General features: G+C 71.3%; 42 protein-coding genes and 3 pseudogenes (1 of these 45 running past the window's edge). 13 read left to right on the top strand and 32 right to left on the bottom strand.

Annotated elements, in window-relative coordinates; genetic code table 11:
* The 4 genes from OOK31_RS03305 to OOK31_RS03290 all read left to right on the top strand — a co-directional run.
* On the top strand, positions 1–51 hold the end of the coding sequence (locus OOK31_RS03305; protein WP_267010796.1) for an NAD(P)/FAD-dependent oxidoreductase. It extends 1,377 nt beyond the left edge of the window; 51 of the gene's 1,428 nt are visible here — the last part of the coding sequence; its start codon lies off the left edge, out of view; the stop codon is at positions 49–51.
* Between the two features lie 138 nt (positions 52–189).
* Positions 190–741, top strand: a complete 552-nt coding sequence (locus OOK31_RS03300) for a hypothetical protein (protein WP_267010795.1) — start codon at positions 190–192, stop codon at positions 739–741.
* Complete coding sequence (locus OOK31_RS03295; protein WP_267011815.1) at positions 741–2,933, top strand: immunoglobulin domain-containing protein; 2,193 nt, start codon at positions 741–743, stop codon at positions 2,931–2,933. Before OOK31_RS03300 ends, OOK31_RS03295 begins: the two co-directional genes overlap by 1 nt.
* A gap of 90 nt (positions 2,934–3,023) precedes the next feature.
* Complete coding sequence (locus tag OOK31_RS03290; RefSeq protein ID WP_267010794.1) at positions 3,024–3,791, top strand: metallophosphoesterase; 768 nt, start codon at positions 3,024–3,026, stop codon at positions 3,789–3,791.
* On the opposite strand, the gene OOK31_RS03285 is transcribed toward OOK31_RS03290, so the two are convergent.
* From OOK31_RS03285 to OOK31_RS03255, 7 genes are all read right to left on the bottom strand, one after another.
* Complete coding sequence (locus OOK31_RS03285) at positions 3,764–4,069, bottom strand: DUF2087 domain-containing protein (RefSeq protein ID WP_267010793.1); 306 nt, start codon at positions 4,067–4,069, stop codon at positions 3,764–3,766. The two genes, OOK31_RS03290 and OOK31_RS03285, sit on opposite strands and share 28 nt — an antisense overlap.
* A 69-nt stretch (positions 4,070–4,138) precedes the next feature.
* Positions 4,139–4,789: a hypothetical protein gene (locus tag OOK31_RS03280; protein WP_267010792.1), complete on the bottom strand. Its 651-nt coding sequence runs from the start codon at positions 4,787–4,789 to the stop codon at positions 4,139–4,141.
* Positions 4,786–5,271: a DUF6114 domain-containing protein gene (locus OOK31_RS03275; RefSeq protein ID WP_267010791.1), complete on the bottom strand. Its 486-nt coding sequence runs from the start codon at positions 5,269–5,271 to the stop codon at positions 4,786–4,788. Before OOK31_RS03275 ends, OOK31_RS03280 begins: the two co-directional genes overlap by 4 nt.
* Entirely contained in the window at positions 5,262–5,903 is a 642-nt protein-coding gene (locus OOK31_RS03270) for a DUF6230 family protein (protein ID WP_267010790.1), read from the bottom strand. The genes OOK31_RS03275 and OOK31_RS03270 overlap by 10 nt, the downstream gene beginning before the upstream one ends.
* 108 nt (positions 5,904–6,011) lie before the next feature.
* Complete coding sequence (locus OOK31_RS03265) at positions 6,012–6,776, bottom strand: MerR family transcriptional regulator (RefSeq protein WP_267010789.1); 765 nt, start codon at positions 6,774–6,776, stop codon at positions 6,012–6,014.
* Between the two features lie 28 nt (positions 6,777–6,804).
* The gene (locus tag OOK31_RS03260; RefSeq protein WP_267011814.1) at positions 6,805–8,001 is read right to left on the bottom strand and encodes a methyltransferase; all 1,197 of its coding nucleotides are present in this window, start codon (positions 7,999–8,001) and stop codon (positions 6,805–6,807) included.
* A 72-nt stretch (positions 8,002–8,073) separates the two neighbouring features.
* On the bottom strand, positions 8,074–8,451 hold the full coding sequence (locus OOK31_RS03255) for a tetratricopeptide repeat protein (RefSeq protein WP_267010788.1): 378 nt from the start codon (positions 8,449–8,451) through the stop codon (positions 8,074–8,076).
* A gap of 148 nt (positions 8,452–8,599) precedes the next feature.
* Between OOK31_RS03255 and OOK31_RS03250 the strand changes: the two genes are divergently transcribed.
* From OOK31_RS03250 to OOK31_RS03240, 3 genes and pseudogenes are all read left to right on the top strand, one after another.
* Complete coding sequence (locus OOK31_RS03250) at positions 8,600–9,565, top strand: pirin family protein (RefSeq protein ID WP_267010787.1); 966 nt, start codon at positions 8,600–8,602, stop codon at positions 9,563–9,565.
* A 180-nt stretch (positions 9,566–9,745) separates the two neighbouring features.
* Positions 9,746–10,624, top strand: a pseudogene (locus OOK31_RS03245) (xanthine dehydrogenase family protein molybdopterin-binding subunit); the annotation flags it as partial.
* A 243-nt stretch (positions 10,625–10,867) separates the two neighbouring features.
* Positions 10,868–11,422: a YceI family protein gene (locus OOK31_RS03240; protein ID WP_267010786.1), complete on the top strand. Its 555-nt coding sequence runs from the start codon at positions 10,868–10,870 to the stop codon at positions 11,420–11,422.
* A 115-nt stretch (positions 11,423–11,537) separates the two neighbouring features.
* Here the strand turns inward: OOK31_RS03240 and OOK31_RS03235 are convergent, their stop codons facing one another.
* From OOK31_RS03235 to OOK31_RS03225, 3 genes are all read right to left on the bottom strand, one after another.
* Entirely contained in the window at positions 11,538–12,188 is a 651-nt protein-coding gene (locus OOK31_RS03235; protein WP_267010785.1) for a TetR/AcrR family transcriptional regulator, read from the bottom strand.
* A 99-nt stretch (positions 12,189–12,287) separates the two neighbouring features.
* The gene (locus OOK31_RS03230) at positions 12,288–13,127 is read right to left on the bottom strand and encodes an NAD(P)H-binding protein (RefSeq protein ID WP_267010784.1); all 840 of its coding nucleotides are present in this window, start codon (positions 13,125–13,127) and stop codon (positions 12,288–12,290) included.
* Positions 13,124–13,555: a nuclear transport factor 2 family protein gene (locus OOK31_RS03225; protein ID WP_267010783.1), complete on the bottom strand. Its 432-nt coding sequence runs from the start codon at positions 13,553–13,555 to the stop codon at positions 13,124–13,126. Before OOK31_RS03225 ends, OOK31_RS03230 begins: the two co-directional genes overlap by 4 nt.
* A 795-nt stretch (positions 13,556–14,350) precedes the next feature.
* On the opposite strand from OOK31_RS03225, the gene OOK31_RS03220 reads away from it, so the two are divergent.
* On the top strand, positions 14,351–14,836 hold the full coding sequence (locus tag OOK31_RS03220; RefSeq protein ID WP_267010782.1) for a VOC family protein: 486 nt from the start codon (positions 14,351–14,353) through the stop codon (positions 14,834–14,836).
* Between the two features lie 69 nt (positions 14,837–14,905).
* Here OOK31_RS03220 and OOK31_RS03215 read toward each other — a convergent pair.
* The 3 genes and pseudogenes from OOK31_RS03215 to OOK31_RS03205 form a co-directional block, all read right to left on the bottom strand.
* Positions 14,906–15,067 (bottom strand): annotated as a pseudogene (locus tag OOK31_RS03215) (DUF2071 domain-containing protein); the annotation flags it as partial.
* Between the two features lie 228 nt (positions 15,068–15,295).
* On the bottom strand, positions 15,296–16,057 hold the full coding sequence (locus tag OOK31_RS03210; RefSeq protein ID WP_267010781.1) for a DegT/DnrJ/EryC1/StrS family aminotransferase: 762 nt from the start codon (positions 16,055–16,057) through the stop codon (positions 15,296–15,298).
* 276 nt (positions 16,058–16,333) lie between these two features.
* Positions 16,334–17,176: a putative RNA methyltransferase gene (locus OOK31_RS03205; RefSeq protein WP_267010780.1), complete on the bottom strand. Its 843-nt coding sequence runs from the start codon at positions 17,174–17,176 to the stop codon at positions 16,334–16,336.
* Between the two features lie 306 nt (positions 17,177–17,482).
* Between OOK31_RS03205 and OOK31_RS03200 the strand changes: the two genes are divergently transcribed.
* Complete coding sequence (locus OOK31_RS03200) at positions 17,483–17,635, top strand: aldo/keto reductase (protein WP_323188175.1); 153 nt, start codon at positions 17,483–17,485, stop codon at positions 17,633–17,635.
* A gap of 52 nt (positions 17,636–17,687) precedes the next feature.
* Here OOK31_RS03200 and OOK31_RS03195 read toward each other — a convergent pair whose 3' ends face one another.
* The 7 genes and pseudogenes from OOK31_RS03195 to OOK31_RS03165 form a co-directional block, all read right to left on the bottom strand.
* On the bottom strand, positions 17,688–18,410 hold the full coding sequence (locus OOK31_RS03195) for a dienelactone hydrolase family protein (RefSeq protein WP_267010779.1): 723 nt from the start codon (positions 18,408–18,410) through the stop codon (positions 17,688–17,690).
* A 195-nt stretch (positions 18,411–18,605) separates the two neighbouring features.
* A complete protein-coding gene (locus OOK31_RS03190; RefSeq protein ID WP_267011813.1) occupies positions 18,606–19,346 on the bottom strand; it encodes a cyclopropane-fatty-acyl-phospholipid synthase family protein in 741 nt (246 codons plus the stop codon).
* A gap of 18 nt (positions 19,347–19,364) precedes the next feature.
* Positions 19,365–20,555 (bottom strand): annotated as a pseudogene (locus OOK31_RS03185) (glycosyltransferase); the annotation flags it as partial.
* A gap of 67 nt (positions 20,556–20,622) precedes the next feature.
* A complete protein-coding gene (locus OOK31_RS03180; RefSeq protein WP_267010778.1) occupies positions 20,623–21,840 on the bottom strand; it encodes a glycosyltransferase in 1,218 nt (405 codons plus the stop codon).
* A gap of 62 nt (positions 21,841–21,902) precedes the next feature.
* Positions 21,903–22,358, bottom strand: a complete 456-nt coding sequence (locus OOK31_RS03175; RefSeq protein ID WP_267010777.1) for a VOC family protein — start codon at positions 22,356–22,358, stop codon at positions 21,903–21,905.
* Between the two features lie 43 nt (positions 22,359–22,401).
* On the bottom strand, positions 22,402–23,412 hold the full coding sequence (locus tag OOK31_RS03170; protein WP_267010776.1) for a GNAT family N-acetyltransferase: 1,011 nt from the start codon (positions 23,410–23,412) through the stop codon (positions 22,402–22,404).
* Between the two features lie 15 nt (positions 23,413–23,427).
* Positions 23,428–23,970, bottom strand: a complete 543-nt coding sequence (locus tag OOK31_RS03165) for a carboxymuconolactone decarboxylase family protein (protein WP_267010775.1) — start codon at positions 23,968–23,970, stop codon at positions 23,428–23,430.
* An 80-nt stretch (positions 23,971–24,050) separates the two neighbouring features.
* On the opposite strand from OOK31_RS03165, the gene OOK31_RS03160 reads away from it, so the two are divergent.
* Positions 24,051–26,966 carry a BTAD domain-containing putative transcriptional regulator gene (locus tag OOK31_RS03160; RefSeq protein WP_267010774.1) on the top strand — a complete coding sequence of 972 codons (2,916 nt, stop codon included), beginning with the start codon at positions 24,051–24,053 and terminating at the stop codon, positions 26,964–26,966.
* Here the strand turns inward: OOK31_RS03160 and OOK31_RS03155 are convergent.
* The gene (locus OOK31_RS03155; protein ID WP_267011812.1) at positions 26,935–27,699 is read right to left on the bottom strand and encodes a helix-turn-helix transcriptional regulator; all 765 of its coding nucleotides are present in this window, start codon (positions 27,697–27,699) and stop codon (positions 26,935–26,937) included. The genes OOK31_RS03160 and OOK31_RS03155 overlap by 32 nt on opposite strands.
* Before the next feature lie 129 nt (positions 27,700–27,828).
* On the opposite strand from OOK31_RS03155, the gene OOK31_RS03150 reads away from it, so the two are divergent.
* Positions 27,829–28,563: an SDR family oxidoreductase gene (locus tag OOK31_RS03150; RefSeq protein WP_267010773.1), complete on the top strand. Its 735-nt coding sequence runs from the start codon at positions 27,829–27,831 to the stop codon at positions 28,561–28,563.
* Positions 28,564–28,786: 223 nt separating this feature from the next.
* Positions 28,787–29,344: a DUF1062 domain-containing protein gene (locus OOK31_RS03145; protein WP_267010772.1), complete on the top strand. Its 558-nt coding sequence runs from the start codon at positions 28,787–28,789 to the stop codon at positions 29,342–29,344.
* Between the two features lie 21 nt (positions 29,345–29,365).
* On the opposite strand, the gene OOK31_RS03140 is transcribed toward OOK31_RS03145, so the two are convergent.
* Complete coding sequence (locus tag OOK31_RS03140) at positions 29,366–30,142, bottom strand: MerR family transcriptional regulator (RefSeq protein WP_267010771.1); 777 nt, start codon at positions 30,140–30,142, stop codon at positions 29,366–29,368.
* A gap of 222 nt (positions 30,143–30,364) precedes the next feature.
* Between OOK31_RS03140 and OOK31_RS03135 the strand changes: the two genes are divergently transcribed.
* Positions 30,365–31,594, top strand: a complete 1,230-nt coding sequence (locus OOK31_RS03135; protein WP_267010770.1) for a serine hydrolase — start codon at positions 30,365–30,367, stop codon at positions 31,592–31,594.
* Between the two features lie 37 nt (positions 31,595–31,631).
* Here OOK31_RS03135 and OOK31_RS03130 read toward each other — a convergent pair whose 3' ends face one another.
* From OOK31_RS03130 to OOK31_RS03085, 10 genes are all read right to left on the bottom strand, one after another.
* Positions 31,632–32,756: a hypothetical protein gene (locus OOK31_RS03130; protein ID WP_267010769.1), complete on the bottom strand. Its 1,125-nt coding sequence runs from the start codon at positions 32,754–32,756 to the stop codon at positions 31,632–31,634.
* Positions 32,757–32,761: 5 nt separating this feature from the next.
* Complete coding sequence (locus OOK31_RS03125) at positions 32,762–33,148, bottom strand: nuclear transport factor 2 family protein (RefSeq protein WP_267010768.1); 387 nt, start codon at positions 33,146–33,148, stop codon at positions 32,762–32,764.
* A complete protein-coding gene (locus OOK31_RS03120) occupies positions 33,129–34,787 on the bottom strand; it encodes a long-chain fatty acid--CoA ligase (RefSeq protein ID WP_267010767.1) in 1,659 nt (552 codons plus the stop codon). Before OOK31_RS03120 ends, OOK31_RS03125 begins: the two co-directional genes overlap by 20 nt.
* A gap of 51 nt (positions 34,788–34,838) precedes the next feature.
* Positions 34,839–36,482 carry a histidine ammonia-lyase gene (gene hutH / locus OOK31_RS03115; RefSeq protein WP_267010766.1) on the bottom strand — a complete coding sequence of 548 codons (1,644 nt, stop codon included), beginning with the start codon at positions 36,480–36,482 and terminating at the stop codon, positions 34,839–34,841.
* Positions 36,483–36,507: 25 nt separating this feature from the next.
* A complete protein-coding gene (locus OOK31_RS03110) occupies positions 36,508–37,305 on the bottom strand; it encodes an alpha/beta fold hydrolase (RefSeq protein WP_267010765.1) in 798 nt (265 codons plus the stop codon).
* 1 nt (position 37,306) lies between these two features.
* On the bottom strand, positions 37,307–37,516 hold the full coding sequence (locus OOK31_RS03105) for an MbtH family protein (RefSeq protein ID WP_267010764.1): 210 nt from the start codon (positions 37,514–37,516) through the stop codon (positions 37,307–37,309).
* A gap of 182 nt (positions 37,517–37,698) precedes the next feature.
* On the bottom strand, positions 37,699–38,688 hold the full coding sequence (locus tag OOK31_RS03100) for a TauD/TfdA family dioxygenase (protein ID WP_267010763.1): 990 nt from the start codon (positions 38,686–38,688) through the stop codon (positions 37,699–37,701).
* A gap of 13 nt (positions 38,689–38,701) precedes the next feature.
* Positions 38,702–49,432 (bottom strand): non-ribosomal peptide synthetase, encoded by a 10,731-nt coding sequence (locus OOK31_RS03095; RefSeq protein ID WP_267010762.1) that lies wholly within the window; start codon positions 49,430–49,432, stop codon positions 38,702–38,704.
* Between the two features lie 2 nt (positions 49,433–49,434).
* On the bottom strand, positions 49,435–57,252 hold the full coding sequence (locus OOK31_RS03090) for a non-ribosomal peptide synthetase (RefSeq protein ID WP_267010761.1): 7,818 nt from the start codon (positions 57,250–57,252) through the stop codon (positions 49,435–49,437).
* A 191-nt stretch (positions 57,253–57,443) separates the two neighbouring features.
* Entirely contained in the window at positions 57,444–57,611 is a 168-nt protein-coding gene (locus tag OOK31_RS03085; protein WP_267010760.1) for a hypothetical protein, read from the bottom strand.
* Positions 57,612–57,671 lie beyond the last annotated feature (60 nt).

Genomic DNA, 57,671 nt, shown 5'->3' with positions numbered 1-57,671 from the left:
CCGACGATCAGCGAGGTCTGGCTCCGGCTGCTGGAGGCCTACCGGGGATGACGAGAAGAGGGGCGGAACAGGACAGGAGGGCGGGAACCGGCCAGACCGGAAGCGGAGGGTGCCGGGGCGATCGTCATTAGGTTAGCCTTACCTAAGTCGATCACTTCGGCCAACCCCCTTCTCGGAAAGGCGTCCTCCATGCGTGCTGCCCTCCTGCCCCGCGCCGCCGTACGGCTCACCGCCCGCGCGGCCTTCGCGGCCACCGCGGCCGTGGCCCTGGCCCTCGGCATGGCAGGCTCGGCCTCCGCGGCCACCGCCACCCGCACGGTGACGGACGGCGCGACCTACCAGCTGAGCGTCACCGCGCCCGGTACCGCGGCCGCAGCCGGGGAGAACGTCACGGTCACCGGCAGCGGTTTCAACACCGCGAAGGGCATATACGTCGGCCTCTGCGCGGTGAACGGCCCGCAGGGCGCCGACAAGCCCACCCCGTGCCTCGGCGGTTCGGACCAGGCGGGCACCACCGGCGCCTCGCACTGGATCAACAACACCTTCGGCGGGACCCTGCCCAACACCTCCCGCTTCGGCGCCGGCGGCACCTTCAGCGTCACCATCCACGTCAAGGCGGACCTCGGCGGCGGCCAGATCTGCGGCGAGACCGTCGAGTGCGCCGTCGTCACCCGCGCCGACCACTTCAACTCCGCCAACCGCAAGTACGACGTCCACGTCCCGGTGACCTTCAACCAGTGATGACACCCCGCCACCCCCTCACCCCCGGCCGGGCCGCCTCCGCCGCCTCCGCGCTGGCCCTCCTCCTCGCCTCGGCCGCCGCCGCGGGCCCGGCGGCCTCCGCCACCGGGCCGGGCCGGACCGTACAGGGTCCGGACGGGCAGAAGCTGACCGTCTCCACCGCCTCCGGACTGGACCCGGCCGGCCAGACCGTCCGCGTCACCGGGGCCGGGTTCGACCGGGCGAAGGGCATCTACGTCGCCTTCTGCAAGGACAACGGCGACAACCGGATCCCCGCACCGTGCGCCGGCGGCGCCGGTACGGGCTCCAAGGCCTCGCAGTGGATCGTGCCCCCGGGCGACGCGCACGCGGGCGAACTGGCCACCGCCTACGGCGAAGGCGGCGGCTTCGACGTGGAACTGACGCTCACGGCCCGCGCCGACGGCCTGGACTGCACCCAGGTCGCCTGCTCCGTCGTCACCCGCGTCGACCACCGGGACGCCGGCGACCGCTCCCAGGACGTCCGCGTACCGGTCGCCTTCCGGGGACAGGAGCCCACCGGTCCCGGGGGCGAGGGGGTGGACGTACCGCAGGGCACGGTCGCGTACCGGCCCGTGGCGGACTTCACCACGGCGGGCCGACCGCGCGACCTCGCGCTGCACCCCGACTCCGGGAAGCTGTACGTCGGTTCGGAGGACCTGCCCGACACCGCCGCCACCGACGAGAGCGGACTGCACGTCCTGAACCCGGCGGACGGCACGCTGCGCAGCACCGTCAGCCAGGCCCCCGGGGCGAACAGCGCCCTCGGCCGGCGGGCGGTACGCCGGATCATCGCCCCGCTCCCCGGCGACGGGGTGGTGTTCGGCTACCCGCTGCGCGGCATCGGCACCGCCAAGGACGGGGACGCCGCGGCGGCGGGCGCGTGGCTGTCCGGCCGGACCGTGACGGACGCCGCGCCCGGGGTCACCCCCGGGACGGTGCTGGTCGCGCAGGGCCCCGTCCTGTCGGAGGTGGACATCGCGACGGCCGCGGTGAAACGCACCCTCACCCTGGAGGGCGGCGAGGAGTTCGCGGTCGACGCGGCGCGCGGGGCGGTCTGGTTCACCGACATCGCGGCCCGCCGCCTCCACCGGGTCGACACCGGGACCTTCCGGGTCACGGCGAGCGTCGAACTCCCGGCCGGGGACGGCTTCGGCGGCTTCACCGAGGTGGATCCGCGGACCGGCGCCGTCTGGGTCGGCCTCGACACCTCCGTCGTGGTCCACGACGCCGCGGGCAGGCGGCTGGGTACGGTCCGGGGCACCGACATGCCCCGGGCGGCGCGGTTCGACCCCGTCACGCACGAGGCGTTCGTCGTCTGGCAGGACGGGGGAGACCCCTCCCAGCCCGGCAACGACAACGACGGGACGCTCACCGTCCACCGCACCGGGGACCTCCGGGAAGCCGCGAAACCGGTCCGCCTGCCCGGCAACCACGGCCAGGCGGGAGCCGCCGCGCTGGCCGTCGCACCGGGCGGCGCGGCGGTGTTCGTCTCCAGCCCGGCGGAAGGACGGATCACCCGGCTGGAGCGCTCCGTCTCCCCTACGGTGACGCAGGGCCCGACCGGCCGGACCGCCGTGGTGGGCGAACGGGTCACGCTGACCGCGCGGGCCGAGGGGACCCCGGCGCCCGCCGTGTCCTGGCAGAGCAGCGCGGACGGCGGCCGGACCTGGACGGCGGTGGAGGGCGCGACCGCGACGACGTACGCCTTCACGGCCGAGGCCGCGCACGACGGCCGCCGCTACCGGGCGGAGTTCCGCAACGCGGGCGGCACCAGCCGCACCGCACCGGTCACCCTGACCGTCACCGCACCCGCCCCCGACCCGGGCACCACGACGGGCGGCGGCACCGACGGATCCACCGGCGGCACGGGATCCGCGGGATCCACCGGCAGCGCGGGCGGCACGGGGTCCACGGGTGGCACCAGCGGCTCAGGCGGCTCAGCAACCACCACGGGCGGCGGAGCCACCGCGGCCGGCTCCGGCACGGTGGGCGGCGGTGGCAGCACCGTGGGCGGCGGTACGGGAACCACCCCCGCCGCCGGCGGCGCCCTCGCCTCGACCGGCGCGGCCGTGGCGGGCCTAGCGGGCGGCGCGGTGGTGCTCACGGCGGCCGGCTGGGCGCTGCTGGCGCGGTCCCGGGCGCGCCGCAGGCCGTCCGACCCCGTCGCATAAGGTGAACGGGCCCTCTCCGGCGGGAGCGTGACCGATCGTCACGGACCTCCCCGGGGCGGGCCCGTACCCGCGACGAAGGAGCCACCGCCCGTGATCGTGATCGCCCACCTCAGCGACGTCCACCTGGACGGCGGGCCCCGCGCCCTCGAGCGCACCCGCGCCGTCATGGAGTACCTGGACGCTCTGCCCTACGACCTGGACGCGGTCCTGGTCAGCGGGGACATAGCCGACAACGGCGCGGCGCACGAGTACGAACAGGCCCGCAAGGCGCTCGACTCCCGCCACCCGACGGTCGTCTGCCCCGGCAACCACGACGAGCGCCGGGCCTTCCGGCGCGGCCTGCTGGGCGAGGAGGACAACCCGTCCGGCGGGCCCGTCGACCAGGTGCTGCGCGGCGACGGCTTCGTCCTGGCGGTGTGCGACTCCTCCGTGCCCGGCGAGCACCACGGCATGCTGGAGGACTCCACCCTGGACTGGCTCGACGGCATCCTCGACGACACCCCGCACGAGGTTCCCGTCCTGGTCGCCTTCCACCACCCGCCGGTCCCGCTGCACACCCCGTACGTGGACGGGATCCGGCAGTTCGGCGAGGAACGCCTCGCGGCGCTCGCCGAACGCCACCCGCACCTGCGGGCCTTCCTGTGCGGGCACGCCCACACGGCGGCCGTCACCACCTTCGCGGGCCGCCCGCTGCTCGTGGCCCCCGGAGTGGTGTCCACGCTGCGGCTCCCCTGGGAGCGGCAGGATGGTCCGGAGCACCACGTGCACATGGACGAGCCGCCCGCGGTCGCCTTCCACGTGCTGGGCGACGACGGGCGGCTGACCACCCACTACCGGGTGGTCGTCGAACGGCGGTAGCTGCTGCCGTCCCGGGTCCGGGTGAGGTGGCCCGAGGTGATCAGATAGCGGCGCAGCGCGGAACAGTCCTCGTGGACGGTCCGCAGCGCGTCGTTCACCTCGGGCTCCGTGTAGTCCCGGCCGGTCTCGAAGAGGGTCGTGCAGAGGTGGGCCAGGAGCTGTTCGCGCCGGGCCGCCTTGCGCGGGACCGCGATGAGCCGGCCGCCGCGGAAGAGGTCCTCCACGCCCGCGCGCCCGGTCCGGGCCGCGGTCTCCTGTTGTTCGGTGGTCTGTGACATGCCCCCGAGCTTCGCCCGGCCCTGATCCCGGGGCAACGCAATTATCCGGCGCCGGGGGCCGTCACGGGCTCAGGGCGCGACGGTGATCTGCTGCGCCGGGTCGGTGGTGTCGGACACCTTGTAGACGGCGTTGAAGACGGACGCGGTCGCGCTCGTCGGGCAGCCGAAGCCGCCGGTGACCGTGACCGGGACGGAGGCGTTGGTGAAGGTCAGGCTGGGCGGGGCGCCGTTGGTCCAGGTGCCCGGCACGCTCGCCGCGCCGGCGGGGGCCGCGGTGACGGTGCAGGTGGCCAGACCGGTGGTGTGGACGACGAGCCCGCCGGTCGGGACCGTCATGGTGGCGGTGATCGGCGAGCCGTTCTGCATCGACACCGACCAGGCGCCGCTGGTGGTGACGGTCGGGGTGACGCCCGGCATGCTCGACGTACAGGAGCTGTAGGTCGGCGGTGAGATGGGCGAGGACACGGGCCCGGCCGGGTTCTGGTTGCCGGGGGCGGCCGGCACCGTGCCGGTGGACACGGAGACCGAGCAGGTCACCGTGACCGAACCGGCCTTGAGGGTGGCCTTCCCGCTGAGGGTGGCCTTGAAGGAGTGCCCGGCCGGGGTGACGGTCGTCGACCCGGCCAGGGGTAACGGCGTGGCGGTGGCGGTGGCCGAGGCCACCGTCAGGGCGGCCGCGACCGCCGTCCCGAGGGCGAACGCGGTGCGCGTACGGCTCATGGCTGTGCTCCTTGGGGATCGTGGTGCGGGGTGGGGGCGTCGTCCGGGGCGGCGGCGGGGGAGGGGCCGGCCGCCGTACCGGGGGATTCCCCGGGGGCGGCGGAGCCCCCGGGGCGCGGGGCGGCGTAGGGCTGCCAGGCGAACATCAGCCCGCCGCCGAGGATGCCGAGCAGGGTGCCGATCAGGAACCCGCCGAGGTTCGACAGGACCAGCGCGGCGGTGGCGACGAGCGTGGTGAGCACCCCGGCGAGGGAGCGCTGCTGGGGGGAGAACCAGGCGGTGAGCCCGAGGACGATCATGACGATCCCCATCAGGACGGACGGGATGCCCGCCACCCCCTGCTGGAGCATGATCTTCAGCGGGGCCAGCGGCAGGACGCAGATCCACGCCCCGGCCACGGCGGCGAGGAGCCCGCCCCAGAAGGGCCTGGCCCGCCGCCACCGCCGCCAGCGGGCCCACCGGCGGCCGCGGCTCAGAAGCATTCCTTCTTGCCCTTGCTGATGTTCATGCTCAGCCCGGAGAGCTTGAAGGTGCCGGCGTTCGTCGCCCACGCCGTCTGCTGGAGGTTGCTGATGGTGACCTTGTCGGCCTGCTGGGCGAAGAGGTCCTGCATGCCGACCGCCTCCGCCGGCCCCTTGTCGAGGGTGGAGGCGTCGCGCCCGATCTCGATGTTCGTGAAGACCGCGTCACCGGCGAGCTGGGTGGCGTCCACGAAGAGGTTGCTCGCCTCGACGGGGGCCTTCTGGCCGGCCGTCAGATTGAGCGAGATGTCGCCGACGATCGGGAGCGAGGTGACCACCGACTGGCAGAGGCTGTGCAGCTTGGCCTCCTTGATCGCGGTGACCGCCACCGGGATCAGTTCCTCGCGCGCGTTGACGTCGACGCTCCCGTACTGGGCGAAGCCCTCGCCCTCCAGGCTCTTCGCCGACACCTTGAACTGCTGCCCCGAGACGGCGAAGGAGGCGGCGAGCGCGCCCTGCGCCAGGGCGATCCCGAGCCCGGCGGTCACCGCCACGGCGGGCACGGTCAGTACGGCGAAACGGCGCCAGCGGACGCGGCCCGCGCCTCTGTCCTCCTCGCCGGGGGGTTCGGATAAGTTCGGTGAGTTTGCCATGAGATCGTCCCAACATCTCGGCTGTGCACCTTTGTTACCGACGAGTTGAATGTAAGAGTGCCAATGGTGGTTGGCAAGGTTGTGCGAGCGCACCTTTTCGGCCGACTCCTACTGCTCCGTACGCAGCAGTTCGGCGACCTCCGCCTCCACCCGCCGGGCCATCGCCCGCGCGAACTCGGCGGCCACGACCTCACCGGCCACCGGCCGCAGCGCCGCCACCGCCGCGCTGATCTGATCCAGTCGGGTGGCCGAAAGCCGCTCCAGCCCGTCCGGGCCGATCACATGCCGCCGGAACAGTCCGACGAACCGGTCCGCGAGCGCGGCCGCCTGGATCTGCAGGAAGTCCCCCGCGTCCAGGATCTCCCCGAGCGGCACCCCCTGCCGCACCAGCGCCACCGTCGCCTCCAGCAGCCGCCGGTTCGGATACGTGACCAGGTCCCCCTCCACCCGTACGTAACCGGCCTCCGCCGCCCGCCGGGTGTCCTCGGCCGTCGCCGCCGGGCCGAACAGCTCGCGCAGCTCGGCCCGGGTCATCGTCACCGGCTCCTCCCGCACCCAGTCCCGGGTCATCTCCCGCTCCAGGCCCAGCAGCTGGGACAGCCCGCCGCCCTGCTCCCAGGCGGCCAGCAGCTCACCGATGCCGTTGACGGTGTACCCGCGCCCCAGCAGATCGCTGATCAACCGCAGCCGCGTCAGGTGGTCGTCCGAATACCACGCGATCCGGCCCTCGCGGCGCGGGGGCGGCAGCAGCCCGCGCTCCTGGTAGTAGCGCAGGTTGCGTACCTTGACCCCCGCCGCCGCCGCGACGTCCTCCCGGCGGTAGCGCCGCGCCCCGCCGGGGCCCTCGTCCTGCTCCTGCGCCTGGCTGCTCACGCGGCCGAGTCTAGGCATTACCGGCAGGTCACATGGGGCGCGGACGGTTCTCCCGCTTCACCGCGCGCAGCACCACGAACTTCGGTTCGCTCGCGACCACTTCACTGTTGCCGAAGAGGCGGCGCAGGTGCGTGTGGTAACCCATGTGACGGTTGGCGACCACCCACAGCTCGCCGCCCGTGCGCAGCACCTTGCGCGACTGCGCGAACATGCGCAGCGCCGTCGCGTCCGAGGTCGCCTGGTGCGAGTGGAAGGGCGGGTTGTTCAGCACCAGGTCCACCGAACCGGGCTCCAGCATGGCCACCCCGTCGCCGACGTGGAACTCCGCCGTACGCCGGCCCGGCCGGACATTGGCCTCGTACGTGGCCCGCGCCGAGGCGACGGCCTGGTACGACTCGTCCGTGAAGACGACCTCGGCGTCCTCGTCGGCCACCGCGACCGCCGTACCGACGACGCCGTTGCCGCAGCCCAGGTCCACGACCCGGGCCCCGTTCGTGTTCGTCGGGATGTTCTGGAGGAAGAAGCGCGTGCCGACGTCGAGGCGGTCCGCGCAGAAGATCCCCGCGTGGTTGACGACGGTCAGCCCGGCGCCCGAGCCGCCCTCCGCGTCCACCGTGTACGTCAGCGGCCACGGCCCGGGGGTCGTCGGCCGGGTCGCGCCCGGAGTCCCGGGCGTGCAGAAGATCAGCCGGGCCTTCTTCTCCGCGAGGGAGGTCTTCGTCGGCCCGAGGATCTTCTCGAAGAGGCGCAGGGTGGAGGTGTGGATCTCCTTGACCATGCCGGCGCCCACGACCACCGTGCCCGCGTGCACGTGCGGAGCCACCCGGTACAGCTGGTCCTCCAGCAGCGCCAGGCTCTTGGGAACCCTGACGAGGAGTACGTCGATCCGCGCGGGAGGCGCGTCCTGCGTGGTCAGCAGCGTCACCGTGGTCTTGGCGGTGCCGATCCCGGCCCGGTCCAGGTTGCCCTCGGTGGCCGACCGGGTCAGGGAGGAGTCGGTGATCTGGGTGGGGTGGTAGGCGGCCAGGGCCGTCGTCAGCGCGCCCCAGCGGTCGCCGAGCACCGTGATCTGGCCGGCGTCGGCCAGGTCCACCGGGCCGCGGTCGCCGGTACCGGCGTCGAGGTGACGCAGCAGGTACTCGTCGGCGGCGTCCCAGGCCTGGAGCCGGTCGCGGGGGTCCGCGGGGAAGCGGGTGAGTTCGTAGGAGCCGAAAGGCGTGGTCAGGCGGTTCATATGGCACCCAGGCTAGCCGAGGCCGCCCCCCGGCCCCGCACACGCGGGGCCGGGGACCGCCCGCTACTCCGGGAACTCCCCGGCCATCGCGGCGGCCATCCGCAGGTGGGGACGGGCCTCGTCGGCCCGCCCGGCCCGCTCCAGGGTCCGGCCCAGCAGCAGCCGCGCGTAGTCCTCCACCGGCCACCGCTCCAGGAGGGCGCGCAGTTCCCGCTCGGCGCGGGACAGCTGCGCCGAGTGGTAGTAGGCGCGGGCCAGCAGCAGCCGGGGCGCGAGCTGCTCGGGGGCCTCGTCGGTGACGGTGACCAGGACGCGGGCGGCGTTCGCGTACTCCTTGGCGTCGAAGAAGAGCTGCGCCCGGGCCCACCGCTCGGCCGTCGTCCCCTGCTCGTAGTACTCCGCGGGCGGGTTCATCGGTGCCGTCACGTCCATCGCGTCCATCGCGTCCTGCCGTCCTTCCGCCGGCCGGGGTCCTCCAGCACCTCCGGAGATCCCCTGACCGTCCGGTGCCTGCAACACGCCCGCCCGCCGGAACATTCCGTGGAAAGAAGGACGTGGCGGGGGTGGGCGCGGGGCTAAGTTGTGCCGTATGAGCAATCTCGATCGCCAGCCCGCTCTCTCCGCCTGCGGCGGCCGCGGCTTCGTCGTGGCCGAGCCCGTGCGCGAGCTCCTCAGCCCGCGCACCGTCAAACTCGGCGAAGCCACGGAGGTCCGCCGACTCCTGCCGAACCTGGGCCGCCGGATGGTGGGCGCCTGGTGCTTCGTCGACCACTATGGCCCGGACGACATCGCGGACGAGCCCGGCATGCAGGTCGCTCCCCACCCCCACTCCGGGCTGCAGACCGTGAGCTGGCTGCACGAGGGCGAGGTGCTGCACCGCGACAGCGTCGGCAGCCTCGCCACGATCCGCCCGCGCGAGCTGGGCCTGATGACCTCCGGCCGGGGCATCAGCCACTCGGAGGAGAGCCCCCGCCGGCACGCCCGCTTCCTGCACGGCGCGCAGCTGTGGGTGGCCCTGCCCGATGCCCACCGCGACGTGGAACCCCACTTCCAGCACCACGCGGAGCTCCCGCAGGTCACGTCCCCGGGCCTGACGGCGACGGTCATCCTGGGCACCCTGGACACCGCGACCTCCCCCGGTACGGCGTACACCCCGATCGTCGGTGCCGACCTCACCCTGGCGGCGGGCACCGAGACCCGGCTCCCGCTGAACCCGGACTTCGAGTACGCGGTCCTGTCGATGTCGGGCGAGGCCCACGTCGACGGAGTCCCGGTCCTCCCGGGCTCGATGCTCTACCTCGGCTGCGGCCGCCCCGACCTCCCCCTGCGCGCGGCCTCGGACGCGAGCCTGATGCTTCTGGGCGGGGAGCCGTTCGAGGAGGAGATCGTCATGTTCTGGAACTGGATCGGACGGTCCCAAGAGGACATCGCACAGGCCCGCGAGGAGTGGATGAACGGGACGAGATTCGGCGAGGTGAAGGGCTACGACGGCGCTCCGATTCCGGCTCCGGAACTCCCCCCAACTCGCCTTAAGCCGAGGGGAAGAGTGCGCTGAACTGTGCGTATGTCCTGAAAGTGGGGCCCGGTGTGATGGCCGCGCCGCCGCTCCGCTTCCGGAGGTCCGGGCACGTCTCTCGGCAGAGGAACCTCATGCCGAGAGGTCTGGTCCCCGGACTCCTCGGCTGCCGCGGGCAGCTCCGGGTGGGCTCTCCTCCACAACGACCGCCGCCAGGTCGGCTCGCGCGCCCGGATCGACGCGGACGGGACGGCGACGGTGGCGACGGCGACCAGCGACATGGGGCCGGGCACCACGACCTCCGTCATGCAGGTCGCCGCGGACGCGCTCGGCCTGCCCGCGCGGCAGGTCACCTTCCGGCTCGGGGACTCGGCCTACCCCCTCGCTCCGCCGCACGTCGGCGCCACCACCATGGCGAGCGTGGGCTCCGCCGCCCACACCTCGTGCACGGCCCTGCGGAACAAGTTCATCGGCATGGCGGTGGCGGACCCCGCCTCGCCCCTGTACCGGGCCGATCCCGCCGAGGTGGTGGTCCGGGACGGCCGCCTCAGCTCTGGGGGGAACGGCGCCGGCGACAGCTACCGCGAGATCCTGCGCCGCGCCGGCCTGCCCGGCCTGGAGGCCACCGCCACCTGGGGGCCCGGCGACGCCGACGAGAGGATCTCCAGCTACGGCTACGGCGCCGTCCTCGCCGAGGTGTCGGTCGATCCGCTCCTCGGGCTCGTCCGGATCCGCCGGATGTTCGCCGCTTACGACGTGGGCCGCGTGGTCAGCCCCAAACTGGCCCACAGCCAGGCCATCGGCGGGATGGTGGGCGGCATCGGGATGGCCTTGCTGGAGGGTACGGTCACGGACCACCGCGACGGCCGGATCGTCAACGCGGGCCTGGCCGACTACCTGGTCCCGGTCAACGCCGATGTTCCCGAGCTGGACGCGGCGTTCATCGATACCGAGGACCCCCTGGCGGATCCCATCGGGGTCAAGGGGCTGGGGGAGATCACCATCGTGGGAGTTCCGGCGGCCATCGGGAACGCGGTGTTCAACGCCACCGGCAAACGTCTGACGGACCTGCCCATCAGGCTGGAGGCGTTGCTCTGAGCGGAAGCCGGCAGTTGGCCGTCATCGACGGCCTCCGCCCCGCGCGAGGGGCTCCTTCCGGAACCGCACCGCACGGGGGACGTCCTGTGCGGCAAACCCCTGGCCTGACCGGACGATCTCCGCGGGCTCGCTCTGGCCGATCGGGTGACGTACGGGCGCGGTCGAACGCCCGCCACGGCGGGCCTCGCTAGCTTGGACGAGCGCCTCCCCCTCTCGTCCCCGAGTCCCCCGCGGAGCACCGCCATGACCACCACCCCCCTCACCTCGCTGACCGGGAACTACGCCCTCGACCCGGCTCACACCCAGATCGGGTTCGTGGCCCGGCACGCCATGGTCACCAAGGTCCGCGGCGCGTTCAAGGAGTTCGAAGGCACTGGCTACTTCGACGGCGAGGACCCCGCCAAGTCCACCGTGTCCGTCACCATCAAGGCCGCGAGCATCGACACCCGCAACGAGCAGCGCGACGGCCACCTGCGCACCAACGACTTCCTCGACGCGCCGAACTTCCCCGACATCACCTTCGTCTCCACCGGGGTGGAGCAGCTCGACAGCAGCAACTTCCGGCTGACCGGCGACCTCACCATCAAGGACGTCACCCGGCTGCTCAGCATCGACTTCGAATTCCAGGGCAGTGCCACGGACCCGTACGGCAACCTGCGCGTCGGGTTCGAAGGCTCGGCGCCGATCAGCCGCAAGGACTACGGCATCACCTGGAACGCCGCGCTGGAGGGCGGCGGCGTCCTGGTGGGCGACAAGGTGGTGCTGGAGTTCGAGGTCTCCGCGATCCGGCAGCCCTGACCGAACCGGCCCTGCGCAGGACCGGCGCCGTTCTCGCACCAGCGTCGCCGCGCTCCTGGCCTCTCTCGCGTTCCGTGTCAGCCGAGTTCGCGGTTGAGGCTGAAGGGGCCACTGATCAGTGAGAGGCGGTCGAAGGCCTGGGGGAGTCGCCGAGTTGTTCGCCGGTCGGGCCGGAGTCGCTGCCAAGGATGCTGTCCACGTGGGCCGCGAGTGCGGTGCGCAGGTCTTCGGGTGTCATCTGCTGATCGTCGATCAGGTGCGCCACGAGGTCGGCGCGGATGGCGGCGAGCAGCGCATGGGCGGTGAAATCCGCGTCATGGACGCCGGGTGCCTGAAGCAGCGCCGTACGGAGGACCTCGTGCCACCAGCCGTAGTGCTCGGCCCGGTACGGGCTGCCGAGCCCCGCGTCCTCCGCCGCCGCCATCAGGTGCCGGTTCTCGATCTTGAAGCGCAATGAGGCGTCGAGGAGGTCCAGGACCCGCTGTCGCGGTGAGGTCGCGGTTGCCTCCTGGGCTTCCCGCACGGCCTGCTGCAGGGGTTCGAGGCGGGAGGCGATCACTGCGCCGATCAGGCCGGTGCGGTCTCCGAAGCGGCGGAAGAGGGTGCCCTTGCCCACCCCCGCGGCTGCGGCGATGTCGTCCATCGACACGCTGTGGGGCCTGGTGGTGGCGGCGAAGAGGGCGTCGGCGGCAGCCAGGACGGCCTCTCGGTTGCGCAGGGCGTCAGCGCGCTCCGCGCGTTCTGCCGGCTCTGGGCGCTGGGCCACGGGCCCTCCTCGGTCTTCGGCCTTCATCGGCCTGTCCCGGCCCCGAGCATGATATTCGGTGGGGCGGGCGCGGGGAGGCTCCCGCCCGGCAGCGCCGTTTCACCGGATCTCCCGCTCGGCGAAGGCGTGGAGCGTGCCGGGGGCGCGGCCGGTGAGGCGCTGCACGGTGTCGGTGGTGCGGTCCTCGGTCCCGTCGGCGATGGCGTGGTCCATGCCGGCCAGCATGGTGGCGAACTCCAGCGGGATTTCGGCCGCCCAGCGGTCGCGCAGCTGCTCGAAGGTCAGGTGCCGGTGCGCCACGGGACGGCCGGTGACCTCGGTGATGATCGCGGCGACCTCGTCGTAGCTCAGCGCCTGCGGTCCGGTCAGGATCAGGTCGGTGTCGGGGGCCTGCTCGTCGGTCAGGGCGCGTACGGCGACGGCGGCGATGTCCTCGGCGTCGACGAATCCGACGCGGCCCTTGCCCGTGGCCGTGAGGATGGCGCCGTCCTCGCGGATGCTGCGCGCGTGGGGGGTGTGGCCGGTGAAGTTCTGCATGAACCAGGAGGGCCGCAGTACCGCCCACTCCTCGAACAGGCCGGGCAGGGCCTCGTGGACCTGACCCACCGCCGGGCCACCCGCGGCGATCGCGGACGAGCTGAGGAGCACCGTGCGGCGCATGCCCGCCGCACGGGCCTTGCGCAGGAAGGGCAGCATGACCGCGGCCGGGTCCGAGGACCCGATCGGCGGGACGAGGTAGGCACGGTCGACACCGTCGAGGGTCTCGTCCCAGGTGGGGGGCTCGTTCCAGTCGAAACGCACGGCCTGCGCGCCCTCCACCGGGGCGGCGGTTCGGCCGGCGGCCTTGACGCGGTGGCCTTGGGCGACGAGCCGGGCGGTGATGCGGCGGCCTGTGGTACCGGTGGCGCCGATGACCAAGGTGGCGTGGTGTGCGTTCATCGGTCCGCTCCTGCGAAGTCGGCGCCGGGCTGTGCCACGGCGAGGGGGTTCCAGTAGTCGCGATAGGAGGTGATGAGCCCGTCCATGACGGTGACCACGGCGATGTAGGTCATGTCGTAGGGGGTGTCGGTCTCCACCAGGCGGCCGACCCCGCGCATCTCCACCACGATCGTCTCGGGGGCGACGGTCTGGTGGATCTTCACGTCGGGGAAGTCGTGCACGTCGACGTGGTCGGGATAGTGCTGCATGTACGCGGCGACCGCGGCCCTGCCTTCGAGTCGGGCGGGCCATCCCGGGGGCGCGAAGGGGAACTCCAGGAACCCGTCCGGGTCCCACAGGTCCACCCAGCCGGCGATGTCCTTCTCCAGCAGGAGCCGCAGGCCGTGGTGGTACACCTCTGAGGCCGTCATGGGCACAGGCGTGGTCATGGTCATGATCGAGGCTTCCGTTCTGCTCGAAGGCGGGGTGGTCCCGGCCCGTCGTTTCCGGTCGCTCGTCGCAGGACGGGTGATGTCCCGCAGGGGCGGTTCCGGGTGCCGGACGGGGCAGCCACATGAAAACGGACCGACGGTCCGCATGGAGTGAGTATGTGGACTGTCGGTCCGTTTGGCAAGGTCGGGTTGGCCCGAGGGGTGATGCGGGCGGACCCGGGCGACGTCCTCGCCGTCCGTCATCTGGCCGAGCGCCTGTCGGCGGCGCGACCCGACCTGGACGCCGGAGCGGTCCGCAAGGCCGTCGGAAAAGGCTGACCAGCCTGATCGCGTGCGGACTCAGCGACAGCCGGGGAACGGCCGGACCGGCGACTCTCGGCAGGCGGCCCAGCCGCCCCGCTCCACCGGGCCCAGGCCGCCCGCCTCCGGCGACGCGGGCCACCCCCTGCTCGCTTTCCAGCAGTCCGAAGGGACGCCACGACCGCGAACGCGGTGCGGCAGGCCAGAAACGGGGGCGCCCGGCCGCGACGCCGCGGGGCGCGCGCTGCCCTGGCGAACATCGGACCGCTGGTCCGCATGGTGTGCCTCGGCCATGTCACGTACGGGGTCGTCGATGACCTGACCGTATGAGGGGTCATCGGGCCGAACTCTCCCTCGCCGGGCGGGGCCCTTCGGGGCATCCGGCGCCCCGGGTGCAGCGCGGCGCGGGGGCGTGTGCCGCGGGGCGGGATATCTGTGGTCGCAGGTGGCGGTCGGCCGTGACCGCCAGGGTCCGGAAAGGCAGGGAGGACAGTGACTGTCCAGCCCATTCCCGAGGGATATCCGCGCGTCACGCCGTACCTCTGCATCGACGGGGCCGCGGCCGCCATCGACTTCTACGTCTCAGTGCTCGGCGCGCAGGAGCGGATGAGGATGGCCGCGCCCGGAGGCAAGATCGCCCATGCCGAGCTGGAGCTCGGCAACTCGGTCATCATGCTCGCGGACGAGTATCCGGACATGGGATTCCGCTCGCCGAAGGCGGTGGGCGGCACCCCCGTCACCCTGCACGTGTACGTCGAGGACGTCGACGCGGTGTTCGCCGAGGCCGTATCCCGGGGCGCCACCGAGGTGTCACCGGTCAAGACCGAGTTCTACGGCGACCGCTCCGGCCAGCTGGAGGACCCGTTCGGCCACCGATGGAACCTCGCCACGCACGTCGAGGACGTCCCGCCGGACGAGATGCGGAAGCGGTCCGAGGAGGCCATGCGCTCGATGGGGTCCGACTCCGACGGCGGTTGAACCGTCCGCCCGGTTCCCCACCCGAACCGGGCGGACGAGCGGGCGTACCTCCATCCGCGACCAGACCTACGGGAGGCGGAACGCCGCCCGCCCGACGACAACGGGGATCAGGCGGGACGCGTCGAGGGAGCGGAAGACCACACCGCGGCGGCCATGGGAATCCACGGAGCGCAGACGGACATCGGTCTCCGGGAAGGAACCGAAGCAGGGGACGCCGGGGAGGCGCAACCAGGCGGCAGACGCCCTCTTCAGGAACTTGCCGAAGAGGCCAGTTGGTTGACGGAGCGTCACGAACGAAGAGTGCGATACGGACGCGCGATCTTACGGAACGCTGACGACCACCCCGCGCAGCCACCCTGACGCAGCGTCCGCACCTAACGTGGTCGGTACATCCCCGCGATCGACCGGTCGGCGCCAGCCATGCCCGATGCCGGTCCTGCGCACGGTTCCCGAACATTCCTAGAAAGATGGATCACGACTGTTGAGACGCTTGCGGTCTGCGCCTACCCGGAATGCGCCAACCACCCCGTGGCGCCGACGCCGGGAGCCCCGGAGCCCCGTTACTGCGCTCACCCCGACCACCACGCGCTGGGGGCGTTCCGCGCGTTCCGTGCCAAGCGGCAGCAGCGCAAGGACGAGAAGCGCGCGGCGGCCGCGGCGAAGAAGGCCGCCGGGGCGGACGGCGACGTCCAGCTTCCTGCTCAGGTTCCTGCCGAGTTCACCACCCCGGCACCCACGGCCCAGATGCCCGCCTCGGCCGTTCCCCAGGCCAGTCACCTCGTGTCCCCGCTCCACGGTGAGCCGTACGATGTCGCAGACCCGGCGGATGTCCTCGCGTGAGACGGTGGGGCCGGTGGGCAGGGCGAGTACCTTTTGTGCGAGCCGCCGCTCGGTGTGCGGCAAGGTGACCGTCCGCTCCGAGCGGTAGGGCTCCATCTCGTGGCATCCAGGGGAGAAGTACCGCTGGCACACCACGTTCTCCGACTTGAGCACGTCGCCCAGCAGGTCACGATGGACGCCGGTCACCACCGCGCCGCCCTCGAACGCGTTGACCACCTTGGTGGCGTGGAAGCTGAACACCTCGGCGTGCCCGAACCCGCCGATCGGCCGGCCTCCCGACGTGCAGCCGAGCCCGTGTGCGGCATCGTGGACCAGCTTCAGTCCGTGGTCGGCCGCGACCTTCGCGAGCTGGTCGACCGCGCACGGACGACCCCTGATCATGGTCGACGGGCCGGCTGCACGAGGTGGACTATGCCTGGTTGTTCCCCAGGACGGCCGCGGTGATCCACCACGGGGCGCCGGTACGACCGCCGAAGTCGTACGGGCCGGGGTGCCACAGGTCAGCGTGCCGGTCTTCGCCGATCACCCCTCTGGGCGGCGCGGCTGTCCGAAGCGGGTGTCGCCGCCCGGCCGGTGTCCTTCGCCCGGTTCAGCCGGGAGGCACTGGCGCAGAGCGTCCGCCAGGCGGTCACCGATCCCGGGACGCCTGCCGCACCGCTACTGCGACAGCCGATAGGCGGAAAGCCGTACGGACAGCGTGACCTCGGACGGCGTCGGCAACTGCCGGATCGTCTCGTAGTCCTTCTGCGCATCACGGTGCCAGGCATTGGGCCCCATCCCGACCAACTGGGCCAGCGCCTCATGGTCGAGCGCCACGGTCCGGGTCAGCTGCTCCGTGGCGACGGGCGAGAAGTGCGGGGCGAGCTGCTCCGCGAGACGGGACTCCTTGCCTTCCTCCACCTTCAGCAGGCCGAGCGTGCCGATCAGCTCCTGCAGGTGATCGGGCAGGGGAGTGACGACCAGGAGAACGCCACGGGGATGGAGGATCCGATGCAATTCAGGACCGTTACGGGGAGCGAACGTATTGATCACCATGGCCGCGGCACCGTCCTGCAACGGAAGCGTCTGCCAGGCATCGGTGACCGCGGCTCCGATCCGCGGATGCGCCTTGGCGGCACGTCGTACGGCGAACTTGGAAATGTCGAGCAGCAGGCCATCCGCATCGGGAAATGCGTCCATGACCTTGGCGTGGTAATGGCCGGTACCGCCACCGATGTCGACGACACAACCGGGCACGGCCGGATCCGCCGTCCGCCGCGCCAGATCGACCAGCGCCTCCATTACGGGGGCGTAGTGCCCCGCCGACAAGAATGCGTCGCGCGCCTCCACCATCTCCTTTGTGTCGGCACTGAGCTTCGTCGCCCCCGGAAGCAGATTCACGTAACCCTGCTTTGCGATGTCGAAGGAGTGCCCGGAGGGACAGTGGAGTACATGGTCGCCCAGGGTCAGCGATGCGCCGCAGTGCGGACAGGCGAGGTATCGCACGACACCGTTGAGCATGAGGCACCGTTCTTTCAGGGGGAGCCGGCGGACCGGCCAACCCTAACGCAAAGGATCTGGACCGGCAGCGGCCGGTGTTGTGCCGCGGCATATCGGTGACGCGGACGGGCTGCTGACGAACCCCGTTCGAGCGCGCGACGTGAAAAATCGGCCATTTCCTCGGTGATGTGCGACGAATTCCCGAGCGGCCGGATTTATGTATCATTTTAATTTCTGACGGCTGGGCTGATGTGCCAGAACGTCAGTTGTTTCTTGACGGCCAGGAGTTTCCATGGGCCCGAAGAGTGGTGCGCAGCGTTTAGTCAGGTGGCGCTGGCGTGGCTGCTGCACCGCTCCCCGGCGGTGATCCCCATTCCCGGTACCAGCCCGCCCGCGCACCTCAAGGAGAACGTCGCGGCGTCGGACATCGTGTTCTCCGACGATCAGTTGGCCCGGCTCGACGCGCTCGGACGAACGTGAGCCACGTCATGGCACTCCTCGTTCGTGCCGGCAGGAACGGGACGTCCCGGTCTCACTTCAGGTGCCGGTCGTAGAACCGGTTGCCGTCCTCCACCTCGAACCACGGGGTGCCGGATTGTCCGCCCAGATTGGCGTGCAGCGTCTTCTCCTCGGTGCCGAAGGCGTCGAACAGGTCCAGGGCCCGCTGCCGGGGGTTCCCTTCGTCGTCCCACTGCAGCAGGAACAGCAGCGGAACGGTGACCCGCCTGGCCTCCTCGCGTTGGGCGCGGGGCACGTACCCGCCGGCGAAGAAGCCGGCGGCCGCGATGCGCGGTTCGGCCACCGCAAGGCGGATGCCGACGGCGGTCCACCCCGAGTACCCGACCGGGCCGCCGATCCCGGGCAGTGAGAGGACGGCGTCCAGCGTGGTCCGCCAATCCGGGACCGCCTTTTCGACGAGCGGTCCGATGAAGGACTCGAAGATCTCGTCGACCGGCTCACCGGCCCGCATCGCCCGGCGGAGGTCGGCGCGGGCCTGTTCGTCGGCGGCGGAGCGGGGCCGGTCACCGCACCCGGCGGCGTCGATGGTGGCCACCGCGTAGCCGGATGCCGCGGACTGCCGGGCCCGGGCCATCAGCCGGGGGTCCCTCTGGGGCAGGCCGTTGTTGTGGGCCATCAGGATCAGCGGGGCCGGTGCGGCGGATTCAGGGGTCCACAGGGTGCCGGGGATCTCGGCGAGGGTGAATTCGCGCTCGAGGACGCCGTCGTCGAGACGCCGTTCAGAAGTGAATCGCATGGTCGTGCCTTTCGGAAGGGCTGTTCTACGGCGCTCCCGGACGACCTATCGTCCGACCGTGACCCCGGAGGGGAGCACCCATGTCGAAACTGCGTTCACGGGTACCACCTCCTCGTTCTCTCGCACGGCCTCCGGAAAATTGGCAGTGGCAGCCATGGTCCGCCAACGGGTTTTCGCACAGGCCTCGTACGGACCTCAAGGTGCCGATGTCCGACGCAGGACCAGGCAGAGGAAGCCGAAGCTGTCCCGGTAGCCGTGCAGCCACTGCGAACGCCGGGCGGTGGCCGTCTCCAGTGCCTGCGCGGCGGCCGGATCGGCGGGGTGGTCCAGGGCCCATGAGGCCAGTGAGCCCCAGCAGGCCCACTCGTAGGCATCCAGCTCGGCGCGGGTGCTGACATGGCCGTGGACGGGGGTCCATCCGTCGGCGACGACGCGGTCCACCGTGGTCGCCAGGTCGGCGAGGTCACCGAACAGCTCGACGGCCTCCGGGGAAGGGGCGCTCTCCCAGAACGACTCGCCGATCAGAACGCGGCCTCCGGGGGCCAGGTGCTCGCGGGCTGCCGCGAGGGTGGGGAGGAGGCCGCCGAAGGCATGGGTGGCGCCGACGCTGATCACCAGGTCGAACGGCTGTGGAGAGGCGAAGCCGGCGGCTTCCTGTGGGTGGAGGACCAGGCGCTCGTCGACTCCGAGTGCGCTCGCTGCCCGGCGGGCCTGCCGCAGGGCGGCTTCGGATACGTCGACGCCCTCGGCGTGCAGGTGCGGGCGCGTCGTCAGGGCGCGCAGCAGCCATTCCGCCGTGCCGCATCCGAGGTCGAGCACTCGCTCGTCGCCTCGCGGGAGGCCGCGTTCGAGCAGGCGGCTGACCGAGTCGTCGTCGAGCGGGGACTTGATCGGGTGGTCGGCATGGGCGGTCATGGAGATCTGTTCACGGCTCATCCGTGCAGCGTGCCCCGTGTCGAGGAGGAGCTTCGCGGCCACCTCCGTCCCGTCGGTGCGGATCGTGCCGGCGACGGCCTTCGCCCGTGCCCGCGTCTCGGGGGTCAGGGCCGTCCTGAGCGCGGCCGACAGGGACTCGAAGGTCGGGGTCGGGCCGTCGTGTGCCGCGCCGATGCCCAGATCGGCCACGCGGGCGGCCCAGTGCGGCTGGTCCACGAACTGGGGCACCACCACCTGGGGTGCACCGGCTCGGGCGGCGGTGGTCGTGGTGCCCGCGCCGCCGTGGTGCACGACGGCCGCGACCCGGCGGAACAGTGCCTGGTGGTTGACGTCGCCGACGGCGAAGCAGTCGTCCGAGTCGTCCACCGGGCCCAGGTCTGCCCAGCCGCGGGAGACGAGCACGCGGCGGCCCTGCGCGCGGGCCGCCTCGACGGACGTCCGGGCGATGTCGGAGGCCGTGCCCATGGGCATGCTGCCGAAGCCGACGTACACCGGGGGAGTGCCGGCGTCCAGGAACGTCTCCAGATCGGCGGGCAGGGGGCGTTCGTCGGGCAGGATCCACGCACCGGTCTGTACGAGGTCGAGGTTCGTCAGCTGCTGCCACGGGCCCAGCACCGGGTCCACCGCCAGCCACGGCCGGTCGCCGAAGACGTGGTCGCGGACGTTGTCCACCGGTGCGAGGCCGATCGCCGCGCGGTGGGCGTTGAGGGGCTGGAGGTAAAGGGCGTTGACCTTCCGGGCGTCCAGGTCCCACAGGGCCTGGTTGTCGGTCATGTCGGGCGGAGCCGGCGGGCCGGGCCGTGACGACGGCCGGTAGTGCGCGGAGGGCATCTCGAAGGGGTGGAAGCCCGCGTACACGTAGCGGATGCCCAGCTTCTCGGCCACCGAGCGGGCACCGGCCGGCATCAGACCGCTCGCCACCAGCACGTCACAGCCCTCGGCCGCCTTGCCGACCGTGTCGAAGTGCGCGGCGACCAGCTCGGCCGCGAACGCGGCCGCGTCCGACGGCGGCGCTCCCGTCCGCAGCGCGCGCACGTCCCGCCCGAAGGGCACCAGCTCCGCGCCGACACCGGCCAGCAGTTCCGCGAACTCCTCGTCGGGCGGCGCGCACACGCGTACCTCCGCGCCGTGCTTCCGCAGCTGCGCCGCGAGTCCCGCCAGCGGCGCGATGTCGCCGCGCGATCCGTACGCCATCAACAGCACACGCATGTCGTGCCTCTCATTCCTGTGGGTGCCGGCCTTGGCCGGCAAGGGTGCGTCCGCTCGGGCGGCGTCCTCAGCTGACGGTGTCGAGGAGGAGCCTTGCTGCCACCAGAGCCCCGTCGGTGCGGACCACGCCGGCCACGGACTTCGCCCGGCTGCCGGTCTCCGGTGCCAGGGCTGTCGTGAGCGCGGCCGACAGGGACTCGACGGTCGGAACCGGGCCGTCGTGGGCTACGCCGACCCCCATCTCGGCCACCCGGCCCGCCCAGTACGGCTGGTCCGCCAACTGGGGCACCACCACCTGGGGAGCGCCGGCCCGAGCGGCCGTCGTCGTCGTACCCGCGCCACCGTGGTGCACGACGGCAGCCACCCGTCCGAACAACTGCTGGTGGTTGACCTCGCCGACGGCGAAGCAGTCGTCCCGGTCGTCGATGAGGCCCAGTTCCGCCCAGCCACGCCCGACGAGGACCCGGCGGCCCTTCGAACGGACCGCCTCGATGGCCACCCGGGCCGCATCCTCCCCCGCGCGGACGGCCATGCTGCCGAACCCCACGTACACGGGCGGCGCGCCGGCATCCAGGAAGGCCACCAGCTCCGCCGGGAGCGGCCGCTCGTCGGGCAGCACCCACGCGCCGGTCTGTACGACGTCCAGGTCCGGCGTCTCCAGCCACGGGTCCAGCACCGGGTCCGTCGCCAGCCAGGGCCGGTCGCCGAAGCCGTAGTCGCGGACGTTGTCCACCGGGGGCAGGCCGATCGACGCCCGGTTGGTGTTCAGCGCCTCACCGAACAGCGCGTCGATGCTCTGGGCGTCCAGCTCCCACAGGGCCCGGTTGTCGGTCACCTCCGGCGGGAACGGCCGCCCCGGGTACGCCAGCGGCGGGCGCTGCGGCGAAGGCAGCGTCAGCTGCTGGAAGATCGCGGACACGTAGCGGATGCCCAGCTTCTCGGCCACCGACCGCGCACCGGCGATGGCCGGCATCGCCCCCGTCGCCACCAGCACGTCGCACCCCTCTGCCGCCGCGGGCATCACCTGCAACTGACTGGCGATCAGTTCGGCCGCGCGCTGCGGCAGATTGCCCTTCGACGGCGGCGGAGCCGCGGTCGTCAGCGCGCGCGCCGACTGCCCGACACCCACCACGGACACACCGACCCCGGCCAGCCGCTCCGCGAAGTCCTCGTCCGGCGGCGCGCACACCCGCACCTCCGCGCCGAGCTCCCGCAACCGCACCGCGAGCCCCACCAGCGGCTCGACGTCCCCGCGCGACCCATACGTTGACAACAGCACACGCATTTCTTGAATCTCCTTGTTCATGGCTTCTTGGTCAGGCCGACCGTACTGAAGTACGACCCGGGTTACCGGGCCCAGGGCAGTTCACGGGCGCCCTCGGTGCCGGGAACGGAGGCGACTCCGTCGGCCGGATCGGAGTCTGCGGCGGCCGCCCATTCGACGAGCTGGACGACGACACCATTCGGGTCGGTCAGCTGGAACAGCCGCTCGCCCCACGGCTCTTCGCGCAGCGGCATGGTGATGGGGGCGCCCGCCGCGCGCAGCCGGGCTTCTTCCGCCGCGAGGCCGGTAACGGTGAGCGCCAGGATCAGACCGGCCGCCCGCTGGTCGCGCTGCTCGGGCGGGAGGACGTCCGTACCTCCGCGGAGCAGGACGACGTCGACGGCGGCGTCCCCGCGCGTCAGGGACACGAAGCCGTCGTCAGCCATGGCCACCTCGTAGCCGAGGTACCTGCACAGGAACTCGCGGGAGGCGTCCACGTCGGCGACGGTCAGGGAGAGGGTGGAGGAGGAGACGTTCACGACAGCACCTTCGGGAAGTGGGTGATGGCGAGGTGGATGCGGATCAGGCCGAGGGCACGTCGAGCTGGACCTCGTGCGTGCGCCGGTAGGAGCGGAACCCCAGGCGGTGGTTGACCGCCAGCATGTGGGCGTTGTCGTCGGCGTTGTCCGTCTCGATCTCGACGACGCCGGGGTACTCGGCGCGCAGCCGACGCACCATGGCGGCCTTGACCCACAACCCCAGTCCGTGGCCGCGGTGTTCGGGGACGACCGCCGTGTCGTACTGCTGGACCCGCGGCGGCAGTCCCTGGGGGACCAGGATCTCGGTGTAGCCGGCCATGGTGCCGTCGTCGTGGACGACGGCGACGGTCAGCAGCGTGTCCCCGCGGTCGGCGACCACCGCGGCCATGGCGCGAACGCGGTCCGGGTCCCAGGCCACGCTGCCGTAGTCCAGGTCTCCGACGGGCATGTCGTTCATCGCGTTCTTGGCTGCGGCGAAGGCGGTGGCGAGGCCGTCGGGAACCGTTCCGGTCCAGCTGGTCAGCCGGTAGCCGGGGTGCTCGGCACCGGCGATCTCGAGCAGGTCGGCGGCGTGGTCCGTCCCGTCGAGGCGCAGGAGGAGGTGGTCCAAGGTCATTGCTCGGCGGAAGCCACGCCGTTCGCTGAAGGCTTCGCCCGGACTGTCGGCCGCGGCTGCGGCGATCAGGCTGCGCCGGTTCTCGGTATGGCAGGCCGAGACGACCGCCGACAGCAGGAGGGAGCCGGCCCCCAGGCGGCGGTGCGCGGGGTCGACGTGGAGTTCCAGTTCGGCCAGGTGCTCCTGGCCGGGGGAGGTGAACACCCGCAGGCAGGCGACTCCGACCGGGACGCCGTCCGCACCGGTGGCCAGCCAGGTCAGCCGGTGGCTGCCCAGAGCGGGCCGGGTGAGCTGGGCGTGGATCTGTACGGGGTCGGGGACCGGCACTCCGGGCAGGTCGTGGGCCGTCGAGGCCGCGACGACCTGGTGCCATGCGACGGCTTGGGCGGCCGAAACGTGCTGGAGCTGAGTGACGTGTACTGATGTGGGCGAAGTCATCGTGTGGGCGTTCCTTCAGTCGGTGTGGCGCACGAGCGGCCAGTCGATGTCGACACGGGCGGCCGTGGCGAGGTAGTTGGTGAACACGTTGAGGGCGACATGGGCGATGACCTCGACGATCTGCCCGTCGGACAGGCCGGCGCGCCGGGCCGCGGCCAGCTGCTCGTCGGTAACGGCTCCGCGGTCACGGACCGTCGCGGCGGCCAGGTCCAGGACAGCGGCGGCCCAGGGGTCGTCGGCCTCGCCCCGGCGTGCGCGGGCGGCCCCGGCCGCAGTCAGCCCGGCCGTCCTGGTCCCGCGGAACGCGTGCACGGACAGGCAGTAGTCGGACCCGTTCTCCTGCGCCACCAGCAACGCGATGCTCTCGCGCACGTCCGCCGACAGGGTTCCCTCCGAGCTCAGGGCGGTGACGACGCCCAAGTACCCCTTCAGTGCGGCCGGGCTGTTGGCCATGACCCTGGCCAGGTTGGGGACGACTCCCAGGGTCCGGTGCGTGGCGGTGAACAGAGCTGCGGTTTCACCGGTCGCGATCTCCGGTTCGACGGTGTGGAGTGACATGCCGGTAACCATGCAGGTCGATCTTGATACATTCGCGATGCTTCTTCGATGCACGCACTGGTGACCCCTGGAGTGACGGCATGCGGTTCACGATCCTAGGCCCGGTGGAGGCCGTGGCTCCCGGTTCGGATGCGCCCGGCCTGGCGCCCCGTCATCGCGCGGTGCTCGCCTACCTGCTGCTGAACGCCGGGGTCGCGATCAGTACGGACCGCCTGATCGACGCGATGTGGGGGCCGCTGCCGCCGGATTCCGCCCGCGCGCAGATCCAGACCACGATCGCCGCGATCCGACGGATGCTGCGCGCTTCGGAAGCCGACGGGATGCTGGCCACGCGGCCGGCCGGGTACGTCATCACCCCCGAGCCGGGACAACTCGATCTGGACGAGTTCACCAGCCTGATCGCCAAGGCGACGGCCGTCTCCGACGACCCGGGGGACACCGCGGACCAGATACGTGCCGCGCTGGCGCTGTGGCGGGGAGAGCCGCTGGCCGGCATCACCGCCCCTTACGTCCAGAGCGCCAGAGCACGGCTGAACGGGCAGCTGCTGACCGCCGTCGAGCGCCTGGCCGAGCTGGAACTTGCCCGGGGGCGGCACGAGGACCTCATCGACGAACTCTCCGTCCACGCGGCCGCCAACCCCTTGCGGGAACGGCTCTGCTGCCAGCTGATGCTCGCCCTGCACCGCGCCGGACGCCAGACCGACGCGCTGGACGTGGCAAGAACCTTCCGGGCGACCCTGGCCGAACAGCAGGGGCTGGACCCCGGCCACGCGTTCGGCAAGCTCGAGCAGGACATCCTGCGGGACGCCCCCGACCTGCGGCCGCCGGTCACCGCGCCGGAGCCGCCGGTCACCGCGCCGGCGAAGCCGCAGGGGATCAACTTCCTGCCCTACGACGTCCCGGACTTCACCGGACGCGAAGACGAGCTCGACGGCCTGATCCGCCTGTGGTCGGGCAGCAACGGCGGCGTCGTGACGATCTCGGCGATCGACGGGATGGCCGGCGTCGGCAAGACGACCCTCGCGGTCCACGCGGGACACCGCCTCGCGGACCACTTCCCGGACGGACAGCTGTTCATCGACCTGCAGGCGCACACCGCCGGCCAGGCGCCGCTCGACGCCGGTGCCGCGCTCGAAGTCCTTCTGGGTCAACTAGGCGTTCCCGCCCAGCAGATACCCGCGTCGCTCGCCGAGCGCGCCGCGCTGTGGCGGTCCGAACTCTCCGGCCGGCGCGTGCTGGCCGTACTGGACAACGCCCTCGGCGCCGACCAGGTACGCCAGTTGCTGCCCGGAACCTCCCGCGCCCTCGTCCTGATCACCAGCCGCCGACGGCTGACCGACCTGGACGGGGCACAGGCCCTGTCCTTGGACGTACTGCCCGCCGCGGACGCCGTGGAGCTGTTCACGGCGATCGTCGGCGAACGGGCGGCCGCCGAACCCCTGGCCGTCCTCGATGTCCTGCAGTTGTGCGGGTTCCTGCCCCTGGCCGTCCGCATCGCCGCCGCCCGCCTGCACCATCGCCCCCGCTGGACCGTCGCCTACCTGGCCGACCGGCTCCGCGACCAGCGCCGCAGACTCTCCGAGCTGGCCACCTCGGAGCGTGGAGTGGCAGCGGCGTTCACCCTGTCCTACGAGCAGCTGACTCCGGATCAGCAACGCATGTTCCGGCTCCTGGGGCTCCAGCCGGGCCGTGACATCAGCCCCGAGGCGGCATCCGCGCTGACCGGCCTCCCGCTCGAGGAGGCCGAGATGCTCCTGGAAGACCTCCTGGACGCCCATGTCCTGACCCAGCGCCGGCTCGGCCGCTACACCTTCCACGACCTGCTGCGCGAACACGCCCTCGCCACCGCGGCCGCGGAGGAGCCCCCCAGCGCCCAGCGCGAGGCCCTCGACCGACTGTTCCACCACTATCTCCACACGGCGTGCGCGGCCATCGACCACCTCTACCCCGAGGGCAAGAACCGCAGGCCGCGCATCCCCGCGCCGGACACCCCGGCCTCGCCCCCGCGGGACGAGGCCGAGGCGATCGCCTGGCTGGACGGCGAACGCGCGAACCTCATGGCGTCCGCCCAGTACGCGGCCGAGCACGACTGGCTCCCGCACGCCGGCCAACTGGCGGCCACCTTGCACCGCTACCTGCTGGGCCACGCCCACCAGGCCGACGCGCTGGTTCTCTGCGGCCTGGCACTACGAGCCGCCCGCCGGAGCGGCGACACGGCCGCCGAAGCCCGCACGCTCATCGATCTCGGCCAGGTGCACTTCTGGTGGCACGGCGCCTACGAGCAAGCGGCCGAGCACTACCGGCACGCCCTGGACCTCGCGCGCGGGACCGGCGACCAGGGGGTCGCGGCCGGCGCACTGCAGGCCCTCAGCTCCGTCTTCAGGCGGCGGCGGGAGTACGACCAGGCCCACGACCACTGCGCGCAGTCGCTCGCGCTCTTCCGGGAGCTCGGCGACCGCGGTGGCGAAGCCAGATGCCTGACCGACCTCGGCATCATCCACGGGGGCCGAGGACGGTACGAGGAGGCCCACGAGCACCACCGCCAATCGCTGCTCGCGTACCGGGAGACGGGGTCGCGCATCGGCGAGACCGTCGTGCTGAACAACATCGGGCTGCTGTACCAACGACAAGGCCGCCACGACGAGGCCCGGCGCCATCACCACCAGGCCCTGGAGCTGAGCCGCAGGTTCGACTTCCCCGGAGACGAGGCCGAGTCGCTCAACGCCCTCGCGGAAGCCGCCCGGTCCATGGGCGACCTCGCCCGGGCCGCGGCCGAACACGACAGCGCGCTGACCCTCGCCCGCGAGTTCAGCTACCGCCCCGAGCAGGCCCGTGCCCATGACGGCCTGGCGCACGTCCACCGCGACCTCGGCCGCATCGACCTCGCCCACGACCACGCCCGACAGGCCCTTGACCTCTACACCGCCCTCGCCGTCCCCGAGGCCGACGAGATCCGCGCCTTCCTCACCGGGCTGGGGCGGGTTGGTACACGATGAGTTGTTGGCCCGGGGCGGCGCGGACGTCGAAGGACTGGTAGGTCACGGTCAGGGGGCCGGCCGACGGGTGGTGCAGGTGCTTGGTGTCCTGGGTCTTGCCCAGGACGTCGTGGGTGGCCCACAGGCGGGCGAAGCCCGGGCTGTGTGCGGTCAGGGTGCGGACGAGGGACCGCAGGCGAGGGTCGTCCGGCGTGATGCCGGAGGTCTGCCGCAGGTGGGCCGCGGTGGCCCGGGCCGTGGACGTCCAGTCGGTGTAGAAGTGCCGGCCCGCCGGGTCGAGGAAGACCATCCGCGCCAGGTTGTCGGCCGGTGCGAAGGGTGAATGCAGAGCCTCGGCGCGGGGGTTGGCCGCCAGGACGTCCAGGGTGGCGTTGATGACGAACGCCGGGGCGTCCGAGAAGCCGTCCAGGAGCCGGCGGAGGTCCGGGCTGATCCGGGCGGTGGCCGGCCGGTCGGCCGGGGGTGTGCCGGCCAGGCGGTGCAGGTGGGCGTGGGTGTCGGGAGCCAGCCGCAGGGCCCGGCCGAGGGCGTCGAGGACGTGGGGCGAGGGATGGCGTTCGCGGCCCTGCTCCAGCCGGGCGTAGTAGTCGGCGTTCACTCCGGCCAGGTCGGCGACCTCTTCGCGGCGCAGGCCGGCGACCCTGCGTACGCCGTGGCTCACCATGCCGACGTCCTGCGGCCCCAGGGCCGCCCTGCGCGCGCGGAGGAACTCTCCGAGGAGATTGCCGGTCATGGTCATGGCCACAGGCTAGGGGGTGGGGAGGAGCGCTGCCTGGGTGTGGTGCGTCCTGGTTGGCCGGCTGCCGCTTGCACAGACTCGGTCGGGCGGAGTCGTCCGTCTCGAACGAGGAGTGGGGCAGGTATGAGGAACGAAGCCAAGGTCGTGGCCGTCACCGGAGCCAGCAGCGGGATCGGGGAGGCGACCGCACGGCGGCTCGCAGCCGATGGCCACCGGTTGTTCCTGGGCGCGCGGCGCACCGGTCGGCTCGATGCGCTGAGCCGGGAGATCGGCGGGGCAGGTGGCACCGCGGCCTTCCAACGGCTCGACGTCACGGACGCCGCCGATGTACGGGCCTTCGTCGCCGCCGCCCGGGAGCACTACGGCCGCATGGACGTGATGGTCAACAACGCCGGGGTGATGCCGCTCTCGCCGCTGGACGCGCTGAAGGTCGACGAGTGGGACCGGATGATCGACGTGAACGTGCGGGGCGTACTGCACGGGATCGCCGCCGCCCTGCCCGTGATGCGTGCCCAGGGCGGCGGGCACTTCGTGAACGTCGCCTCCGTGGGTGCGTACGAGGTGTCGCCCACCGCGGCCGTCTACTGCGCCACCAAGTTCGCCGTCCGCGCCCTGTCCGAAGGGCTGCGCCAGGAGTCGGACGGCTCCGTCCGGGTCACTCTGGTTTCTCCGGGCGTGACCGAGTCCGAGCTCGCCGAGGGGATCTCCGATCCCGCCGCGAGGGAGGCCATGAAGGCCTACCGCGCCGTGGCGCTGCCGGCGTCCGCCGTCGCCGAGGCCATCGCGTATGCCGTCGCCCAGCCGGCCGGGGTCGACGTCAACGAGATCGTCGTCCGTCCTGCCGCGAGTGCGCAGTGACCCACCGGGACGTACGAGCCGACCGCCGTCAGGTGCCCGGCTCGGAAAATGAGTGGAGCCGCGCTCCCGTGTGCCGTTAACGTGCTCCCGCCCGCAGTCGCCCCGGCAAGGACGTGCCGTTGTACACCAAGTGAGACCCCCCGAGCGCTGAACCGTCGCGCGTCGCACCTGTGCGCCGTGCTCCTTTTCGCTGCGGTCTTCTCACTGGGACCGGTGTATTTCTGTGTCCAAAACCTGGGTGGTCGTGCCCACCTGCCTGCCTGTCGTTCTCCGCCGTTGCCACAGGTGTCCCTCCGGGCGCTTCCGGGCGCACGGCAAATTCCGCGTCAACGCCAACCACAAGCTCCTCGACGCCTGGCTCCTCGCCCTGTGTGCCGTGTGCGGGGACACCACCAAGATCACGGTCCTGGAGCGGGTGAACGTGCGTTCCGTACGGCCCGAGTTCCTGAACCGGCTGCACGACAACGACCCCGGCCTGGCGGCCGAGCTGCTCCAGGACCCGGTCGTACGGCGCCGCAACCGCATCGCCCTCGACTGGGACGACGCCTGGACTCTCGAGACTGACGGGTCGGACCGGCCCGATCAGTCCGAGGGTGAGGCGATCGAGGTCTCGGTGCGTTTCCCGGTGCGGATCCCGGTGCGACGGTTGCGGATCGTCGCCGAGGGTCTCGGCCTTTCGCGAGCGGAGTCGGAGCGGCTGCTCGCCGACGGGAACCTCGTGTCGGCGGTCCGTCTGAGCGGCAAGCTCCGGGGTGACTTCACCTTCACGCTCAAGCGCTGAGTCACGGGGAAGCGGCGGCCGTCACCGATGCGGGATGTCGATGCCGGCCGCGCGCAGCTTCGCTTCGACCAGTGTGTTCAGCCGGGCGATGGACGGCTCCTGGTCTTCGCGGTGGTGGTTGACCAGGCCGTACCGGGCGGCGGCGTCGGACCGGCTCCGAGAGCCGGTCGGCGCCGCCGGCAGCGTGCCGTCGGCCAGCAGTCGGCCGGCGAGCGCGGCGGCCAGCTCCTCGATCCGCGGATCGTCGGGATGCCAGGCCGCCGCCTCGAGGCCGCGCTTGGTCAGTTCGACGAACTCGGGGTCGTCCAGCCCGTGTTCGAGCCGGGTCAGGAAGGCGTCGAAGACCTCCGGGACCAGGGCACGGGCCAGCACCAGGGCCTCCCGTTGCGTGGCCACGTAGTCGGGGCCGAAACCGAGACCGGTGAGCCGGTCCAGGACCGCGCAGGCCCGGTCGGGCAGCAGGGCCCGGTCGCCCTGGGCGAGCCGGTGCAGCGTGTCGCGGCGCGCGATCAGGTCCTCGATCTGGCCGGTGAGCCGACGGTGGACGTCGTCCAGGGCGGCGGCGAACCGCTCGGGTCCGGCGTCGAGCAGCTCGCCGATCTCGGCCAACGGCACCCCGGCGCCGGCCAGGGTCCGGACCTGGACCAGCCGGAGGAGGTCGGCCGACCCGTAACGCCGGTAGCCGGAACCGTCCCGTTGCGGCTCGGCGGTCAGGCCGAGTCGGTGATAGTGCCGCACGGTCTTGACCGTGACGCCGACGAACGCCGCCGCCTGACTGATCGTCAGCCCACCCGTCATCGGCTCAACGCACCTTGAGGGCACGGGCGTAGGGGGCTGCGGCTGCGAGGTACGGACTGCGTGCGATCACAGGGCGAGACTAGCGCGCGTCCGTTCGCGCCGATCACCCCGGGACGGCCGAGGCAGTTGACCTTGACCTTGGGTCAGGGTGCACGCTCATCTCACCGGCCCTGGTTCGACGGATCCCAGCCGGAACTGACGCTGTGAACAAGGAGATTCATGATGGGCACGAACGACAACGGCTTCTCCGAAGCCGGACTGCGCAGGCTGCGCGAAGTGCTGGCAGGGCATGTCGAGTCCAAGAAGATCCCCGGCCTGGTTGCCCTGGTCAGCCGCGGCGGGCAGACGCACGTCGAGGAAATCGGGACGATGCGTCATGACGGCGGCGCGCCGATGCGCCGGGACACGATCTTCCGGATGGCTTCCACGTCCAAACCGGTCACGACGGCGGCGGCGATGATCCTGCTCGACGAGTGCAGGCTTCGCCTCGACGAGCCGGTGGACCCGTGGCTGCCCGAACTCGCCGACCGCCGGGTACTGAAGCGGCCCGACGGCCCGCTGGAGGACACGGTGCCCGCACAACGGCCGATCACCGTACGGGACCTGCTCACCTCCACGTTCGGGCTCGGCATGGACTTCACGCTGATGGCCTCCCCGATCAGGGCGGCGACCTTCGAGCGCCTCGACTACAGCGTGGCCTCCGGGCCCGCGCCCGACCCGGACGAGTGGATGCGCCGCCTCGGCGAGCTGCCGCTGTCGTACCAGCCCGGAGAACGGTGGCAGTACGACCTCAGCAGCGAAGTGCTCGGCGTGCTCGTCGCCAGGGTCGCGGGCCGGCCGCTGGAGACGTTCCTGCGCGAACGGATCCTCGACCCGCTGGGGATGAAGGACACCGGATTCCACGTACCCGCCGCGAAGATCGACCGGCTGCCGCCCCTCTACGGGCCCGACCCGCAGACCGGGGAGTTCCTCGTGTGGGACGAGGCGGAAGGCGGACGGAGCAGCAGGCCTCCGGCGTTCCAGGGAGCCGGCGGCGGACTGGTCTCCACCGCCGACGACTACCACGCCTACTTCCGGATGCTGCTCAACCACGGCACGCACGACGGCGAACGCATCCTGTCCAGGACCGCCGTCGAACTGATGACCACCAACCGCCTCACGCCCGGGCAACAGGCCGCCCGGGACACCATGTACCGGAACATCGCCCACCTCACGGTCGGCCAGGGACAGCAGGGCGGCTGGGGCTTCGGGATGGCGGTGCGCACCCACCGCGGCGACTACGCGCCCGTCGGCCAGTTCGGCTGGGACGGCGGCACCGGCACCACGGCCTACGCCGACCCGGACCACCAGCTCACCGGAATCCTCCTCACCCAGGTCGGCATGTCCACCCCGGACTCGGCGCGCCTCATCCACGACTTCTGGACCACGCTCTACCAGGCCGTCGACGCCTGACGACGGTCCCGGCCCCGGAACTCCCCGGGCACGTCCGTCACATCGCCGGACGGGACAGCAGCGCCGGGAAGGCGGGCAGGGGTTCCGGCTGCCACAGGGCCGAGCGGTCCGCCAGCAAGGCCCGGAGCAGCTCCGCGAACGCCGGCAGGTCACCGGACGGTTCGAGGTCGCGCAGCAGGCTCTGCCAGCGGTAGGTGAGCAGCTGCCGCGACATCGGGGCCGGCCGGCGGGTGCTGTGCAGCGGATAGTCCTCTTCCGTCGCGTACCGCACCGCACCGAGGGTCATCACGGACCAGGCGGCGACCGCCCTGCGCATGCCGTGCTCCCAGACCGTGTCGTCGGCGAGCTGCGGATACACGGGCAGCAGCCGGCGCCGGAACGCGGCCTCCGCCCGGCGGCCTATGTTCCCCGGGAGCCGGAAGGCGCACCAGCAGGTGGCGAAGGGCATCCGGCAGTACGCGGCGGTCAGGAAGACCGGCTGGTACCCGGCCCCCTCGAAGTCGAGGAGCTGCATGCCGTCCCCGGTGAGCATGCTGTTGTCGGGGCAGGTGTCGCCGGGCGTCAGCCCCTTGTACGGGCTGTCGGCGAGCGCCCGGATCTCGGCGATGTCCGCGTCGAGGCCGGGCGGCGCCACGACCTCGACCCGGTCCAGCAGCTCCGGCAGCCTGCCCACCGTGCCGAGCTGCGACATCCCCTCCATCCAGGTGGGATGCCCGCGCCGGTACCGCTCCACCCCGGCGTCGAACTCGGCTTCGTACGCCACCGAGCGGGCGGCGAGGTCGCCCAGGGCCCGGCTCCAGCCGAGCAGTGCCTCCTGCGCGGTCGCGGAGTCCGCCCCGAGCAGGAGGTCCGCCAGCGTCGGCCCGCTGCCCAGGTCCCGCATCACGATCAGCGGATGCCCCGGGTCGGCGGCCAGCAGGGCCGGCCCGGCCAGCCCCAGGGACAGCCCGGCGGCCTCCGCGGGGAACGCCCCGAGGGCTGCCGGATCGTCCGCGTACGCCTTGACCACCACGCTGCCGTGGAGCTCCGACCGGCACCGCAGGACGGTGCTGCGGGCACTCCCGCCGAGGTCGGTCGCGTCGTACAGGTGTGAGCCGAGGGCCGCCTCGGCGGCGCCGAGCACCGCACGCACCCCGGCCTGATCCTGCGTGGGCCCGTTCACCCGCATCACACCAGGGGGGAGTCGAAGAACGTCTGACGGCCGGCGATCAGCCCGTTGTCGGTCAGGGTGAAGAAGTCGGCGAAACGCAGCGACGCGTCGTGCCCGTTCTTCAGCCTGCCCCGGAACTCACCGCGCACGGCGACGTTGCGGCCGCTGGCGATCAGCTGGTCCAGGCTGTGCAGCCCGGATTCGATGACGCGTTCCGCCGTGTAGAAGTGCTCCAGGCCGTCGTGCCCGACGATCGGCTCGTAGCCGGGGCGCAGGTACTGGGCGTCCGGGGCGAACAGGTCGACGAGCCCGCGGATGTTGCCGGCGTCCACCTTCAGGTAGTAGTCGCGTACGGTCCGCTCCGGGTCCGTCGCCGTCATGGTGTCAGCGTGCTGCGAGGGCATGGGTGTTCCTTTCGTCTTCGCGGGAGGAGCCGGCGGCCGTGGTCTCGGTGCGCGTTCCCGCGGGCCAGGTGCCGGCGCGCGCCCATCGGCGCAGTTCGGGCTTGTCGGTCTTCCCGCTGCCGTTGCGGGGCAGGGCCGGGACGGTGACCAGGACGCGGGGGAGCTTGTAGCGGGCGAGCCGGGCCGCGAGCGCGTCGCGCACCGCGTCGAGCGCGGGCCCGCCGTCCTCGGGCACGACCACCGCGGCCACGGTCTCCCCCCAGGTGGGGTCGGGTACGCCGATCACCGCGGCGTCCCGGATCCCGGGGAGTTCGGTCAGGTGCCGTTCGACTTCGGCGGGGTAGATGTTCTCCCCGCCGCTGATGATCATTTCCTTGAGCCGGTCGACGACCCACAGGTAGCCGTCCTCGTCGAGGTGGCCGATGTCGCCCGTGCGGAACCAGCCGTCCTCGGTGAACGACAGGGCGGTGGCCTCCGCGTTGTTCCAGTACCCCGGGGTGACGTTCGGCCCGCGGACCAGGATCTCCCCGGGCACCCGGGGTGCCGCCGACGCCGCCGGGTCGGCCGGGTCGGCCACCCGAACCTGCGTGTAGGGCATGGCGACACCCGCCGAACCGGTCCGCGCGCCCGTCTCCTCGGGCGGCAGGTAGGTGGCGAACGGAGCCGTCTCCGTCAGCCCCCAAGCCTGCTGGAGCAACACCCCGTGCCCGGCGTAGCGGCGGATCAGCCGCGGCGGGACCGGAGCTCCCGCGACCACCGCGCAGCGCAGCCGCGACAGGTCGGCCGCGGGGAACTCCGGCAGGTCCGCCAGCGCCGCGAACATGGCCGGCACCCCGAAGAACCCCGTCACCCCGTGGGTCACGAGCGCGTCCAGGCAGGCGCGGGGGTCGAAGGCCCGGTGCACGACCACGGTCCCGCCGCGCAGCAGCGTCGGCAGGGTGAGTGCGTTCAGGCCGCCGATGTGGAACATGGGCGCCGCGACCAGCACCACGTCGTCCGGCCGCGTGTCCAGCGACGACCACACGTTGACGCAGTTCCACCACAGGTTGCCGTGCGTGAGCACGACCCCCTTGGGCCGGCCGGTGCTGCCGGAGGTGTAGAGGAGCGCCGCGAGCGTGTCCTCGCCCACCGGTACGGGCTCCGCGCCGAGCGGCGGCCGCGCCCCGGGCGCCCGCCCGTCCTCACCGACGCCCAGTACCGCCTTCACCGCGAGACCGGGCACGACGGCGTCGGCCAGCACCTCCTGCCCCGCCTCGGCCACCACGACCCGCGGATCGCAGTCGGCCAGGACGTCCGCCACCTCGTCGGCGGACAGCCGGTGGTTCACCGGGACGAACACCGCCCCCACCGCCGAACAGGCCAGCAGCGTCGAGATCAGCGCCGGACTGTTGAGGCCCAGGTACGCGACCCGGTCACCGGCCTCGACACCCGTGTCCACCAGGGCACGGGCCAGCCTCCCGGAGCGGTCGTCCAGCTCGCGGTACGACACCTCCGTGACGGTGCTCCCCGCCGCGCCGCCGACGGCGGGCGACCGGTAGACGAGCGCGACGGCCTCCCCCCGGCGCACGGCATGGCGGCGGACGGCGGCGGCGGGACTGAGCTCGGCTCTGGTGCCGGCTCCGGACATGACGGTGTGCACGGATGCTCCAACGGTGACAGAGGGCGGCCCAGTGGGTTGGCCCGGCGGGGGTTACGGAAGGCGGGTGACGGCGGCCTGCAGGCGGCCGGACCCGATCAGCTCGGCCACCCGCTCGATGTCCCCGGCCAGCGGACGGTCCGCGTCGAGGAACGGGGACACCGCGCGGACCGCTTCGTGGGCGGCCCGGGTCGCCGGGCTGAGCTGCTGCGCGCCGCGCAGGTCTGCTGCCTGGCACAGGGCCAGCAGGTGGATCGCGGCCACCTGCTCGACCAGGCCGGCGACCGTGTAGGCGTCCCGGGCGGCGATCGTGCCCATGCTGACCTTGTCCTGGTTGTGGGCCTCGGTGGAACGCGAGAACGAAGTCGCCGGCATGGTGTTCTTCAGGGCCTCGGCGACCAGGGAGGACGCCGTGATCTGCATGCCCTTGAACCCGTGGAACAGCCCGGCCTGACCGTCTCCCGGCTCGATCCACGGGATGAGGTTCGGCGTGAGCCCGTTGTTGAACTTCTCGTCCACGACGAGTTCCAGCTGGCGGTCCAGCAGATCGCCCACACTGGCGAGCGCCGTCTTCAGGGAGTCCATCGCGAGGCCGACGTGGCCACCGTAGAAGTTGCCCCCGTTGCGGGCCACTCCGGCCGCCACGTCGAAGAGCGGGTTGTCGTTCGAGGAGTTGATCTCCGTCGTCATCCAGTCACCCGCCCACACCAGCGCGTCGGCCAGCACACCGGTCACGTGCGGCGCGCAGCGGATCGAATACCGGTCCTGGATCGGCTTGTCCAGCTCCCGGAAGTCGACGTCGCCCGGGATGACCGCCTCCCGCTCGGTCTGCTGGTCGAAGGACTGCGAGCCCTTCAGCAGCTGCCGGACCCGCGCCGCACTCCCGCGGGTCCCCGCGTGCGGCTTCTGCTCGAACAGGAAGTCCGCGAAGTGCGCCGGGTTGCCGCGCAGCACCTGACTGGTCAGCGCCGTGCACAGGTCGGCGGCGAAGGCGAGCTGCGCCGCACGGTCCATCGCCATGGTCGCGAAACCGGACATGAAGGAGGTGCCGTTCACCACGGCCAGCCCCTCCTTGGCCTCCAGCACGACCGGCCGCAGCCCGGCGGCCGCCAGGGCGGCAGCCGCGTCCGTCCGCTCGCCGCGGTGCAGTACCTCGCCCTCTCCGGTGAGCATCCGGCCGATGTAGCTGAGCGGTACCAGGTCACCGCTGGCACCCACCGAACCCCGCTCCGGGATCAGCGGCAGGATGTCCTCGGCAAGACAGTCCAGCAGCAGCCGCACCAGCTGCGGCCGCACCCCCGAGTGGCCCCGTGCCAGGCAGTTGGCACGGATCAGCAGCGTGGCCCGCACCACGTCCGGCCGGGCGACCGGGCCGAGGCCGCTGCCCAGGAAGCGCAGCAGGTTGCGCTGCAGCTCCTCGGTCTTGACCTCCGATATCTGACGGGTGTTGCTGTCGCCGAAGCCCGAGGTCACCCCGTAGATGGGGATGCCGGTGGCGATGAGCTTCCGCTTCAGCTCCCGCGAGGCGGCCATGCGCCGGTCCGCGTCCCCGGGCACGGTGACCCGCAGACCGGGCACGCCCCGGCCCACCGCGGCCACGGTGTCCAGGGACAAGGTGTGCCCGTCGACCAGGATGTCCGTCACCGGGAGCGTCGCCAGGGCGGTGGAGTCGTCCACGTTGTGTGTCCAATCGTGCAAGCGGGTGGGCGTACGGAAGGGCCGGTCACGAGAAGTGCTTGAGGAGGGAGGCGTTCACCGCCGACGGGTTCTCCAGATAGCCGAAGTGGCCACAGCCCGCCACCTCCTCGAAGGTGCAGCCGGGGATCGCCTGCGCCACCTCCCGGCCCAGGTGCGGCGGGGCGATGACGTCGTCCGAGAACGCGATGACGTGGCAGGGCGTGGTGATCGCGGCGCACCGTGCGAGGTGCTCCGCGTCCAGTTCCAGATCCAGCTGGGCGCGGCCGCCCGGCCCGGTGGGCTGCGCGTACTCGAAGATGTCCAGCCAGTCGCGTACCGCCGACTCGTCGGCGAGGGTGGCACGGGACAGGTTCTCCAGCGCCGTGGAAACGGCTCGCTGACGGGGCGGCAGATCCACCTGCCGGTCGTACACGAGGCGTTCCGCCTCGCGCATCGCCCGCCGCATGGTGTCGGTACGGCCCGTCGTGCCGATGAGCACGGCCCGCGACACCAGCTCCGGGCGGTCCATCAGGAGCTGCTGCACCACGTGCGCCCCCATCGAGAAACCGACCACCAGGCAGGGCCCGGAGGCGAGTTGCTCCAGCAGGCCCGCCACGTCCCCGGCGAGGTCGCGCAGGGTGTAGGGCTCCGCGCCGCCGGTGCTCGGCGCGATGCCACGGTTGTTGAACGTGATCGCCCGGTATCCGGCCTCGACGAGCGCGGGCACCTGGTGCAAGTGCCACGGCCGCCGGTCCGCGCCGGTCCCCATGACCAGCAGGACCGGCTCGCCGGAGCCGTTCACCTCGTACTCCAGGACGACCCCGTTGCTCTGCAGCAGCGGCATGTCAGCCCCGCATCGCTTCCACGAGGCTCTTCGGCCGCATGTCGGTCCAGTTCTCGTTCACGTAGTCCAGGCAGTCCTTGCGGTTGTCGGCGCTGAACACCACCGTCCAGCCGGCCGGCACCTCACGGAAGGCGGGCCAGAGCGAGTGCTGGTTCTCGTGGTTGACCAGGACGCAGAAGGCGGCGCTGTCGTCCTCGAACGGGTTCGTCATGGTGTGCTCCGTCGATCGGAATCGGAAGAAGGGGAGAGGAGGGGGAGAGGCCGCGTGCCCTCCCCCTCCAAGGATTCTGCGAGGCCGCCACCGGGCGGCCAAGGGATCTCGCTGGCAGGGGGTGGCGCCGACAGCAAACTGCCAGCCGGGACGCCACCGACTCGCCTTGCGCGGCGTGCGGTTCAGCTCAGGACGTTGCCGTCGCCCGCCCGGTGCGCCCGGCACCGGCGTACGTCGGCGGCGACGAAGGTCCGCTGCAGCCAGCGGTCCGAACCGTCGTACCGCGGCGTGAACCGCGAACGCCCGTGCACCGCGATCCGGTTGTCCACGATGACCAGATCCCCGGTGGTCAGCACCTGGGTCTGCCCGACCGTCTCGAAGACGTCGGCGAGCTCGGCGAGCGCCCGCTCCGCCCGCCCGGTCAGCGGCCGGGTCGCCGCCAGGTCCACCCGGAGATCAGGATCCTCCGCAGGACCCGTCAGCACGGCATGCGCCCGCGCCCCCTCGCCGCCGGCCCCGCCGCCGAACGACGGCGGGGCCGCCGTCGTGAACTCCGCCGCGTGCAGGGCCTCCCGGCCCTCCGCGGAGAGCAGCGGCAGCACCTCGCGCACGGACGCCGTACTGGTCCCCGCGACCCGGTCGTGATCCGGCCGCAGGCAGATCAGCAGCACATAGTCCGGCCGGTGCGGATGGAAAGCGTTCTCGTTGTGGAACGACAGCCGCACCGAGCCCGCGTTGCCCTGGAACTCCTCCCGGCCGGGCACCGGGACCACGTCCTGCACCATCGCACCGGACTTCTCCGCCGCGAACGCGATCGGATCCCCCAGCCCCGACGCCACGGCCATGATCAGCGCGGCGGGCACCGTCGCTTCCCGCTGCACCGACGACGCGTGGCCCGGCGTCGCCGGAAGTTCCTCCACCGCCACCGGCAGACCGCGCAGCAGCAGCGTGCCACGGCTTCCCGAATGCCGGCGGAAGGAGCGCACCGCGTGCCGCAGCGACAGCGGCAGCTCCTCCCAGGCCGCCCGCGCCGCCGAGATCCACTTGTCGTCGTCCACCGCCCCGTCGGCCGTGGCGACGAGCCGCCGCGCCACGTCACGGGCCGCCACGGCCTCCGCGGGATCCAGCTCGTGGACACCGGTACGGGCAGGGACAGGTATCGAACTCGTCATGTGATGTCGTTCCTCAATTCGAAGGGGTGGGCCTGCGGCGAGCCGTGAGAGCGGGCCGCCTCGGCGCCGCGGTGGCCGCGGCGGGCGCCGTGTGCGGCGCGATGCCGGCGACGGTCGGCGCGTCGAACAGCGCCCGGATGGAAAGCTCCACACCGAGCCGGCTACGGACCCGGCTGACCAGCCGCGTCGCCAGCAGCGAATGCCCGCCCAGCCGGAAGAAGTCGTCGTCGATGCCGACCTTCTCCAGCCCCAGCACCTCCGCGAACAGGGCGCAGAGCACCTCCTCGTGCTCGGTGCGCGGCCCGCGCCCGCCACCGGCGGCGGGCGCGTGGTCCGGCACCGGGAGCGCCTTGCGGTCGAGCTTCCCGTTCGTCGTCAGCGGCAGCCGCTCCATGACCACGAACGCCGAAGGCAGCATGTAGTCGGGCAGGGTCTCCCGCAGCAGGCTCCGCAGGTCCTCCGGGTGGGGGAGCGCGGGCTCGTCCGCCGGTACGACGTACGCGGCCAGCCGCTGGTCCCCGGGACGGTCCTCCCGCACGATCACCGAGCACTGCGCGACCGCGGGGTGCGCGCCCAGCGCGGCCTCGATCTCACCGAGCTCGATGCGGAACCCGCGCACCTTGACCTGGTCGTCGACGCGGCCCAGGAACTCCAGCATCCCGTCCGCGTTCCGGCGCACCAGGTCACCGGTGCGGTACATACGGGCTCCGGGCGCACCGAACGGATCGGCCGTGAACCGCTCCGCCGTCCTGCCGGGCTGGTTCACGTACCCACGGGCCAGACCCTCACCCGCCACGTACAGCTCACCGGCCACGCCCGACGGCACCGGGCACAGCAGGTCGTCGAGCACGTACACGCGGGTGTTGCGCAGCGGCGATCCGAGCATCGGACGGACACCGTCGGAGGTGTGGTGCCCCAGGGAGTCGACCGTGCACTCGCTCGGCGCGTAGTAGTTGCAGCCGCACAGCCTCGGATTGTCCCGGAGCTCCTGCCACAGTCCGTCACCGATCGCCTCGCCGCCGACCATCACCATCGACAGCTCGGTGCGCCCCTCCTCCAGGAGCCCGTACTCCACCAGCTCGGCGAAGTACGACGGGGTCACGTCGATGAAGTGCACCGACTCCTCGGCGATGTAGTCGACCAGCTTCTTCGCGTTCCGTGCGACGTCGGTGCTCAGCACGTGCAGCCGGTGGCCGCTGAACAGCCACATCAGCGGGTCCCACGACGCGTCGAAGGAGATCGAGGCGATCAGCGCGGAGTTCACCTGACCCGGCTGCCGGTGGTGTTCCTCGGTGTGCAGGTAGTCCTGGTGGCTGTGGAACACGTTCGCCAGGGAGCCGTGCGTCACGACGACACCCTTCGGCCGGCCGGTCGAACCCGACGTGTAGATGGTGTACACGGCGTGGTCGGGGCGGACCGGGACCTCCGGGTTGCCGGAGGGCAGGCCGTCGGTGTCGGGCAGCGCCGTCAGCGTCAGCAGCGGCTCCGTGTTGGCGAGCATGTACGCGATGCGGTCGGCCGGGTAGTCCGGGTCGATGGGCAGGTAGGCCGCACCGGACTTCAGCGTGCCGAGGAGACCGACCACCATGTCCACCGAGCGCGGGACGTTCAGAGCCACCGTCCGTTCGGGCCCGGCACCCCGGCCGATCAGGTAGTGGGCCAGCCGGTTGGCACGCTCGTTCAGCTCCTCGAAGGACAGCGTGAGGTCCTCGAAGGTCACGGCCGGTGCCTGCGGCGTCCGCCGGACCTGCTCCTCGAAGACCTGCGTCAGCAGCGGTACCGGCGTGCCGGACGGTGTGCTGGTGCCCGTACCCAGACCGGTCAGCTGGAGCAACTCGGTGTCCGGCACCATCTCCAGGGTGTGCAGGGGTGCGTCGGGGTGGCCGGCCGCGGCGGTGAGGAGGCGGGTGAGGTAGGCGGCGATCCGCTCGGCCGTGGTGCGGTCGAACAGGTCCGTCGCGTACTGGAGGCCGCCGCTGATGCCTGCGGGGGTGGTGGAGTCGTCGTGGCTCTCGGCGATGTTGAAGGCCAGGTCGAAGAGGGCGGGAGCCTCGGCACCCGGTTCGGCCTCGAGGTGGAGGCCCGGCAGTTCCAGGGTGGCGCGCGAGGTGTTGTGGTACGCGAGCATGATCTGGAAGAGGGGGTGACGGGCCAGGGTCCGCTGCGGGTTGACGGCTTCGACGAGGGACTCGAACGGCAGGTCCTGATGCGCATACGCGGCGAGGTCGGTGTCCCGGACGCGGTTGAGGAGGTCGCGGAACGTCGGATCGCCGGTGGTGTCGGTGCGCAGGACGAGGGTGTTGACGAAGAATCCGACGAGGTCGTCGAGGGCGTCGTCGGTGCGTCCCGCGATGGGGATGCCGATGGGAATGTCGGTGCCCGCGCCAAGGCGGGTCAGCGTGGCAGCGATGGCGGCCTGGAAGACCATGAACATGCTGGTGTTCGTCGACCGTGCCAGCGCTGCGAGCTGGTGGTGGGTGTCCGCGTCGATGTCGAACAGGGCCATGGCGCCCTCGTGCGAGGGCTCCGCCGGACGCGGCCGGTCCAGGGGGAGGGCCAACTCCTCCGGTGCACCGGTCAGGTTCTGCATCCAGTAGCCCAGCTGCCGCGCGAACAGCGATCCGGGGTCGGCGGGGTCGCCGAGCAGGTCCTGCTGCCAGAGCGTGTAGTCGGCGTACTGGACGGGGAGTTCCTCCCACACCGGCGCCGCACCCGCCTCCAGGCGTGCGGTGTAGGCCTGCCCGAGGTCGTTCAGGAAGGGGGTGGTGGACCAGCCGTCGGAGGCGATGTGGTGCATCAGCACCAGCAGCACCCACTCACCCGCCCCGACCTGGAACACCGTCACCCGCAGCGGGATCTCGCTCTGGAGGTCGAACACATGGCGGGACGCCTCGCTGAGCCGGCCCGCGAGCTCGCCCTCCGCGCAGGCGACCACCTCGAACGGGACGGGCGTGTCCGCAGACCGGATCTCCTGGAACGGCTCGCCCTCGCTCTCGGCGATCACGGTCCGCAGCACCTCGTGCCGGCCGACCACATCGGCCACCGAAGCCCTCAGGGCCGTCTCGTCGAGCACACCCTTCAGCCGGACCACCACCGGCATGTTGTACGCCGAACCGGCGTCGCCGTACCGGCCCAGGAACCACAGCCTGCGCTGCGCGAACGACAGCGCCAGACGCTGCGGACGCGCCCTCGTCACGAGCGGGATCCGCACCTCCGAGGAACCGTCCAGCCGGGCCGCCAGCTCCGTGACCGTGGGCGCCTCGAACAGCATCCGCAGGTCGAGCTCACGGCCGAGCACCGTACGGACGCGGCTGGCCAGCCGCGTCGCGAGCAGGGAGTGCCCGCCGAGGGCGAAGAAGTCGTCGTCGACCCCGACACCCTCCACCCCGAGGACGTCCGCGAACAGCCCGCACAGGATCTCCTGCAGCGGCCCGGCCGGCCTCTGGCCCGAACCGGTCGCCACCTCGGGCTTCGGCAGGGCCTTGCGGTCGAGCTTGCCGTTCGGGGTGAGCGGCAGCCGGTCCAGGGTGACGAACGCCGACGGGACCATGTACTCGGGCAGCACCCGCTGCACATGGGCACGCAGGCCCTCGACCAGCGATGCCGTGTCCACCGCATGGTGCGGCGCGTTCGTCCACAGACCCGGCGTGTACGGACCGGTCCCCGTCGCCGCGGTCGGCCCGTACACACCGGACCACACCCGGTCCCCGGACGCGCCGTCGGAGGTGTCCTCGGGTACGAAGACGGCGTCCAGCCGGCCGGGACCGCCCGTCGCGGACCACGTGACCGCCACCCGGTAGCCGTGGGCCGCCGCGACGGCCTCCAGCTCCGCGTGCGTCGGCACGCCCCGACGCTCTCCCGCGGCCTCGGCGGTGATGTCCCGCGGCGCGGTGCCCGCCTCCAGGGCGCGCAGCGCGGCGAGGTGCCCGACGAGCCGGGCGTTGGGTACGTCGACGACCCGGAGGGCCTCCTGCCGCCGGTCGGCCAGCACGGCCGCCAGCCCGTCGACGCCGCTCAGGTCCCGGCCCCACAGCAGCTGCGGAGCCGCGTCCACCGTCGGCGCGCCGACCGTCCGCGGACGGAGCACGATGTCGTACCGGTAGCGGGTGAGCTCGTTGTCGTACCCGCCGTCCTTGGTCCGTACGTCGACCACGGCCCCCGGTCCCGCGAAGCCGGTGAAGAACTCGGGGTCGACCAGCAGCTCCTGCTCCCGCGCCATGTTCTGCTCGACGGTCCGCAGCAGCGCCGCCGCGTCCGCCCCCGGCTCCGCCTGGTGCAGGGCCACGGATGCGGCGAAGCTGCGGTGCAGCCGCCGGTGGCGGACGTCACCGACGAACACCGAACCGCCCGGCGCGAGCAGGCGCGAGACGCTCTCCAGCACCTCGGCCAGGTAGTTCCCGCTCGGGAAGTACTGGACCACCGAGTTCAGCACGATCGTGTCGAAGAACCCCTCCGCCAGTCCGGTCACATCGTGGGCGGGCTGCGTGCGCAGTTCCACCCGCTCGGACAGCGAGGCCTCCCGCGCCACCTGCTCGCGCAGGGTGCCGATGACCACGGGCGAGATGTCCGTACCCCAGTACGTCTCGCAGTGCGGGGCCACATGGGCCAGGATCAGGCCCGTGCCGACGCCGATCTCCAGCACGCGGCGCGGCCGCAGCGCGCGGATGCGGTCCACCGCCGCCGACCGCCAGTGCCGCATCTCGGCGCCGGGGATCGGCTCGCCGCCGTAACTGTCGTTCCAGATCCCGAAGTCCTCGCCCAGCACGGCCGAGGCGGGGTTCTCGTAGTAGGCGTCGTACGCGGCCGACCAGTTCTCGACCTGCTGCCGCTCCTGCGCGGTGTCGCGCTCACGCCGACGCGGTACCACGTAGGCGGTGATGCGCCTGTCCCCGTCGTGGTCCTCACGGACCACCACGGCGCTCTGCTCGACCAGCCCGGAGCCGGACAGGACGGACTCGATCTCGCCCAGCTCGATGCGGTGACCCCGCACCTTGACCTGGTGGTCGGTGCGTCCGAGGTACTCCAGCCGGCCGTCGGCGCGCCACCGCACGAGGTCGCCCGCGCGGTACATGCGAGAGCCGAGGGGGCCGAACGGATCGGCCACGAACCGCTCCGAGGTCAGGTCCGGGCGCTGGTGGTAGCCGCGCACGACACCCGCGCCCGCGATGTAGAGCTCACCGGCGACCCCTACCGGAACCGGCTGGAGTGACCGGTCGAGGACGTAGACACGGGTGTTGGCCAGCGGCGTGCCGATGGGTACCGCGGCCGCCCCGGCACTCTCGTCGGCCAGGCGGTCCGCCGTCGACCAGATGGTGGTCTCGGTCGGGCCGTACACGTTGTGCACGTCGCCTTCGCCCGCCGTGCGCAGTTGGTCGGCGAGGGCGGGGGGCAGGGCTTCGCCGCCGGTGAGTTTGCGCAGGCCGTGGAGTACGTGGGGGGCTTCGGCGGCGAGCATCTGCCAGGTGGTGGGGGTGGCCTGCATGACGGTGACCTGGTGGGAGGTGATCAGGCGTGCCAGCGCGGCGGGGTCCTTGGCCTCCTCGGAGGCGGCGATGACCACCCGGGCGCCCCGAGTGAGCGGCCCGAACAGCTCCAGGTGCGCGATGTCGAAGGCGACCGTGGTGACCGCCAGCCAGTTGTCGGTGGGGGTGAGGGGGATGCGTTGCTGGATGGCGGTCAGGAGGTTGGCGAGGTTGCCGTGGGTGACGGTGACGCCCTTGGGGCGGCCGGTGGAGCCCGAGGTGTAGATGACGTAGGCGGGGTTGTCCGCGAGGGGGGCCGTGCCCGTCACCGGAGCCGCGTCAGGGGTTTCGAGGGCTTCGAGGTCCTCGAGGAGCAGGTGGGCCGGTGCGAAGGGGCCGGTGTGGGGGAGGATGCCGGTGTCCAGGACTTCGCGGCTGGTCAGTACGGCCTGCGGGGTGGCGTCGGTGAGGACGGCCGCGATGCGTTCGGCCGGGTAGCCGGGGTCCACCGGCACGTACCCGGCGCCGGACTTGAGGACCGCGAGCAGGGCGATCAGGAGTTCCGGTGAGCGCGGCAGCGCCACCGCCACGAGGCGCTCGGGGCGCGCGCCGAGCGCGGACAGCTGTGCGGCGAGGCGTCCGGCGCGTGCGTCGAGCTGGCCGTAGGTCAGTTCACGGCCGGCGCAGGACACCGCGACCGCGTCGGGATCCGCTGCCGCCCGTGCCTCGAACCGCTCGACCACCGACCCGGCGGCGTCCGCCAGAGCCGTGTCGTTCCACCCCTCCAGCACCGCCGCACGCTCCACCGGAGCCAGCACGTCAAGGCCGTCCAGACGGGTCCTGGGAGCCTCGGCCACCGTGTTCAGGACGTGTACGAGGCGCTCGGCCATGGCCTCGACCGTCGCGGCGTCGAACAGGTCGGAGCGGTAGTCCAGGCTGCCTTCCATGCCCTCGTGGTCGCCGGCCTGCCCACGGCGCTCGCTGATCGCCAGCGACAGGTCGAACTTCGACACCGTGAAGTCCAGCGGCTCCTGGCTCACCCGCAGTCCGGGGAGCGCGAGGGAGGCGCGGGCGTTGTTCTGGAACATGATCATGACCTGGAACAGCGGGTGCCGGTCGAGGGACCGCTCCGGGTTCAGCACCTCCACCAGGTGCTCGAACGGCAGGTCCTGGTGCGCGTAGGCGGCGAGGTCGGACGTGCGGACCCGGCCCAGCAGTTCGGCGAAGGTCGGGTTCCCGGAGAGGTCCGTGCGGAGCACCAGCGTGTTGACGAAGAAGCCGACCAGGTCGTTCAGCGCTTCGTCGCTCCGGCCGGCCACCGGGGTGCCGACGGGGATGTCCGTGCCCGCACCGAGCTTGGACAGCAGCACCGCGAAGGCGGCCTGCACCACCATGAACATGCTGGTGCCGTGCTGGCGTGCCAGGGCGTCCAGCCGTGCGTGCAGCTGGGCCGGAACGTGCAGCGGAACGGAGCCGGCCCGGTCGTACGAAACGCTCTCGCCCTTCCTGTCCACGGGCAGGTCGATCCCCGCGGGAATCCCTTCGAGCTCCCGCTTCCAGAAGTCCAGCTGCGTGGACGTCAGGCTGCCGGGGTCGTTCTCGTCGCCCAGCAGGGTGCGCTGCCACAGCGCGTAGTCGACGTACTGCGCGGGCAGCGGCTCCCAGCCCGGGGCGCGGCCGTCGGCGCGGGCGGCGTAGGCCGTGGACAGGTCGCGGGCGAGCGGTGCCATGGACCAGCCGTCGGCGGCGATGTGGTGCACGACCAGCAGGAGGACGGCCTCCGAGGCGGCGGTGGTGAACAGCCGGGCACGGACCGGCATGTCGACGCCCAGGTCGAATCCGCCCCGGGCCTCCGCCGCGAGCGCCGCGGGGAGCTCTTCCTCCGACACCGGCGTCACGGGGAGGACGGCGCGGACGTCGGGAAGGACCTGCTGCCGGGGATGTCCGTCGGTCTGCGGGAACAGCGTGCGCAGGCTTTCGTGCCGCATGAGTACGTCACCCACGGCGGCCCTCAGCGCCTCGACGTCCAGGTCACCGCTCAGCCGCAGCGCCAGCGGAACGTTGTACGTGGCGCTGCTGCGGTCCAGCTGGTTGAGGAACCAGAGCCGCTGCTGGGCGAAGGAGAGCGGCGGCGCGGCCGGGCGGTCGGCGACGACGACCGCGGGGCGGGCCGCGCCGGAGTCCGACGCGGACTCCGCGATCAGGCGCGCCAGCGCGGCGACGGTCGGACGCTCGAACACCGCCCGGATGGACAGGTCCGTGCGCAGCACGGCGCGGATGCGGCTGGTGAGCCGGGTGGCGAGGAGGGAGTGCCCGCCCAGGGTGAAGAAGTCGTCGTCGATGCCGACGGCGGGCAGGCCGAGGACATCGGCGAACAGGCCGCAGAGGATCTCCTCCTGCGGGGTGCGGGGAACCCCGCCCTGACCGCCGGCCTGCTCGGGCGCCGGCAGGGCCTTCACGTCCAGCTTGCCGTTCGACGTGAGGGGCAGCGCGTCCAGGGCGACGAACGCGGACGGAACCATGTACTCGGGCAGGAAGTCCTGGGCGTGCTCCCGCAGTCGTGCCAGGTCCACGGCCCGCTCCGGGTCGGCCGCCACCACGTAGGCCGTCAGCCGCTTGTCACCCGGCTGGTCCTCCCGGACGATCACGGCGGCCTGCTCGACGCCCTCGTGCGACATCAGGGCGGCGCTCACCTCCCCGAGCTCGATCCGGAAACCACGGACCTTCACCTGGTCGTCGACGCGCGAGACGAACTCCAGGACACCTTCGTCGTTCCAGCGCATCAGGTCACCCGTGCGGTACATGCGCGTGCCGGGCTCGCCGAAGGGGTCCGCGACGAAGCGCTCCGAGGTGAGGTCCGCCCGGCCGGTGTACCCGCGTGCCAGCAGCTCGCCGGCGATGTAGACCTCGCCCGCGATGCCGATGGGGGAGGGCCGCAGGTGCTTGTCGAGGACGTACATGCGGACGCCGTCCATCGGGCGGCCGATCACCACGACACCGTCGTGGATGGGGTCGTCGGGGTTGATTTGGTGGGTGGTGCAGCCGACGGTGGTTTCGGTGGGTCCGTATTCGTTGAGGATGGTGACGTTGGGGTGGGTTTGGCGCCAGTTGCGGAGGTTGGTGCCGTGGAGGGCTTCGCCGCCGAGGACGATGTGGTGGGTGGGGGAGTGGGTGGGGGGGAGTGTGGTGAGGAGGTCGAGGTGGCTGGGGGTGGCTTTGAGGAAGGTGGTGGGGGTGGTGGGGGTGGTTTCGAGGTTGGTGATGTGGAGGTGTCCTCCGGTGGTGAGGGTGCCGTGGAGGACGGTGACGGTGAGGTCGAAGGTGAGGGGGGAGTGGAGGGTGGTGGTGTGGTTGAGGGTGGGGTAGAGGGTGCGGCAGTTGTGGAGGTAGTGGGTGAGGTTGTGGTGGGTGATGGTGACGCCCTTGGGGCGGCCGGTGGAGCCTGACGTGTAGATCGTGTAGGCGGAGTTGTGGGGGTGGACGGGGACGCCCGGGTTGTGGGTGGGCCGGCCCGAGGTGTCGGGGAGGGCGGTGAGGGTGAGCAGGGGGGCGGTGTTGCCGACCATGTAGGCGATGCGGTCGGCGGGGTGCTCGGGGTCGAGGGGGAGGTAGGCGGCGCCGGCCTTGAGGGTGGCGAGGGTGGCGGTGACGAGGTCGATGGAGCGCGGCAGGTTGAGTGCGATGTGGTGTTCGGGGCGGGCGCCGTGCTCGATGAGGTGGTGGGCCAGCTGGTTGGCGCGGGCGTTGAGCTCGGCGTAGGTGAGGGTGACGCCGTCCTGGGTGAGCGCGGGTGCGTCGGGGGTCCGGCCGACCTGCGCCTCGAACAACGCCGTGAGCGTCAACTCGCCTTCGTCCAGGCGGATCTCACCCGTGACGTCCGGATCCGTCGAGCTGCCGGCAACCCAGTCGCGCGTCAGCTTCAGGTGTTCTTGGGGGGTGAGGGGGGTGGTGTGGGTGAGGGGTTGTTCGGGGTGGGTGGCGATGGTGGTGAGGAGGTGGGTGAGGTGGTCGGTGATGCGGTGTGCGGTGGCTTCGTCGTAGGCGTGGGGGTTGTAGATGAGGCGGAGGTGGAGGGTGTCGTCGGTGGGGTTGTGCGCGGCGACGAGGTTCAACGGGTAGTGCACACCGTCATGTGCCTTGGTGCTGGTGACCTTCAGACCCGGTGCGGGGGACGCCAGTTCCTCGCGCTGGATGGGGAAATTCTCGAAGACGAGGGTGGTGTCGAAGAGTTGGGGGTGGGGGGTGAGGTTGTGGATGGTGGTGAGGCTGGTGTGGTGGTGGTCGAGGAGGGTGGCTTGTTGGTGTTGGAGGCGGTGCATGAGGGTGAGGAGGGTGTCGGTTGGGTGTGTGGTGGCGCGGGTGGGGATGGTGTTGATGAAGAGGCCGATCATGTCTTCGATGCCGGGGATTTCGGGGGGTCGGCCGGAGACGGTGGTGCCGAAGACGATGTCGTGGTTGCCGGTGTAGTGGGTGAGGAGGAGGGTCCAGGCGGTTTGTAGTGCGGTGTTGAGGGTGAGTCCGTGGGTGCGGAGTTGGGTGCGGAGGGTGTGGGTGGTGGTGGTGGGGAGGGTGGTGTGGTGGGAGTGGGGTGGGGTGGGGGTGTGGTGGGTGGTGTGGGGGGTGAGGAGGGTGGGTTGGGTGAGGTTGTGGAGGTGGTTTTTCCAGGTGGTGGTGGCGGTGTGGGGGTTTTGGTTGTTGAGCCAGGTGAGGTAGGTGCGGTAGGGGGTGGGGGTGGGGAGGTGGGTGTCGTTTCCGTTTGTTTGGTAGAGGGTGAAGAGTTCGCGGATGGCGAGGGGCATGGACCATCCGTCGAGGAGGATGTGGTGGTTTGAGATGAGGAGGTGGTGGGTGGTGGGGGTGAGGTGGGTGAGGGTGATGCGGATGAGGGGGGGTGTGGTGGGGTCGAAGCGGGTGGTGCGGTCGGTGTTGATGATGTGGGTGAGTTGGGTGTGGGCTTGGGTGGGGGTGAGGTGGGTGAGGTTGTGTTCGGTGAAGGGGATGGTGGTGTGGCGGGGGATGATTTGGATGGGGTTGTCGGTGCCGCGGGTGCGGAAGGCGGCGCGGAGGTTGGGGTGGCGGTTGATGAGGGTTTGGGCGGCGTTGTGTAGTGCGGTGGTGTCGAGTTCGCCTTCGAGGGTGAGTTCGAGCTGGACGGCGTAGACGTCGGGGGTGTCGTTGTCGGTGTCGTAGAGGGCGTGGAACAGCAGCCCCTCCTGCAACGGCGACAGCGGCAGGATGTCCTCGATCTGGGACTGCGGCGTGGACGGGGACTTGGACTGCATGATCAGGACACGCTCCACTCAGCTTCGAGCTGGTCGATTTCGTTTTGGTCGAGGGTGACGAGGGGGAGGTCGCTTGGGGTGTGGGTGGGGGTGTGGTGGGTGGTGGTGTGGGTGGTGATGGTGGTGAGGGCTTGGGTGTAGAGGGTGGTGAGTTCGTGGATGTGGGTGGGGTTGATGAGGGTGTTGGGCCAGGTGATGTGGGTGGTGAGGCGGGGGCCGTCGGGGTGGTCGTGGGTGGCGGCGTTGATGGCGATGGTGTGGGGGGTGGGCATGTGGTCGTTGGGGTTGTGGGGGTTGAGGTGGGGGGTTTCGGGTGCGGTGGTGAAGTAGCCGGTGGTGGGGGTGGCTGATGTGGGGTTGTGTGCCTGGCTGTTGGTGTTGGTGTGGCTGTTGTTGGTGGTGGTGCGGCCGAGGTAGTTGAAGCTGATGTGGGGGGTGGGGTGGTTGGTGAGGGGGTGGTGGGGGGTGAGGTGTCGGAGGAGGCCGTAGGTGATGCCGTCGTCGGGGATGGTGCGCAGGTGTTCTTTGACGGTTTGGATGGTGTGGGTGAGGTTGTTGTGGGGGGTGTTGAGGTTGTGCCAGGTGGTGGGGGTGTTGGGCAGGCGGAGGGGGTGGAAGGTGGTGAACCATCCGGTGGTGCGGGTGAGGTCGGCGCCGGTGTGGGTTTCGTGGCGGCCGTGGGTTTCGAGGTCGATGAGGGTGCCGTGGGGGGTGGGGTGGCCGTGGCGGCGGCGCCATTCGGTGTGGGCGAGGTGGAAGGCGGTGAGGAGGATGTCGTTGATGCCGGCGTTGTAGGCGGCGGGGACGGTGGTGAGGAGGGCTTGGGTGTGGTGGGTGTCGAGGGTGTGGGTGTGGTGCTGCTGGGTGGCGGTGGTGTCGCGGGCGGGGTGAAGGGGGCGTAGGGCGGGTGTGGGGTCGGCGGGGGTGAGGACCTGGCTCCAGTAGGGGGTCTGGTCCTGGACGGCTTGAGTGGCGGCGAGTTCGGTGAGCTGGTGGGCCCACTGGCGCAGCGGGGTGCCGGCCGTATCAAGCTGGGGGGTTTGGCCGTGGTGGTGGGCGGTGTAGGCGGTGGCGAGGTCGGGGAGCAGGATCCGCCAGGACACGCCGTCGACGGTGAGGTGGTGCGCGGTGATCAGCAGACGTCCGCTCGCGGCGGGGGTGCCGGGGTCGAGGAACACGGCCTGCACCATCCGCCCGCCGGCCGGGTCCAGACGTGAGAGCGCAGCCGTCACCTGCGCGTCCAGGGCATGGATCCGGGCTTCGCCCTCGGCGGGCAGGAGCACACGGGTGAGGATCCCGCGTTCACTGGCGAGGACCCCGGGAGCGGGTTCGGGGATGTTCAGGCGGTAGGTGTCCTGCTCCGGGTCGTGGATCAGGTGGGCGCGGAGGCTGTGGTGATGGTCGAGGACCGTGGTCAGTGCCTGGTCGATGTGCTGGTAGGTGGCACCGGGCGGGGTGGTGAGCAGGACCGACTGGTTGAACTGGTCGACCGGGCCGTCCAGACCGAGGAGCCAGTGCATGACGGGGGTGAGGGGCATCTCGCCCCATCCCTCCCACACGTCTTCGCTATCCGTGTTGTCCTGGGTGGTTTCGTCGGTGGCTGCGGTGGCGAGTTCGGCGACGCTCTGGTGGAGGAAGACGTCCTTGGGGCGCAGGACCAGGCCGTGGCGGCGGGCCCGGGAGACCAGCTGGATCGAGGTGATCGAGTCACCTCCCAGCTCGAAGAACCGGTCATGGACCCCGACCCGCTCCACCCCCAGCACCTGCGCGAACAGAGCGGCCAGAACCTCCTCGCGCGCGTTGCGCGGACCATCGCCCCCGGTGCCCGCGTCTGCGGCCGGGGTGGTGGGGGCGGGGAGGCGGTTGCGGTCGAGTTTGCCGTTCGCGGTCAGCGGCAGCGCCTCGAGAGTGACGAACGCGGACGGCACCATGTAGTCGGGCAGGGACTCCTGCAGAGCCTTCCGCAGCCGGCCCGCATCCACCACTGCTCCCAGGGCGGGGACGGCGTAGGCGGTCAGGCGCTTGTCACCGGGCCGGTCCTCACGCACGACCACCACACACGCGGCGACACCCCCGGTCCGGGCGAGGGCGGATTCGATCTCGCCGAGCTCGATCCGGAACCCGCGGACCTTGACCTGGTCATCGGCCCGGCCCAGGAAGTCCAGCGTCCCGTCCGCCCGCCACCGCACCAGGTCCCCGGTCCGGTACATACGAGTCCCCGCCGGCCCGAACGGATCCGCCACGAAGCGTTCCGCGGTCAGTCCCGCACGCCGCAGATAGCCGCGTGCCAGACCCGCACCCGCCACATACAACTCACCCGCCACACCCACCGGCACCACCGACAACGACCCGTCCAGCACATACACACCCGTATTCCCCACCGGGGTACCAATGGGAATGCGGTCGCCGAGGACGGAGGAGGTGGTGAGCGTGTGGTGGACGGCGCACAGTGTGGTCTCGGTCGGTCCGTAGCTGTTGGTGACGCGGATGCCGGGGTTGGCCTCGAAGATGCGCTTCACGACCTGCGGCGACATGCTCTCGCCGCCACTCCAGATCTCCCGGACGCCGGCCAGGCACGTCGGGTGCTCTTCCACCAGCAGCCGCAGGACGGAGGCCGCCACCATGAGGCCGGTCACCCCGTGGTCGGAGATGGTCCGGGCGAGGACTTCCACGTTCATGTCGCCGGCCGGTGCCACGACGATGACACCGCCGGTCAGCAGTGGGCCCCACAGTTCGTACGTGGACGGGTCGAACGTGCTCGGAGAGTGCAGCAGTACCTTCGCGCGCGACTCCTCGCGCCAGCACGGGTCGTCGACGAGAGCCAGCACATTGGCGTGCGTGACCGACACGCCCTTCGGTACACCGGTGGAGCCGGACGTGAACATCACGTACGCGACCTGCTCCGGAGCAGACGCGATCCCGGGGTCGGAGTCCGTCTCGTCGGCCAGGCCATGGATGCCGTCGACGACGACGGCCTTGACCGGGAGCGACGGATCGAGACGACCGGGACGGTCGACGAGTGCGGTCCGGGCAGCGGTTTCCTCGAGAACCAGACGGATGCGTTCTGCGGGAAGCCGGTCGTCCAGCGGGACGTACGCGGCACCCGCCTTGACCACACCGAGCACCGCGGCGACGGAGGCCACGGAGCGGTCCATCAGAACGGCCACGCGGTCCTCGGGACGCACGCCCTCCCGGAGCAGCCGGTGCGCGACCCGGTTGGACAACCGATCCAGCTCGCCGAAGGTCGCACGGCCATCCGCTGCCTCGACAGCGACCTCTTCCGCTCGGGTCAGGACCTGAGCCGCGAACCGCTCGTGGAGCGACCCTTCGATCACGGCGACACCGTCGGCGTTGTTGCCGTGAGCCGTGACGAGGGCCTGGTACTCGTCGGCCGAGAGGATGTCGTGGGTGTGGAGGGGTGTGTCGGGGTGGTCGGCGGCGGCGGTGAGGAGACGGGTGAGGTAGGCGGTGATCCGCTCGGCCGTGGCGCGGTCGAACAGATCCATCGCGTACTGGAGTGCTCCCTTGAAACCGCCGGATCCGCTGCCGTCCTCGCGTTCGGCGACGGCGAAGGTGAGGTCGGTTTTGGCGGTGTTGCTGGTGGGCGGGAGGACGTGGGCGGTCAGGCCCGGGAGGGTGAGGGCGGCCTGGGTGGTGTTGTGGTAGGCCAGCGTCACCTGGAACAGCGGGTGACGGGCCAGGCTCCGCTGCGGATTGACCGCCTCGACGAGGGACTCGAACGGCAGGTCCTGGTGGGCGTAGGCGGCGAGGTCGGTGTCGCGGACGCGGTTGAGGAGGTCGCGGAACGTCGGGTTGCCGGTGGTGTCGGTGCGCAGGACGAGGGTGTTGACGAAGAATCCGACGAGGTCGTCGAGGGCGTCGTCGGTGCGTCCCGCGATGGGGATGCCGATGGGGATGTCGGTGCCCGCGCCGAGACGGGTCAGCGTGGCGGCGATGGCGGCCTGGAAGACCATGAACATGCTGGTGTTCGTCGACCGTGCCAGCGCTGCGAGGCGGTGGTGGGTGTCCGCGTCGATGTCGAACAGAGCCATCGCGCCCTCGTGCGAGGGCTCCGCCGGACGCGCCCGGTCGAAGGGCAGTACCAGCTCCTCGGGTGCGCCGGCCAGGTTCTGCTTCCAGTACTCCAGCTGCCGGGCGAACAACGATCCCGGGTCGGCAGGATCACCGAGCAGATCACGCTGCCACAGCGTGTAATCGGCGTACTGGACCGGCAGTTGCTGCCATTCGGGTGCGGTTCCGGCTTCCAGGCGTGCCGTGTAGGCCTGGCCGAGGTCCTTCAGGAACGGGGTGGTCGACCAGCCGTCCGACGCAATGTGATGGGTCAGGACCAGCAGCACCCACTCCCGCTCCGAAACCTGGAACACCGTCACACGGATCGGTATCTCCGCCTGAAGATCAAACACATGACCGGACGCTTCAGCCAGCCGGCCCGCCAGATCTGCTTCCGTGCAGACCACCGTTTCGAACGGCACCACGACATCGGCGGGCCGGATGCCCTGGAAAGCCTCGTCCTCGTCCTCGACGATCACCGTGCGGAGCACCTCGTGCCGGGCGGCCACATCACCCACCGCTGCCCGTAGCGCTGTTTCGTCGAGGGTGCCGTCCAGACGGACGACCAGCGGAATGTTGTAAGCGGCACCCAGCGTGCCCAGACGCCCCAGGAACCACAGCCGGCGCTGAGCGAACGACACCCCCACCCGGCCACGCCCACCAGCACCCGCGGTCAGAGCCGGACGCTCACTGGCCCCCGCGTCCATGACCTCCACCAGGCCGGCCACCGTCGGACGGTCGAACAACGCCCGCAACGACATCTCCCAGCCCAGCACCGACCGCACCCGCGACGCCAGCCGCGTCGCCAGCAGCGAATGCCCGCCCAACGCGAAGAACTCGTCATCGATCCCGACCCGCTCCACACCCAGCACATCCGCGAACAGCGAACACAACACCTCCTCCCGCACATCACGCGGACCACGCCCCACACCCTCGACCCCGTACTCGGGCACCGGCAGCCCACGACGGTCCAGCTTCCCGTTCGCCGTCAACGGCAGCCGCTCCAACATCACGAACGCCGACGGCACCATGTACTCGGGAAGGAAGTTCTTGGCGTGCTCCCGCAGTCGTGCCAGGTTCACGGCCGGCGCGTTGTCGGCCGCGACCACGTAGGCCGTCAGCCGCTTGTCACCCGGCTGGTCCTCGCGCACGATCACGGCGGCGTGCTCGATGCCCTCGTGCGCGATCAGGGCGGCGCTCACCTCGCCCAGCTCGATCCGGAAACCACGCACCTTCACCTGGTCGTCCGAACGGCCCAGATACTCAAGCCCCCCATCCGAACGCCACCGCACCACATCACCCGTGCGGTACATCCGCGCACCCGCAGGACCGAACACATCCGCCACGAACCGGCCCGCCGTCAAACCCGGCTGACCCACATACCCACGAGCCACACCAGCACCCGCCACATACAACTCACCCACCACACCCACCGGCACCACACCCAACCCCTCATCCAGCACATACACACGCATGTTCTGGACCGGGCGACCGATGGGGACGTTGCCGTCGTGGATGGGGTCGTCGGGGTTGATTTGGTGGGTGGTGCAGCCGACGGTGGTTTCGGTGGGTCCGTATTCGTTGAGGATGGTGACGTTGGGGTGGGTTTGGCGCCAGTTGCGGAGGTTGGTGCCGTGGAGGGCTTCGCCGCCGAGGACGATGTGGTGGGTGGGGGAGTGGGTGGGGGGGAGTGTGGTGAGGAGGTCGAGGTGGCTGGGGGTGGCTTTGAGGAAGGTGGTGGGTGTGGTGGGGGTGGTTTCGAGGTTGGTGATGTGGAGGTGTCCTCCGGTGGTGAGGGTGCCGTGGAGGACGGTGACGGTGAGGTCGAAGGTGAGGGGGGAGTGGAGGGTGGTGGTGTGGTTGAGGGTGGGGTAGAGGGTGCGGCAGTTGTGGAGGTAGTGGGTGAGGTTGTGGTGGGTGATGGTGACGCCCTTGGGGCGGCCGGTGGAGCCTGACGTGTAGATCGTGTAGGCGGGGTGGTCGGGGTGGACCGGCACACCCGGATCGGTGTCCGGCAGACCGTCGAGGTCCGGCAGCGCGTCCAGCGTCAGCAACGGCCGCGCGTCCTCCAGCGTGTAGGCGATGCGGTCGGCGGGGTAGTCGGGGTCGAGGGGGAGGTAGGCGGCGCCGGCCTTGAGGGTGGCGAGGGTGGCGGTGACGAGGTCGATGGAGCGCGGCAGGACGAGGGCGATGTGGTGCTCGGGGCCGGCGCCGTGCTCGATGAGGTGGTGGGCCAGCTGGTTGGCGCGGGCGTTGAGCTCGGCGTAGGTGAGGGTGACGCCGTCCTGGGTGAGCGCGGGTGCGTCGGGAGTCCGGCCGACCTGCGCCTCGAACAACGCCATGACGGACGGCTCGTCCTCCAGGGACACGATGCGACCGGTGCTCCACTCGTGGGTCAGCATCCGGCGCTCACTGCTGTCGAAGATGTCCACGTCGAGCAGCAGCCGATCGGGATCAGCGGCAACCGCGCTGATCAGCCGGGTGAGGTAGCCGACGAGGCGCTCGGTGGTGGCGTGGTCGAACAGATCGGTGGCGTACTGCAGACCGAACTCCACGCCTCGCGCCACACCGCCGTCGTGCGCACGCTCCACCGCGAAGAATTCGAGGTCGAACTTCATCTGGCCGCCCAGCGAGCGCTCCACCTCTGAGCTGAGGCCACGGAAATGCTCCGTCTTCGCAGGCTCGTTCCGGTACGCGAGCATGATCTGGAAGACGGGGTGGCGGGCCAGGGTCCGCTGCGGGTTGACCGCCTCGACGAGGGACTCGAAGGGGAGGTCCTGGTGGGCGTAGGCGGCGAGGTCCGTGTCCCGGACCCGGGTCAGGAGGTCGCGGAAGGTGGGGTTGCCGGTGGTGTCGGTGCGCAGGACGAGGGTGTTGACGAAGAATCCGACGAGGTCGTCGAGGGCGTCGTCGGTGCGTCCGGCGATGGGGATGCCGATGGGAATGTCGGTGCCCGCGCCGAGTCGGGTCAACGTGGCGGCGATGGCGGCCTGGAAGACCATGAACATGCTGGTGTTCGTCGACCGTGCCAGCGCTGCGAGCTGGTGGTGGGTGTCCGCGTCGATGTCGAACAGAGTCATGGCGCCCTCGTGCGAGGGCTCCGCCGGACGCGGCCGGTCGACAGGCAGCGCCAGTTCCTCCGGCGCGCCGGCCAGCGTCTGCTTCCAGTACTCCAGCTGCTGTGCGAAGAGGGAGTCGGCGTCGGCGGGTTCGCCGAGCAGGTCCTGCTGCCAGAGCGTGTAGTCGGCGTACTGGACGGGGAGTTCCTCCCACACCGGCGCCGCACCCGAGTCCAGGCGTGCCGTGTAGGCCTGCCCGAGGTCCTTCAGGAACGGCGCCGTCGACCAGCCGTCGGAGGCGATGTGGTGCATCAGTGCCAGCAGCACCCACTCACCCGCCCCGACCTGGAACACCGTCACCCGCAACGGGATCTCGGTCTGGAGGTCGAATTCATGGCGGGACGCCTCCGACAGCCGGCCCGCGAGCTCGCCCTCCGTGCAGACGACCGACTTGAACGGCACTGCCACATCCGCAGGACGGATGTCCTGGAACGGCTCGCCCTCACTCTCGGCGATCACCGTCCGCAGCACCTCGTGCCGGCCGACCACATCACCCATCGCGGCCTGGAGGGCCGCCTCGTCCAGCGCACCCTTCAGGCGAACGACCACCGGCATGTTGTAAGCCGAACCCGCCGCACCGAACCGGCCCAGGAACCACAGTCGACGCTGAGCAAACGACAGAGGAATCATCAAATCTCCATACGTTGGCAGGCAACACGAAATATCCGGTTGCACTTGTCACACGCATGGATGCGGACCGGGCAGTGTTCGCCTGAAAAGTGAGAGTGCCGGGCGAGGAATCGCCGAAGAAGGGCGAGAACGAAGAGAGCGAAGAGAGCGAAGAGAAGGAAAGGCGGGACTTCTACCGGGAGTTCTTCCGGTCAGTCCCAGCCGTTGTTGTCCTTCGAGTCGGCGACGGACGCGGTGATCGGCGCGGAATCCGTGGCCTGGTACTCCAGTTCACCCGACTGCGACAGCACCGTGAGCGCGAGGAGAGCGGTGGCGACGGCGGCGACAGGGACGGTGAAGAGCTTCTTGATGGCAGACATCTGGTGTTCCCCCGTGGTTCTTGGAATGCGTGGTGCTTCTTGCTGATGACTGCATTCTTG

This window comes from Streptomyces sp. NBC_00249 (assembly GCF_026342355.1).
Lineage (GTDB): Bacteria > Actinomycetota > Actinomycetes > Streptomycetales > Streptomycetaceae > Streptomyces.
Note: the sequence above shows the minus strand (reverse complement) of the source record. Positions and strands in the feature narration are given on the sequence as shown.

Bases quoted from the DNA above. Each gene is read 5' to 3' on its own strand.
- OOK31_RS03300 (WP_267010795.1), top strand. From the start codon at position 190: ATGCGTGCTGCCCTCCTGCCCCGCGCCGCCGTACGGCTCACCGCCCGC.
- OOK31_RS03295 (WP_267011815.1), top strand. From the start codon at position 741: ATGACACCCCGCCACCCCCTCACCCCCGGCCGGGCCGCCTCCGCCGCC.
- OOK31_RS03285 (WP_267010793.1), bottom strand. From the start codon at position 4,069: ATGTCACAGACCACCGAACAACAGGAGACCGCGGCCCGGACCGGGCGC.
- OOK31_RS03280 (WP_267010792.1), bottom strand. From the start codon at position 4,789: ATGAGCCGTACGCGCACCGCGTTCGCCCTCGGGACGGCGGTCGCGGCC.
- OOK31_RS03275 (WP_267010791.1), bottom strand. From the start codon at position 5,271: ATGCTTCTGAGCCGCGGCCGCCGGTGGGCCCGCTGGCGGCGGTGGCGG.
- OOK31_RS03270 (WP_267010790.1), bottom strand. From the start codon at position 5,903: ATGGCAAACTCACCGAACTTATCCGAACCCCCCGGCGAGGAGGACAGA.
- OOK31_RS03255 (WP_267010788.1), bottom strand. From the start codon at position 8,451: ATGGACGCGATGGACGTGACGGCACCGATGAACCCGCCCGCGGAGTAC.
- OOK31_RS03250 (WP_267010787.1), top strand. From the start codon at position 8,600: ATGAGCAATCTCGATCGCCAGCCCGCTCTCTCCGCCTGCGGCGGCCGC.
- OOK31_RS03240 (WP_267010786.1), top strand. From the start codon at position 10,868: ATGACCACCACCCCCCTCACCTCGCTGACCGGGAACTACGCCCTCGAC.
- OOK31_RS03230 (WP_267010784.1), bottom strand. From the start codon at position 13,127: ATGAACGCACACCACGCCACCTTGGTCATCGGCGCCACCGGTACCACA.
- OOK31_RS03225 (WP_267010783.1), bottom strand. From the start codon at position 13,555: ATGACCACGCCTGTGCCCATGACGGCCTCAGAGGTGTACCACCACGGC.
- OOK31_RS03210 (WP_267010781.1), bottom strand. From the start codon at position 16,057: ATGATCAGGGGTCGTCCGTGCGCGGTCGACCAGCTCGCGAAGGTCGCG.
- OOK31_RS03205 (WP_267010780.1), bottom strand. From the start codon at position 17,176: ATGCTCAACGGTGTCGTGCGATACCTCGCCTGTCCGCACTGCGGCGCA.
- OOK31_RS03195 (WP_267010779.1), bottom strand. From the start codon at position 18,410: ATGCGATTCACTTCTGAACGGCGTCTCGACGACGGCGTCCTCGAGCGC.
- OOK31_RS03190 (WP_267011813.1), bottom strand. From the start codon at position 19,346: ATGAGCCGTGAACAGATCTCCATGACCGCCCATGCCGACCACCCGATC.
- OOK31_RS03180 (WP_267010778.1), bottom strand. From the start codon at position 21,840: ATGCGTGTGCTGTTGTCAACGTATGGGTCGCGCGGGGACGTCGAGCCG.
- OOK31_RS03170 (WP_267010776.1), bottom strand. From the start codon at position 23,412: ATGACTTCGCCCACATCAGTACACGTCACTCAGCTCCAGCACGTTTCG.
- OOK31_RS03165 (WP_267010775.1), bottom strand. From the start codon at position 23,970: ATGTCACTCCACACCGTCGAACCGGAGATCGCGACCGGTGAAACCGCA.
- OOK31_RS03160 (WP_267010774.1), top strand. From the start codon at position 24,051: ATGCGGTTCACGATCCTAGGCCCGGTGGAGGCCGTGGCTCCCGGTTCG.
- OOK31_RS03155 (WP_267011812.1), bottom strand. From the start codon at position 27,699: ATGACCGGCAATCTCCTCGGAGAGTTCCTCCGCGCGCGCAGGGCGGCC.
- OOK31_RS03150 (WP_267010773.1), top strand. From the start codon at position 27,829: ATGAGGAACGAAGCCAAGGTCGTGGCCGTCACCGGAGCCAGCAGCGGG.
- OOK31_RS03140 (WP_267010771.1), bottom strand. From the start codon at position 30,142: ATGACGGGTGGGCTGACGATCAGTCAGGCGGCGGCGTTCGTCGGCGTC.
- OOK31_RS03135 (WP_267010770.1), top strand. From the start codon at position 30,365: ATGGGCACGAACGACAACGGCTTCTCCGAAGCCGGACTGCGCAGGCTG.
- OOK31_RS03125 (WP_267010768.1), bottom strand. From the start codon at position 33,148: ATGCCCTCGCAGCACGCTGACACCATGACGGCGACGGACCCGGAGCGG.
- OOK31_RS03110 (WP_267010765.1), bottom strand. From the start codon at position 37,305: ATGCCGCTGCTGCAGAGCAACGGGGTCGTCCTGGAGTACGAGGTGAAC.
- OOK31_RS03105 (WP_267010764.1), bottom strand. From the start codon at position 37,516: ATGACGAACCCGTTCGAGGACGACAGCGCCGCCTTCTGCGTCCTGGTC.
- OOK31_RS03100 (WP_267010763.1), bottom strand. From the start codon at position 38,688: ATGACGAGTTCGATACCTGTCCCTGCCCGTACCGGTGTCCACGAGCTG.
- OOK31_RS03095 (WP_267010762.1), bottom strand. From the start codon at position 49,432: ATGCAGTCCAAGTCCCCGTCCACGCCGCAGTCCCAGATCGAGGACATC.
- OOK31_RS03090 (WP_267010761.1), bottom strand. From the start codon at position 57,252: ATGATTCCTCTGTCGTTTGCTCAGCGTCGACTGTGGTTCCTGGGCCGG.
- OOK31_RS03085 (WP_267010760.1), bottom strand. From the start codon at position 57,611: ATGTCTGCCATCAAGAAGCTCTTCACCGTCCCTGTCGCCGCCGTCGCC.